This is a genomic window from Alkaliphilus serpentinus (genome assembly GCF_009017255.1).
Classification (GTDB): Bacteria; Bacillota; Clostridia; order Peptostreptococcales; family Natronincolaceae; genus Alkaliphilus_D; species Alkaliphilus_D serpentinus.
In genome coordinates this window covers 1-57,671 of record NZ_WBZB01000014.1, presented here as the reverse complement: position 1 = coordinate 57,671, position 57,671 = coordinate 1, and the positions used below count along the sequence as shown (strand labels likewise).

Annotated in this window: 53 protein-coding genes and 3 riboswitches (1 of these 56 running past the window's edge); of the genes, 15 read left to right on the top strand and 38 right to left on the bottom strand. The window is 36.3% G+C overall.

Going from position 1 to position 57,671, the window contains the following annotated elements:
- From F8153_RS05585 to F8153_RS05560, 8 genes are all read right to left on the bottom strand, one after another.
- Positions 1–136, bottom strand: partial view of a bifunctional GNAT family N-acetyltransferase/carbon-nitrogen hydrolase family protein gene (locus tag F8153_RS05585; protein WP_151865386.1) — the start only. It extends 1,409 nt beyond the left edge of the window; 136 of the gene's 1,545 nt are visible here — the first part of the coding sequence; its start codon is at positions 134–136; its stop codon lies off the left edge, out of view.
- Between the two features lie 94 nt (positions 137–230).
- Entirely contained in the window at positions 231–1,484 is a 1,254-nt protein-coding gene (locus F8153_RS05580; protein WP_151865385.1) for a GNAT family N-acetyltransferase, read from the bottom strand.
- Positions 1,485–1,688: 204 nt separating this feature from the next.
- Entirely contained in the window at positions 1,689–2,033 is a 345-nt protein-coding gene (locus F8153_RS05575; RefSeq protein ID WP_151865384.1) for a DUF421 domain-containing protein, read from the bottom strand.
- 172 nt (positions 2,034–2,205) lie between these two features.
- The gene (locus tag F8153_RS16535) at positions 2,206–2,340 is read right to left on the bottom strand and encodes a hypothetical protein (RefSeq protein WP_279237117.1); all 135 of its coding nucleotides are present in this window, start codon (positions 2,338–2,340) and stop codon (positions 2,206–2,208) included.
- A 222-nt stretch (positions 2,341–2,562) separates the two neighbouring features.
- Positions 2,563–2,730, bottom strand: a complete 168-nt coding sequence (locus F8153_RS16020; protein ID WP_192929678.1) for a hypothetical protein — start codon at positions 2,728–2,730, stop codon at positions 2,563–2,565.
- Between the two features lie 5 nt (positions 2,731–2,735).
- The gene (locus F8153_RS05570; RefSeq protein WP_151865383.1) at positions 2,736–3,014 is read right to left on the bottom strand and encodes a CD3324 family protein; all 279 of its coding nucleotides are present in this window, start codon (positions 3,012–3,014) and stop codon (positions 2,736–2,738) included.
- A 27-nt stretch (positions 3,015–3,041) separates the two neighbouring features.
- On the bottom strand, positions 3,042–4,004 hold the full coding sequence (locus F8153_RS05565) for a hypothetical protein (protein WP_151865382.1): 963 nt from the start codon (positions 4,002–4,004) through the stop codon (positions 3,042–3,044).
- 253 nt (positions 4,005–4,257) lie between these two features.
- The gene (locus tag F8153_RS05560; protein WP_192929677.1) at positions 4,258–6,798 is read right to left on the bottom strand and encodes an HD domain-containing phosphohydrolase; all 2,541 of its coding nucleotides are present in this window, start codon (positions 6,796–6,798) and stop codon (positions 4,258–4,260) included.
- A 297-nt stretch (positions 6,799–7,095) separates the two neighbouring features.
- Between F8153_RS05560 and F8153_RS05555 the strand changes: the two genes are divergently transcribed.
- Positions 7,096–8,199, top strand: coding sequence for a hypothetical protein (locus F8153_RS05555; RefSeq protein WP_151865380.1), 1,104 nt, complete (start codon positions 7,096–7,098; stop codon positions 8,197–8,199).
- Between the two features lie 270 nt (positions 8,200–8,469).
- On the opposite strand, the gene F8153_RS05550 is transcribed toward F8153_RS05555, so the two are convergent.
- From F8153_RS05550 to F8153_RS05540, 3 genes are all read right to left on the bottom strand, one after another.
- On the bottom strand, positions 8,470–8,856 hold the full coding sequence (locus tag F8153_RS05550; protein WP_151865379.1) for a RidA family protein: 387 nt from the start codon (positions 8,854–8,856) through the stop codon (positions 8,470–8,472).
- Between the two features lie 116 nt (positions 8,857–8,972).
- Positions 8,973–10,346 (bottom strand): dihydrolipoyl dehydrogenase, encoded by a 1,374-nt coding sequence (lpdA, locus tag F8153_RS05545; RefSeq protein ID WP_151865378.1) that lies wholly within the window; start codon positions 10,344–10,346, stop codon positions 8,973–8,975.
- Positions 10,347–10,600: 254 nt separating this feature from the next.
- Complete coding sequence (locus F8153_RS05540) at positions 10,601–11,074, bottom strand: DUF4870 domain-containing protein (RefSeq protein WP_151865377.1); 474 nt, start codon at positions 11,072–11,074, stop codon at positions 10,601–10,603.
- Between the two features lie 393 nt (positions 11,075–11,467).
- Between F8153_RS05540 and F8153_RS05535 the strand changes: the two genes are divergently transcribed.
- Positions 11,468–12,040 carry a hypothetical protein gene (locus tag F8153_RS05535; protein ID WP_192929676.1) on the top strand — a complete coding sequence of 191 codons (573 nt, stop codon included), beginning with the start codon at positions 11,468–11,470 and terminating at the stop codon, positions 12,038–12,040.
- A gap of 238 nt (positions 12,041–12,278) precedes the next feature.
- Here F8153_RS05535 and F8153_RS05530 read toward each other — a convergent pair whose 3' ends face one another.
- Positions 12,279–13,229: an L-threonine 3-dehydrogenase gene (locus F8153_RS05530; protein ID WP_151865375.1), complete on the bottom strand. Its 951-nt coding sequence runs from the start codon at positions 13,227–13,229 to the stop codon at positions 12,279–12,281.
- A gap of 249 nt (positions 13,230–13,478) precedes the next feature.
- Positions 13,479–13,573: riboswitch (TPP riboswitch) on the top strand.
- Between the two features lie 77 nt (positions 13,574–13,650).
- Here F8153_RS05530 and thiT point away from each other — a divergent pair.
- A complete protein-coding gene (gene thiT / locus F8153_RS05525; protein WP_207707690.1) occupies positions 13,651–14,286 on the top strand; it encodes an energy-coupled thiamine transporter ThiT in 636 nt (211 codons plus the stop codon).
- Positions 14,287–14,353: 67 nt separating this feature from the next.
- Here thiT and F8153_RS05520 read toward each other — a convergent pair whose 3' ends face one another.
- Positions 14,354–15,109 carry an exodeoxyribonuclease III gene (locus F8153_RS05520; protein ID WP_151865374.1) on the bottom strand — a complete coding sequence of 252 codons (756 nt, stop codon included), beginning with the start codon at positions 15,107–15,109 and terminating at the stop codon, positions 14,354–14,356.
- 279 nt (positions 15,110–15,388) lie between these two features.
- Here F8153_RS05520 and F8153_RS05515 point away from each other — a divergent pair, with 279 nt between their 5' ends.
- Positions 15,389–16,255, top strand: a complete 867-nt coding sequence (locus F8153_RS05515; RefSeq protein ID WP_151865373.1) for a cation diffusion facilitator family transporter — start codon at positions 15,389–15,391, stop codon at positions 16,253–16,255.
- 132 nt (positions 16,256–16,387) lie between these two features.
- On the opposite strand, the gene F8153_RS05510 is transcribed toward F8153_RS05515, so the two are convergent.
- From F8153_RS05510 to F8153_RS05495, 4 genes are all read right to left on the bottom strand, one after another.
- Complete coding sequence (locus F8153_RS05510; protein ID WP_151865372.1) at positions 16,388–18,760, bottom strand: glycogen/starch/alpha-glucan phosphorylase; 2,373 nt, start codon at positions 18,758–18,760, stop codon at positions 16,388–16,390.
- A 108-nt stretch (positions 18,761–18,868) separates the two neighbouring features.
- A complete protein-coding gene (locus F8153_RS05505) occupies positions 18,869–19,909 on the bottom strand; it encodes a LacI family DNA-binding transcriptional regulator (RefSeq protein ID WP_151865371.1) in 1,041 nt (346 codons plus the stop codon).
- Positions 19,910–20,194: 285 nt separating this feature from the next.
- Positions 20,195–21,307, bottom strand: a complete 1,113-nt coding sequence (locus tag F8153_RS05500) for a GerAB/ArcD/ProY family transporter (protein ID WP_151865370.1) — start codon at positions 21,305–21,307, stop codon at positions 20,195–20,197.
- 36 nt (positions 21,308–21,343) lie between these two features.
- Positions 21,344–22,453 (bottom strand): GerAB/ArcD/ProY family transporter, encoded by a 1,110-nt coding sequence (locus tag F8153_RS05495; RefSeq protein WP_151865369.1) that lies wholly within the window; start codon positions 22,451–22,453, stop codon positions 21,344–21,346.
- A gap of 82 nt (positions 22,454–22,535) precedes the next feature.
- On the opposite strand from F8153_RS05495, the gene F8153_RS05490 reads away from it, so the two are divergent.
- From F8153_RS05490 to F8153_RS05480, 3 genes are read left to right on the top strand one after another with little or no spacing between them, the layout of a single operon-like run.
- The gene (locus F8153_RS05490) at positions 22,536–24,176 is read left to right on the top strand and encodes a spore germination protein (RefSeq protein WP_151865368.1); all 1,641 of its coding nucleotides are present in this window, start codon (positions 22,536–22,538) and stop codon (positions 24,174–24,176) included.
- A 5-nt stretch (positions 24,177–24,181) separates the two neighbouring features.
- A complete protein-coding gene (locus F8153_RS05485; protein ID WP_243136911.1) occupies positions 24,182–25,324 on the top strand; it encodes a Ger(x)C family spore germination protein in 1,143 nt (380 codons plus the stop codon).
- Positions 25,324–25,548, top strand: a complete 225-nt coding sequence (locus F8153_RS05480; protein ID WP_151865366.1) for a hypothetical protein — start codon at positions 25,324–25,326, stop codon at positions 25,546–25,548. Before F8153_RS05485 ends, F8153_RS05480 begins: the two co-directional genes overlap by 1 nt.
- 117 nt (positions 25,549–25,665) lie before the next feature.
- Here F8153_RS05480 and F8153_RS05475 read toward each other — a convergent pair whose 3' ends face one another.
- The 7 genes from F8153_RS05475 to F8153_RS05455 form a co-directional block, all read right to left on the bottom strand.
- Positions 25,666–26,826: an MFS transporter gene (locus F8153_RS05475; RefSeq protein ID WP_279237116.1), complete on the bottom strand. Its 1,161-nt coding sequence runs from the start codon at positions 26,824–26,826 to the stop codon at positions 25,666–25,668.
- Between the two features lie 161 nt (positions 26,827–26,987).
- Positions 26,988–28,022, bottom strand: coding sequence for a S1C family serine protease (locus tag F8153_RS05470; protein WP_151865364.1), 1,035 nt, complete (start codon positions 28,020–28,022; stop codon positions 26,988–26,990).
- Entirely contained in the window at positions 27,944–28,483 is a 540-nt protein-coding gene (locus F8153_RS05465; protein WP_151865363.1) for an S-layer homology domain-containing protein, read from the bottom strand. The genes F8153_RS05470 and F8153_RS05465 overlap by 79 nt, the downstream gene beginning before the upstream one ends.
- A gap of 369 nt (positions 28,484–28,852) precedes the next feature.
- Positions 28,853–29,809 carry a Gfo/Idh/MocA family protein gene (locus tag F8153_RS05460; protein WP_151865362.1) on the bottom strand — a complete coding sequence of 319 codons (957 nt, stop codon included), beginning with the start codon at positions 29,807–29,809 and terminating at the stop codon, positions 28,853–28,855.
- 596 nt (positions 29,810–30,405) lie between these two features.
- Positions 30,406–30,549 carry a hypothetical protein gene (locus tag F8153_RS16015; RefSeq protein WP_192929675.1) on the bottom strand — a complete coding sequence of 48 codons (144 nt, stop codon included), beginning with the start codon at positions 30,547–30,549 and terminating at the stop codon, positions 30,406–30,408.
- A 22-nt stretch (positions 30,550–30,571) separates the two neighbouring features.
- A complete protein-coding gene (locus F8153_RS16530; protein WP_279237115.1) occupies positions 30,572–30,694 on the bottom strand; it encodes a hypothetical protein in 123 nt (40 codons plus the stop codon).
- A gap of 41 nt (positions 30,695–30,735) precedes the next feature.
- Positions 30,736–31,080: a carboxymuconolactone decarboxylase family protein gene (locus F8153_RS05455; RefSeq protein ID WP_243136904.1), complete on the bottom strand. Its 345-nt coding sequence runs from the start codon at positions 31,078–31,080 to the stop codon at positions 30,736–30,738.
- Positions 31,081–31,236: 156 nt separating this feature from the next.
- Between F8153_RS05455 and F8153_RS05450 the strand changes: the two genes are divergently transcribed.
- From F8153_RS05450 to F8153_RS05435, 4 genes are all read left to right on the top strand, one after another.
- On the top strand, positions 31,237–32,484 hold the full coding sequence (locus F8153_RS05450) for a DUF401 family protein (protein ID WP_151865361.1): 1,248 nt from the start codon (positions 31,237–31,239) through the stop codon (positions 32,482–32,484).
- Between the two features lie 54 nt (positions 32,485–32,538).
- The gene (locus tag F8153_RS05445) at positions 32,539–34,509 is read left to right on the top strand and encodes an LTA synthase family protein (protein ID WP_151865360.1); all 1,971 of its coding nucleotides are present in this window, start codon (positions 32,539–32,541) and stop codon (positions 34,507–34,509) included.
- Between the two features lie 143 nt (positions 34,510–34,652).
- Complete coding sequence (locus F8153_RS05440; protein WP_151865359.1) at positions 34,653–35,201, top strand: chromate transporter; 549 nt, start codon at positions 34,653–34,655, stop codon at positions 35,199–35,201.
- Positions 35,198–35,761: a chromate transporter gene (locus tag F8153_RS05435; RefSeq protein WP_151865358.1), complete on the top strand. Its 564-nt coding sequence runs from the start codon at positions 35,198–35,200 to the stop codon at positions 35,759–35,761. Before F8153_RS05440 ends, F8153_RS05435 begins: the two co-directional genes overlap by 4 nt.
- 48 nt (positions 35,762–35,809) lie before the next feature.
- On the opposite strand, the gene F8153_RS05430 is transcribed toward F8153_RS05435, so the two are convergent.
- The 7 genes from F8153_RS05430 to F8153_RS05400 form a co-directional block, all read right to left on the bottom strand.
- Positions 35,810–36,619 carry an LPXTG cell wall anchor domain-containing protein gene (locus F8153_RS05430; RefSeq protein WP_151865357.1) on the bottom strand — a complete coding sequence of 270 codons (810 nt, stop codon included), beginning with the start codon at positions 36,617–36,619 and terminating at the stop codon, positions 35,810–35,812.
- A gap of 66 nt (positions 36,620–36,685) precedes the next feature.
- The gene (locus F8153_RS05425; RefSeq protein ID WP_151865356.1) at positions 36,686–37,492 is read right to left on the bottom strand and encodes a TasA family protein; all 807 of its coding nucleotides are present in this window, start codon (positions 37,490–37,492) and stop codon (positions 36,686–36,688) included.
- Between the two features lie 37 nt (positions 37,493–37,529).
- Positions 37,530–37,615: riboswitch (cyclic di-GMP riboswitch) on the bottom strand.
- A 3-nt stretch (positions 37,616–37,618) separates the two neighbouring features.
- Positions 37,619–38,764: a SipW-dependent-type signal peptide-containing protein gene (locus F8153_RS05420; RefSeq protein WP_192929674.1), complete on the bottom strand. Its 1,146-nt coding sequence runs from the start codon at positions 38,762–38,764 to the stop codon at positions 37,619–37,621.
- 20 nt (positions 38,765–38,784) lie between these two features.
- A riboswitch (cyclic di-GMP riboswitch) is annotated at positions 38,785–38,865 on the bottom strand.
- Positions 38,865–39,431, bottom strand: a complete 567-nt coding sequence (locus tag F8153_RS05415; RefSeq protein ID WP_151865354.1) for a hypothetical protein — start codon at positions 39,429–39,431, stop codon at positions 38,865–38,867. It overlaps the preceding riboswitch by 1 nt.
- Before the next feature lie 39 nt (positions 39,432–39,470).
- Positions 39,471–40,055: a signal peptidase I gene (locus F8153_RS05410; protein ID WP_192929673.1), complete on the bottom strand. Its 585-nt coding sequence runs from the start codon at positions 40,053–40,055 to the stop codon at positions 39,471–39,473.
- A gap of 49 nt (positions 40,056–40,104) precedes the next feature.
- Positions 40,105–41,472 (bottom strand): hypothetical protein, encoded by a 1,368-nt coding sequence (locus F8153_RS05405; protein ID WP_151865352.1) that lies wholly within the window; start codon positions 41,470–41,472, stop codon positions 40,105–40,107.
- Positions 41,473–41,692: 220 nt separating this feature from the next.
- On the bottom strand, positions 41,693–42,925 hold the full coding sequence (locus F8153_RS05400; protein ID WP_151865351.1) for an AfsR/SARP family transcriptional regulator: 1,233 nt from the start codon (positions 42,923–42,925) through the stop codon (positions 41,693–41,695).
- A gap of 431 nt (positions 42,926–43,356) precedes the next feature.
- Here F8153_RS05400 and F8153_RS05395 point away from each other — a divergent pair, with 431 nt between their 5' ends.
- On the top strand, positions 43,357–44,946 hold the full coding sequence (locus tag F8153_RS05395) for an ABC-F family ATP-binding cassette domain-containing protein (protein WP_151865350.1): 1,590 nt from the start codon (positions 43,357–43,359) through the stop codon (positions 44,944–44,946).
- 61 nt (positions 44,947–45,007) lie between these two features.
- Here the strand turns inward: F8153_RS05395 and F8153_RS05390 are convergent, their stop codons facing one another.
- Together F8153_RS05390 and F8153_RS05385 are read right to left on the bottom strand one after the other, a co-directional pair.
- Positions 45,008–46,222, bottom strand: a complete 1,215-nt coding sequence (locus F8153_RS05390) for a glycosyltransferase family 2 protein (protein ID WP_151865349.1) — start codon at positions 46,220–46,222, stop codon at positions 45,008–45,010.
- On the bottom strand, positions 46,219–46,971 hold the full coding sequence (locus F8153_RS05385; RefSeq protein WP_151865348.1) for a hypothetical protein: 753 nt from the start codon (positions 46,969–46,971) through the stop codon (positions 46,219–46,221). The genes F8153_RS05390 and F8153_RS05385 overlap by 4 nt, the downstream gene beginning before the upstream one ends.
- A gap of 238 nt (positions 46,972–47,209) precedes the next feature.
- On the opposite strand from F8153_RS05385, the gene F8153_RS05380 reads away from it, so the two are divergent.
- Positions 47,210–48,592 carry a pyridoxal-phosphate dependent enzyme gene (locus tag F8153_RS05380; RefSeq protein WP_151865347.1) on the top strand — a complete coding sequence of 461 codons (1,383 nt, stop codon included), beginning with the start codon at positions 47,210–47,212 and terminating at the stop codon, positions 48,590–48,592.
- Positions 48,593–48,625: 33 nt separating this feature from the next.
- Entirely contained in the window at positions 48,626–49,909 is a 1,284-nt protein-coding gene (kynU, locus tag F8153_RS05375) for a kynureninase (RefSeq protein WP_151865346.1), read from the top strand.
- A gap of 60 nt (positions 49,910–49,969) precedes the next feature.
- Here kynU and F8153_RS05370 read toward each other — a convergent pair whose 3' ends face one another.
- From F8153_RS05370 to F8153_RS05360, 3 genes are all read right to left on the bottom strand, one after another.
- Positions 49,970–51,319 carry a sensor histidine kinase gene (locus F8153_RS05370; protein ID WP_151865345.1) on the bottom strand — a complete coding sequence of 450 codons (1,350 nt, stop codon included), beginning with the start codon at positions 51,317–51,319 and terminating at the stop codon, positions 49,970–49,972.
- Complete coding sequence (locus F8153_RS05365; protein WP_151865344.1) at positions 51,312–51,986, bottom strand: response regulator transcription factor; 675 nt, start codon at positions 51,984–51,986, stop codon at positions 51,312–51,314. The genes F8153_RS05370 and F8153_RS05365 overlap by 8 nt, the downstream gene beginning before the upstream one ends.
- Positions 51,987–52,099: 113 nt before the next feature.
- On the bottom strand, positions 52,100–52,651 hold the full coding sequence (locus tag F8153_RS05360) for a hypothetical protein (RefSeq protein WP_151865343.1): 552 nt from the start codon (positions 52,649–52,651) through the stop codon (positions 52,100–52,102).
- A 246-nt stretch (positions 52,652–52,897) separates the two neighbouring features.
- On the opposite strand from F8153_RS05360, the gene F8153_RS05355 reads away from it, so the two are divergent.
- Positions 52,898–53,590 (top strand): DapH/DapD/GlmU-related protein, encoded by a 693-nt coding sequence (locus tag F8153_RS05355; protein ID WP_207707689.1) that lies wholly within the window; start codon positions 52,898–52,900, stop codon positions 53,588–53,590.
- 4 nt (positions 53,591–53,594) lie between these two features.
- Here the strand turns inward: F8153_RS05355 and codA are convergent, their stop codons facing one another.
- A complete protein-coding gene (gene codA / locus F8153_RS05350; RefSeq protein ID WP_151865342.1) occupies positions 53,595–54,878 on the bottom strand; it encodes a cytosine deaminase in 1,284 nt (427 codons plus the stop codon).
- Between the two features lie 37 nt (positions 54,879–54,915).
- Entirely contained in the window at positions 54,916–57,549 is a 2,634-nt protein-coding gene (locus tag F8153_RS05345; protein WP_151865341.1) for a calcium-translocating P-type ATPase, SERCA-type, read from the bottom strand.
- Positions 57,550–57,671 lie beyond the last annotated feature (122 nt).

Below are 57,671 nucleotides of genomic sequence, written 5' to 3'. Positions count from 1 at the left end.
CCAACTGTTGTTTTTCCCATGGTTTCATATTGGGAAAGCAATTTTTTTGCAAGGCTATGATATCTTCAATATCCGCCTTCTGAATCTCTCTTAATACTAATTTCTTTTCAAACTTTGTCAAATCGATATCCGACATCATCAACACTCCCTTTTTAAAGAAAAACCTCTTCCTATTGAAGAGGTTTTTGTTCTTAATATAATTTTATACCCCAAAAATCTAAAATATATCACTAAAACATCGTTAAACAGATGGGTTTATCAGGGAAGTAAAAAATTTCATTGACTTTATTTAAATATTCCTTATGAGTCAAGGTAGCTCTACCATACTTGTACAGACTCTTAAAATCTACTGAGGCCGTGAGTAAAGAAGAAAAATTGGCTATATCCATTGATACCTCTACCTCATAATCACCAGTATTCCTTAACATTGCTTTACCCTTAATAAACTCCACAACAATACTTTTATTATTGGAAGCTACAAGGGTATCTCTTATTATCAGCTTAATTTTACAATCTACATTATTAAAATTATGGTTAGCTAAATCTTTAAATATTCCATCAATATCTACTACCCGATACATTATTCCCGTTCCCTCTACACTTCCTTCATGATGTACAGGCACTAGCACATTATTGGAGCCATTGGTGGGATCCTCTAGTATAAACCTAAAATTTGGGTCCTGTAGATTAAAGATGATTTGTCTAATTTGATCACTTTGGCTATTTAAAAAGGTCATTAGCTCCATTAAGGCCTCTTGACTGTGATAGATCATGTGGCTGACAATAATATCTGAAATTAAAAAGTTCTCATCATGGGGTTTAACCTCATAAATGATATATCCATCAATCATTTCATTTCTTTTATATGCCACGATACTTGTTCGGGGCCTTTTTAATAGTTTTGTAAAATCCTCCAATTCCTTTTCCATTAATCCATTGGTTTCATTATAGGCCCTATTGTAGCATTCAAGAACCATATCCCCTTCCTCCTCATGAATAAAGAAAACATTGGATTTGGAAGGCCCCTTTGGAAGATTTGAGGGCTTTACTTTATATTGGTGCATACTTGCCCCAAAGCCAAAGCCCATCTTTTTATAGAAATCAGGTCTAAAGGGATATAATGCAACCATATTAACACCCTTAGATTTATACTCATTAATAAAACCCTCCACAATAGCTTTGGCAATCTTCTCCTTTTTATGGAGGAAGTCCACCGCCACCAGACCCAAGCCTCCCACTTTTATATGTTGTGTAAGGAGCTTCATATAAAAGTTAAAAAATCTCATTCCACCTATGAGTATTTCATCCTTAAATAAACCATATGTAGTAATGTTTTCATTGTCTTCCTTTAGCTTCATAGAATACTCAACAAATTTGTTCCTTTGTTCCTCCGTCTCGATCTTGAAGCCTGGATAAGCATGAACGACAATATTGCAGAAATCTTCAAACTCCTTCTTCTCCCTTAACTCCCTAATTAAATACATCATACCACCCCCGAATTTATTCTAATTATACATTACCATACTTCATTTATAAAAAAAAAATCAATTTAAAAAGAGTCCAAATGGACTCCTTAACTATTTCCTATACCCTTGCATTCATAACATCCCTTGATTGATCATAAACTTCAGAAAGCTGTTGGCTTGGAGAGCTATAGGGTTTATCCCAGCCCTTTCTGATTGTTAGATCTACCTAAACCGCATTTTACGCATATTTTCTGGAACCAGTTGTCCATCTTGAATTACAACTCTGGCCTTCCCCATCAAAAGATTTTCAAAGAAATTAAATTTCATTTGTAAATATTCTACAAGGATTAAGAATAGTATAAAGATTGTAGCTGCAACAACTGTTCTGGTTATACTCTTTTCAATTATTGGTTGAATAATAATGGATCCTATTGAGATCATGATGATTGTTTGAGCTATTGTCATCTGTGAAATGGATTTTCTTCCTGAAACCCTAAGTAAAAACATTCCAGAAGCTACTAAAAGTAACGACTTCCATACCAAATCTGTATTAAAGCTTATAATCATAGAAAATCATTCCTTTATAAAAAATCAGTAGGGTACGTATTGTGATGGCACCTTCGATTTACACAGAGCATCTTAAAAAGCTACCCACACAAAATCCTAGTCCCACCGGGTACGTACCCTACAAAATTATATTTACCAGTTTATAAGTATCCTACTCATGGAAAATATTCCTTTATTCATTTAAAAAATCCTTAAGCAAAATCCATAGTAACTCACTAGAGTAGCCTATTCTCTTATCTACATAAATTCCTATTGGATTTATACTGTAGAAATAATAATTGTCCTTCTCCGAAGGTACCTCCATCACTAAAACTGGAGTGATGTAGGTACCTCAGCAGTTATTCCCAGTTGAAGCTTCAATGGTGATACCTTTATAACCTTTATCTTTAATTATCTGGCAGGTTTCATTTATTGGGTCCATTTTTTATTTCCTCCAATATGGATATTGATCTTAATATATAATAATCATTTAATAAAAAAGGTTTCCAATAAAATAAAACAGGGGCTTATTTGAGCCCCTTTAAACATTTTATGCTTTTCTCTTACTACATTCCTTACATACCTTTTCCATGCTACCATCTTCGGTAACAATTTCATATAATAATTTAATCCTGGTTCTATTACATAATGGACAGGTTCCTCTACCTCTAGAAGGAAGCTTCCATAATGTTTTACCTCTATGATTTTTTGATGCCATATATTTTAATCCTCGCTTTTTTTATTTTTATAGATGATTTTTCTAATGGTTTCTGTGCTTAGGCAAAAAAGGTCTCCTAAGTCTTCTATTGAAAAACCCTCATTGTACTTTTTTACAATCTCTCCATTCCTAAAGGATATTTCAATCCGACCGCCACTCTTTTCCCCCCAGCCTGCTCGATTCTCATCAGTTTGGGGTATATAAACCTTTTCCCCCTGAACATATTTTTGTATTTCCTTTAATAGCTCTGGAGGAAATAGATCCCTTCCATTTTTATATCTCAAATAGACCCCCCCCTTTTTGGAAAGATATTACTTATTAAAAACCATATCTACCCAAAACTCAAAGCCATTAAAATTATTAGACTTAAATGCTTTAACGGTTTTTTTAGCTTTACGGGATGCATAGGTGTATGTATCTACATTGGGATACTTTTCTGTAACAGCTCTAAGGACCTTGCTAACCAAATATGAATCTAAACCTAAATCATTGTATTCCTTTAGGATGGCTAAGTCCTCAAACCAGATTTTATTACCAACCATTACATCTTCAGATGAATCTAAGACAGCAAATAGGCCTCCTACTATCTTTTGCTCCTTATCAAGGATAAATCTTGCAGTTCTTCTAAAAGCTTCTTCGCTAAATTGCTGCAATAGTTCTTCCCCCACCATTGTAGAGAAATATCCTTCAAAGGTGTTAGTTGTATAAAACTCGATTATTTCTTTCTTCATTTTCTCATCGTATCCCGTCACAGAAAAACCTTCTGGCAATGTACTATTCACTGATAGGGTTCCTTCCCTCCATTTCATATACATTCTATAGTCAGGATTAAAGCCTGCCTTTATAAGAACTGGAATGATATAATGGGATAGTGTTGGATAATACTCTACTTTTCCCATTTCTAAGGACTGCACCAATAGCCTCTTAATATGATCTTGATTTTTAAGCCATTCCTTTAGGTTTTTAATTGATTTTTCCAATATCTCAAATCTTCTATCCCAGTTTGATGGTAGTATTAATGTAGTTCGTAGGGTATCATCCCCTTCATTTAGATAGTAGAAATGATATAAGCAATAGTCTTCATCCATCTCATCTATTGCCATAAAGCTACTATGGAAGAAGTGCTTCTCATTACTTGTATTGGTGATATACCTTTCAAAATCGTGAAAGGGTTTCTTCTCAAAGGGAAGCATTGATATAAACTCCTCTTCAGCTTTGACAAAAAGCCTTTTAAACTTCATATTCTTATCTTGATTATCAACTATAGTAAACATCTTAACAACCTCCTTTACCATCTAATTAATTATCTCATAGGAATTGGTAATGAATAAAGGTATAAAACCATTGGCAATTAAACTCCCCCAGTATTCATAGTTTAGACTGTTCAAAAGCTATCAGATGGGAGGCGCAAGAAAAGTCAGCCATTGTAGCGTATACAGAAATACGTGAGAATGCTGACTTTTCTAGGTAACGATGTAGATGATGGTTTTTCATCAGTCTAAAAGCCCTTTAGGCTCTTTTGTTTAATCATTGATCCTTAATCACCTCTAAAAACATATCCACTATTAGTGGGTCAAACTGTTTTCCTCTTCCTTTGGATAATTCTAGAATAGCCGCCTCCGATTCCATTGCCCTTCTATAGGGCCGATCACTGGTCATTGCATCATAGGCATCTACAACAGCAATCACCCTTGCACTTAGGGGGATTTTATCCCCTTCTAAGCTATAAGGATATCCCTTGCCATCCCATCGCTCGTGATGGTGTAAAATAGCCTCTGCGATATTAGCAAGTTCTGGAGTAGCACTAGCAATACGATATCCTATTTCGCTATGCTTCCTCATTATATTCCATTCTTCTTCTGTTAATGGACCCTCTTTATCTAATATATGGTCTGGAATGGCTATTTTCCCTATATCATGGAGGGCAGCTAAAAGCCTTAACTCATTTAGCTGACTATCATTTAGCTCCAGCTTTTTCCCTAACAGTAAACCCAGTTCCATCATCCTGCTGCTATGTTCCTCAGTTTCATGGGTTTTCTCCTCTAGAGATTTTAGAAGAGATGCAATGATTGAGCTTCTAGTGCTCTTACTCTCCAAAAGCTTATTATCATACATCCTATTTTCCGCCAGCTTATAGGTTTCTTCTAAATCCTCTTCAATACTATACATAGTTGCCAACCCAAGGGAGAGACTTAGTTGTAATGTTCCTATGGAATCTTCGGTACAACGTTTCTTAATCTCATTGCAAATGAGTAGACCCTCTTTCTCATCGGTATTGGTAAGAATTATTGCAAACTCATCTCCACCTATTCTGGCTGGAATTGCATCATTTGTACATACCGAATTCAGTATTTCAGCAATGCATCGCAGTAACCTATCACCTTCATCATGTCCAAAGGCATCATTAGACATCTTTAAACCATTGACATCCCCCATAATAATGCTAATTGGTAAGAACCCTTCCTTTTCAACCTTTTTAAGCTCTCCTTCAAAGTAGGTTCTATTATATAATCCAGTTAGACGATCATGATAGCTAATATATAGGATTTCCCTCTCAGATTTCTTTCTTTCAGAAATGTCTGTGTATATTCCATACCCCCCTACCACATGTCCTTCATATAGAATGGGTACTCCTTTAATTAAAACATCTATTGGCTCATTGTTTTTCCTGTATCTTATGGACTCTTTAGAAACAACCTGCCCTTCTAAAAGGTTGTGGGTAAGACCATTAGCCTCTGAAAAAATTTCTTTTTTTGCTATTATACTGTCTAACTCCTTACCCTTAATCTCATCAATCTTATAACCAAAAATATCTGTAAAACGCTGATTTAAATCAATTATATGGTGGGATTGATTTAATAGAACTATACCATCGGATGAGTTGGTAAACAAGGCCTCGAAGTACTTCTTTTGCCTCATAATTTCTTCTTCGGCTGCGATCATTTGCTCTAATGAAGCTTCAAGCTCTTCGTTGATCATTTGAAGCTCTTCCTTATCGTTCCGGATCTCAAAAAAATAGGCCTCAATTTTATCTAACAAAGCGTTTATTTTATCAACTAAACTTCTGAACTCACTTCTGCCATTATCAAGGATATCAATTCTATAGGTGATATCCTCCTCTATATCAATATTGCTAACACTATTCTCAAGGGTTATTAGTGGCTTGATAATAGACTTCTTCAAAAACAATAAGAATACATAAAAAATAAGCAAAGATAATATGGCCACCAGGATAAAACCAATGGTTAATTGCTGTGAAGCTGCATAGAAGTCTCTAACGGTGGTAAAGCTTGCTAAAATCCATTGAGTATTTTCAATAGGTGTATATGTTAAATAACCTTCTAGGGTCCCCTTGTTTGTCGTCTCAAACCCAGTACCACCTTCAATTATTTTTTCAATAAGAGGTAGATACTCATCAGTGGGTATAGATATATTTAGGTTATTCATATCTGTTAAAGTGGAGTGGGCCAAAAGCTCTCCATTTTTATTGAGTAGAAAAGATTCTCCATTTCTACCTAACTTGTACTCACCTACCATAGCTACTACTGTCTTGATGGAAATATCTCCTCCAACAACACCGATTAATTCCTGCTTTTGATTATATACAGGTTTAGCAATTGTAGATACCAAATCATCTTTGCTGGCATTTAGGAAAACATCTGTTATAATAACTTCCTTCTGTCCTTTTGCCATCATATACCAAGGTCTTTCTCTAAGATCAAAGCCTGCCGGTGGAATCCAACCGCTGGCGTTGATCATAACATTATCCTTAGTACCGTAGTATATTGAAGAAAAGCTATTATATTCCTTAAGCTTCCCCTTTAAATAAGATAAAATTTCTGTATTGGTCGGGGAACCTACTTCAATAAAATTTCCCGCTTCCTGTATTACATTTAATTTTCTATTAATCCAGTGATTAATCTCTGTTTCTAAATTCCTTAAGGACAAATTAGTGATTACTCTTATATCATCCTTTATAATTCCTTCTACATATCGAAATTGCATGTATGCTAAAGTAGACATCATAAAAATTATTAGTATAAGAATTCCATAAAAGCGTTTAAACATTCTCCGCATTTTTATCACCAATATCCTCTCTGAGTTACTAAATATGTCCATCGATGAAACACATAGAATGGTATTTCGACATAATCCGCGTATTTCCTTCAAATACTTTTATAAATAATTATTATTTAAATAATATTCAAAATTTTCAAAACCCTTTATGTGCAAGTAAGTAAAATGGTATAATATAGAAAATCGTTAAAAGGGGGGATTTTATCTTGTTTAAAAGCTCTTCTATAGAAATCTACTGAATATTAGGCTATAATATAAATATTCATATAATATTTGGGATGTGAAAAAATGGAGGATTTTTCTACAGAACTTAAGGGGATAAAGATATTAAATAAAAGAGACATTAATAGTCTAAATCTGTTTATTAAAGAAAAATACCCCCATTATAATCCAGGAAAAAGAGCTAAGGTTTTAGCAAATACAATACATAAGTTAATTAATGAAAGCCTGTCAACCTATCCTGAAAAATGTCGCTCACAGATTGTTAAAAAAATATTACAAGGTGGTTTCTTATCAAGGCCTGAGGGTATTTCTATGTATGATATTTTCGAAGCCTCTCTAAATCTTATTGAATCTGACCCTCAGTTAATTGATAGTTTCTATACATGGACAAATTCCCACCTAAACAAACCAATTAATATTGATACCTTCAAAAACTATACAATGCATAAAAATGAAGATCTTACCATAGGTAAGGAAGAAGAGTTTGCTGAGAAAATCGTAGACTTAGGTGAAGAGATTTCTTCCATTGATGATAAAGATTTAGGGAGAGATATGAAGAAGCTTATGGCTATTAACAAAGTTTCTGTGGGGTGTATATTACTTATATTAATGAGTGTTTTTACAGTCTTTCTTCATAAATCAAAAGTGAACAAGGCTTTAGCAGAGGATTTTGCTAGCAGTATTCATGTGGAGATGATGACTTCAAGTATTCATCCCCATTTACCCCATTACTTCCATTATAGATCAATTAATGTTGATGGGCTTATTGGATACTTAAACCAGAGAAACTCCATCCTTGCCGATGAGCCTTACTTTTCATCTGTCATGAATGTAGCTAAAGAATTTCATCTTAACCCCTTAGTTTTATTTGCCATAGCTGGCCATGAGCAGGGATTTGTTCCAAGAAATCACCCACAGGCTCTAAAAATCGCCAATAATCCCTATAATGTTTATAATAGCTGGCAAACCTATAATACTGATATCATTGATTCTACACGAATTGCTGCTCGAACAGTTATCAATTCATCAGTAGATAGACCTGAAGGTAAAGATCCTTTTCAATGGATTAACAGAAGATATGCAGAGGATCAGAATTGGTGGAGGGGTGTTTCATCTATTTTTAAACGCTTAGAAAAGGAAGCTAGTAAATTCCCCCTGGGGAATTTCTAGCTTCTTATACAGTTAATAATTAGTTGCCCTCGCTATAAGTTGCCTCCCCATCAATATAACTCATAGCCAAATTCAATAACATCACCACTTGTTTTTTTCCATGCTTCGATACCACTTATATCATGGTAAAAATTTGATGTTTTTCTCAAATTGTCATTTTATAATTCTTCTACTGCCTTTTTTTCAGAAGAGATTTCATGGTTAATTGTTAAATAATAAAAACCACCCAAGATGGTTTCCTTGAGTGGTTCTTATGTATTGACGATATAACTACTTCTTCTGTTTTTGGGCTATCATTTCAATTTCAACGGCAGCACCCAATGGAAGCTCTGCTACACCAATTGTAGTTCTGGCTGGAAAAGGCCTGCTAAATTGTTTTTCATAAACCTCATTCATATCTTTAAAGTTATCCATATGGGTTAAGAAGACATTCACCTTTATAACATCGTTTCTATCTAGGCCTGCTTCAGCAAGAACCTTAAAAAGATTATCAAAACATTGCTGGGTTTGTTTTTTGATATCTCCTTCAACCAATTGCCCTGTTTTTGAATCAATAGGTGTTTGACCGGAAAAATAAATGGTGTCATTGGCCTCAACAGCATGGGAATAAGGGCCTACAGTTGCAGCATCCTTAGAGTTATATGCCTTTCTTGTCATTGTTCCTCTCTCCTCTATCATGTTTTATTTCTAGTATTCTTCATAGAGGCATTATTCCCTTCTAGATAAGTCCATATCATATCAATTTTTTGCTTATATTTAATCTTTCTATTTTTCTATACTGAATGCAGACAACTCTTATGAACATCATGGAGGGCTTCCATGATACCTTCCGTTAAGGTTGGATGAGGATGAATTACCTCTCCCATATCTTGGGCTGTAATTCCTAAATGAACTGCCAATGTAAGCTCCGCCAATAGGTCCGTTGCATGGGGCCCTACTATGGCAGCACCAATGATCTTATCTTCAGCATCTACAATTATCTTAATAAATCCTTGATATCTACCTATAACCTGGGCTTTGCCTAAGGCTCGAAAATCAAATTGTCCCCTATTATATTGGATCCCCTTAGCGGTTGCTTCTTTTTCTGTTAACCCCACAGATGCAACCTCTGGATCTGTATATACACATCTTGGTATAGCCTTATAGTTAATTTTTTTATTAAGTCCCATAGCATTCTCTGCAGCTATTGTTCCTTCTTTTGTGGCAACATGAGCCAAAAAGGGGCTATTAATAATATCCCCAATTCCATAAACTCCTTCAATATTGGTTTCCATCTTATCGTTTACAATAATCTTGCCGAAACTTGTGTGAATTCCTATATCTTCCACCCCAAGATCCTCTAAATATGGCTTTCTTCCTACTGAGATCAGGATTTTTTCAGCAGTTAGTACCTTTCCATCTTCTAGAGTGGCGACTACTTGATTGTCTATTACTTCACACTTCACTATTTTTGCATTAGTCATAACTTTAATTTTATCTTTTTTAAAGGCCCTTTCCAGTTGTTTAGCTGTATCTTTATCCTCTGGAGGAAGCAACTGCTCAGCCATTTCAATTACCGTAACCTTAGTTCCCAACTTGTTAAAGAACTGACCGAACTCACAGCCTATAACTCCCCCACCAACTATTATTAAGGATTCTGGCATTTCCTTTAAAAACAGTGCTTCATTACTTGTAATGACCTTATTTCCATCATAGGGGAAGAGGGGTGGAATTATGGGTACTGATCCAGTGGCCAATATGATTTTATCAGCTTCTATAATTTCTAATGAGCCATCATTTAATTGAACTTCAATTTTATTCTTCTCTACCAATTTACCAAATCCATTTAGTAGGCGAACTTTTCTTTTCTCTAATAAAAATTTAATTCCCTTAACCATCTGCTCTATGGTTTTGTCCTTACGTTCCATCATAACCTCAAAATTTACATTTACTTTGCCATCTATACTTATGCCAAATTCCTCGGCTTCCTTAATGGCATTTAGCTTTTCAGCTGAGGCTAATAGGGCTTTTGTAGGGATACAACCTGCATTAAGGCATGTGCCCCCCACCTTAGCCTTTTCTAATAAAGTTACTTCTGCCCCTAGCATAGCTGCCTTTATTGCAGCAATATATCCCCCGGGGCCTCCTCCAATAACTGCTACTCTCATTTACATCCCTCATTTCAATTAATACTAAGTTATTGAATTGTTTATCCATGAGATTTCTTGTGCCGTGTTTTATCTTATGTTTATGATAATGTATATCCTTCAGCAGTTCAACAATTGGTATTTTATTAACATAGCTAATAGTAAGAACCCTTCAACAGGGACATTCAAAAATTGATTATGGGTTCCGTCAACCTTTTCCTTATCATAAAAAAGCAGGGGATGGCTAGCCGCCCCCTACTTAACTAATCTAATCATTATTCGGATTTACCAGTAACACCTTTAAATTTGACAGATAATTTTTCTGCCAAATTACCTATAACTGGTATTTTGTATTCTTTGTATTTGAAACCATTGATTACAGCCAATATAGCAAATACTAGAATTACAATAGAAATAATTGTTGTAAGTAAGCTTAAAATTCCCAAAAACCCTAAGCCTGCAGCTGGGGAGTAAAAGAAGGTTGTTGCAATAGCTCCTGAAAAAATAACAATTATAAGTCCTAATAACGCTCCTACAGCATTTAAAATCAAGCTTTGCATTGAATGGAAACGAACAAAATCACTTTCCTTTTCTAATATGAATATAATTAGTGGTACTAACCATGATACATAGCCAATGGCTGGTAACCAACCAATAACAACCCCACCTAAATAGGTAATAAGAACAGCTATGTTAGCATCCATACCCAATGAAGATTTATGAGGCTCCACCGTTTTAACATTTGACATCTTTATACCTCCTTAAATTGATTAATGATCTTGTAGTAAATTGTATTTTTAAAACCCTTTAAACATTACCCTCTTTAAAAACTGAATATAATACTCTAAGGGAAAGTTTTGTAGCTACGAAATTTTATTTCCTGATAATAAAGGTATCGTCCTATGTTTGTAAAATCACACAGACAGCATCGGTTTTAAGCAGCATTTCTTTAACAATATTTTAGGTGGATAAATAAACCCTAAAGATAAAAACTACTAATTACAGTATAAGTTAGATTAAACAATAAGATTTTTCTTTAAGTGCTATATTTTTTTTCAAAAATTGCTCTTTCATCAGATAGGATGTAGGGCTTAAAAAGAATTTAAGAATGTATAAAAATGATAATTTATAAAGGTGATATTATGAGAAAGAAAAAATATTATCAACGACTCTATAAGTATGAAGAGTCAACCAATAAGTATTTAATTGAAGTTTCCCTTGATGATTATAATGATATTTATGATGATTGGGACCCTTCTCCCTTTAAAAAGAGGGATATTGAAGATGAATTTAATGATTTTATTGTGAATTCCTCAGAAGATATCCCTCTAAGGTTTAATATTTGTATTCTATTGTACATTCCCCTTTCTAAGCAGAATCACCTAAAGGAAAGGTCCTTAATTTCTGCCTATCGGAATTTCTATAGCTATGCTATAGCTAGACAAAACAAGGTTAAAAGCAATCTGGAGCAAAGGATTGTTTCTTATTTATTGTTTTCTGTTCTTTTTTTAACCATTGGGTATTTTTATAGTGGTAGCAAATCTACTATTCTTTTAAAGGTTCTTTTTGAAGGAATTTTTATAGGGGGTTGGGTCTTTCTATGGGAATTTTTCACAAGCATTTTTATTACAAGAAGAGAGGTTTTAGAAGAATATAAAACATACGAGAGATTGCTTAATGCAGAAATAAGATTTCATTATCTTGAAGATCAATAAAGGAACGGACAAAATCATAGTTTTTAGCCCGTTCCTCATAAGTGTGGTCATTAAGAAGAAAGGCACTGTTATCATTTGCAAATTCTGTTGTAGCTCCTCTAATGAAAAGGCCTCACTAATCAATGTACTATAAGAAAAATTTTACCCATTGTTTATTAAAATGTAAAAGTTGATCATTTTTAACATATGTATTGCTTCACAAAAAAGACCTTCTCGTAAAGAAGGTCTAATCTTTTTCTTATATTCCCTTTTCCTTAAGCTTAGCTAACATATCCTCTGTCATTCTAGCTAGGTCATATTCTACACTAAAGCCCCATTCCTCCTTTGCTGCTGTTGGGTCTATGGAGTTGGGCCAGCTATCTGCTATTGTCTGTCTTACTGGATCTACATCATAATCAATTGTAAAGGTGGGTATATGTTTTTTAATTTCTGCTGCTATTTCTTCTGGGTCAAAGCTCATGGCTGTTACATTAAAGGCGTTACGATGCTTTAGCTTTGATGGGTCTGCCTCCATTAAATCGATTATAGCCTTTACTGCATCTGGCATATACATCATGTCCATATAGGTTCCCTTTGCTATATAGCTGGTGTATTTCCCAAGCTTCAAGGCGTCGTAATAGATATGTACTGCATAATCAGTTGTACCTCCACCTGGGGCCTGGGCATAGGAAATCAAACCCGGGAAACGAACCCCTCTAGTATCTACACCAAATTTATGGTAGTAGTAATCACATAGCAGCTCCCCAGAAACCTTATTTACTCCATACATAGTTGTAGGCCGTTGAATAGTGTCTTGGGGTGTATTATCCTTTGGTGACGTTGGGCCAAAGGCTCCTATTGAGCTAGGGGTAAAGAACTTGCAATTCAATTCTCTAGCCACCTCTAGGGTATTCATCAACCCCCCCATATTAATATCCCAAGCCAGCTTAGGATTTTTTTCAGCAGTTGCTGATAATAGAGCTGCCATATGGATGATGGTATCCACATCATACTTCTTGGCGATCTCAAAAACCCCCTTTTCATCCGTTACATCCAAAAGCTCAAATGTTCCCCCTTCTACAACAGGATGGCCCTCATACCTGCTCCTGTTGGTAGCAATAATATTGTCAACTCCGTATTGCTCCCTTAGTTTTACAACCAATTCTGTTCCTATTTGACCTAAAGCACCTGTTACTAATATCTTTTTCATTTAAGCACCTCCTGATATATAATTAATACCCTTCTACTACTCTCTTATATATGGATTTTTTCCCTTAACCCTATATATTTATACTTGTTTTTAATATACCATGGATAACATAAAACAAAAATGATCTTTTTGATAAATGTTGTGGGTATAATCTTCCTCTAATAGACCTTAACCGCCAAAGAATTAGGGACTTTTTTTATACTATAGTATTATATTTACAATAATTATGCTATAATATAATAAAGCAATATTTATCGCTAGGGGTGCCTTGTGCTGAGAGGACCATGTCCGACCCTTTGAACCTGTAGGTTAATGCCTGCGTAGGGAAGCTAACATGATATAAACATGAAAAGGCTCCTTTTCATGTTTTTTTTATTGTTAAACTAGTGATAAATAAATTAATAATATAGGAGGAATTAACGTGTTTGAAAAGCTTTTAGAATTTACCCCTACCACTATTTCTATATTGGTGTTACTGGGTATCATTGGAATTGGCGGAATGATCTTTATTAAAAAGAGCAAAGAGGTTAAAATCACCACTCAAATGATGGTCTACGGCAGTGCTGCCATTGCTCTAGCCTTTATACTATCCTACGTTAGGCTTTATAGACTTCCTCAAGGAGGCACAGTAACTCCAGCCAGCATGCTGCCAATGATTATATTTTCAGTAATGTTTGGACCTATTCCAGGGATTATTGCCGGGTTTGCCTATGGGTTGTTACAATACATGCAAGATGGTTATGTTGTTCACTGGGCCCAATTTTTATTGGATTACCCCATTGCCTTTAGCTTATTAGGCTTGGCAGGTCTATTTAGAAAAAACCTATTAGCAGCCACCTTTATAGCAGGATTTGGCAAATTCATAATGCACTTTCTATCTGGAATTATATTCTTCTCTGAATATGCTCCAGAAGGAACCCCCGTTGCTATCTATTCTCTAGTTTATAATGGAAGCTTTATGTTGGCGGATATCCTAATTTGTGCAGCTATTGTTCTAGTACCTCAAATAAATAAAATGTTTAATAATCTTAAATCCAATGTAACAACAAGAAGATAGAAGAAATCGAGAGTTGAAAATTCAAGAAGCAATATAAATTAAAAGGCCTCGATGAAGGCCTTTCAATTTATATTGATATATCCAGTACCACTGGACAGTGGTCACTTCCCAACACATGAGGATGAATAATTGAATCTTGAATTTTATCCTTTATGCTATCGGATACTACAAAATAATCAATTCTCCAACCAACATTCTTTTCTCTAGCGCTTCCCATGTAGGACCACCATGTATAGGCATCCACCTTATCAGGATACAAGTATCTAAAGGAATCTACAAATCCAAAGCTCAAAAGCTCGGTCATCTTTTCTCGTTCCTCATCTGTAAATCCTGCATTCTTTCTATTGGTTTTAGGGTTCTTCAGGTCAATTTCATTATGGGCCACATTTAAATCTCCACACAATATTACTGGTTTTTCCTTATTCAGAGCAAGTAAAAAGCTCTTAAAATCCTCCTGCCATTTCATTCTATAATCTAGCCTAGCTAAACCCCTTTGAGCATTAGGAACATAGGCATTAACCATATAAAAATTCTCAAACTCTAAGGTAAGAACCCTACCTTCTTGTCCATGCTCTTCAACGCCAATATCATGCTGTACTGATAAGGGTTTTTTCTTGGTAAATATCGCCGTACCGGAGTAGCCCTTCTTAACAGCATAGTGCCAGTATTGGTAATATCCTTCAAGCTCTAGGCTGATTTGCCCCTCCTGTAGCTTTGTCTCCTGTAGACAGAATACATCTGCATCAACCTCATTAAAGTAATCCATAAAGCCCTTATTTATACACGCTCTAATTCCGTTAACATTCCATGATACCAGCTTCATATATTTTGCCCTCCGTTTTCTTGATTATAATACAATCTACCTATTGTAAGAAGTTATATTCATATAGTATTTAGTATTCTACCCTATTTAATAATACCCTTCATTCAAGGCGTAAAACGATAGAATTTTCTACTATTATTGAAATTCATTTCTAGCTAGGTTTATAACTCATTTTCAATTGATAATACAGATTAGTAAATATATCCAATATATTAGTTGCATTTTCTGTATCTAATTAATATAATAGTGTATATAATATTTTCATTTGAGAGGTGTACTATGGATAGAGTAAAAATCGGAAGGAGAGCATCCCATATAACCATTACTGCCAATTTTTTTTTATGCATCTTTAAAATCATTGCAGCTATAGTTGGAAAAAGTAGCGCAATGTTGGCAGATGCCTTCCACAGCTTAGCCGATATACTAACAACAGCTGGGGTTCTTTTAGGGTTAAAGCTATCCAATAAGGAAGCTGACCAATGTCACCCCTATGGTCACGAAAAGTACGAACCAATAATAGCTAAGGTAATGAGTGCAATTCTAATCCTTACCGGCATTGCCATTGGTTATAACGCCATAAAGTCTATCATCCATAACGATTATTCTTCCCCTGGAAAAATCGCTTTAGTTGCAGCGGGGGTTTCCATTGTTTTTAAAGAGTTCATGTATCATTACACCAAGCATATTGCTAAAAAAATTAAAAGCATTGCCATGGAAGCTGATGCATGGCATCATCGTTCTGATTCTTTATCATCCATAGGAGCCTTCATCGGTATTTGGGGAGCAAGGATGGGCATAAGAATACTAGACCCTTTAGCAGGACTACTGGTTAGTCTATTAATTATTAAAGTTGGTGTAGAGTTTTATCTTAAGGCCATCGAAGAACTGGTGGATCATGCCGCCGATGAAAGGGTTGTTGAAAATATCACCCGAATCGCTTATGGAATAGACGGCGTGGAGTCTGTTAAATTAAAAACCAGAATCTTTGGGAATAAGCTCTATGCAGATATCTTGATTAGTGTTGACGGGAGTCTTTCTATTGAAGATGGCTGTAGGATTGCCACCAGTGTCCACAATGCCATAGAAGAGGAGATTGAAGATATTAAGCATTGCGTCGTGGAACTAGAGCCATATCCCCATCCATAACAAAAGCATTTATACACTAATTCTCTATCGGTAAAATGCTTTTCCCACTTAATTGAGGACAATAAGAACTTTCCTATTAAATGACAAGGGGCAGTGGAGGTTATATAACACCAACTGCCCTTTGTCATTCTGTTATATTGTAACCTCACGAATATTCCATATATCCCTTGCATATTCCCTAATGGTTCTATCAGAGCTAAACTTTCCTGCATTGCATAGATTTATCCAGCATTTTTTAGCCCATCCTCTTTTATTTCTAAAGTCCTTATCGATATCCATCTGGGCCCTTCGATAATCATCAAAGTCCTTTAATATAAAGTAATGGTCAGGAGAATGCCAGCTGGCTCCCTTTAAAAGGCTATTGTATAGTTCAAGAAACATACCGGTTCCACCATCATCAAAGGTTCCATCAATCAATGAGTCAACCACCCTCTTTAAGCCCTGTACATTCTCGTAAAAGTATATTGGATCATAAGTATCCTTTATTTCATCTAACTCCTCAACCCTAGCCCCAAATATAAAGTTATTGTCTTCTCCTGCCTCTTCAACAATCTCTACGTTGGCCCCATCTGGGGTTCCTAGCGTTGGGGTTCCATTCAGCATAAACTTCATGTTTCCAGTTCCTGATGCTTCTTTGCCAGCCGTTGAAATTTGTTCAGAAACGTCTGCTGCCGGGAAAAGCTTCTCAGCATAGGTTACTCTATAATTCTGAACAAATACTACCCTCAGCTTATCCTGAACCTCTGGGTCATTATTAATGAGGCCTGCAATTTCATTGATGAATTTAATGATCCCCTTAGCTCTGAAATAACCTGGCGCAGCCTTAGCTCCAAAAATAAAAGCCCGAGGAGCTAAATCCATTTTGGGGTTTTCTTTGATTCTATAATATAAATCTAAAATATGAAAAGCATTTAGAAGCTGTCTTTTATATTCATGCAACCGTTTGATTTGAATATCAAAAATAAAATTGGTATCGATACCAATGCCCTCTTCCTGTAGAATGTACTCTGACAACTGTCGCTTCTTATCTTCTTTGATTTCCATAAAAGCATCCAAAATATCTTCGTGATTTTTAAGGGTTTCTAAAGATTTTAGCCTTTCTAGATCCTTTAGCCAGTTAGAATCTCCCATAAGGCTTATTATAAACTGGGTTAACTCTCGATTGCTTAATGCCAACCACCTTCTAGGGGTAATACCATTGGTTTTATTCTGGAATCTTTCTGGATAAAGATTATACCAATTACTTAGCTCCTGATTTTTTAGTATCTCAGTGTGAAGGGCCGCCACACCATTGGTGGTATGGTTTCCATATATGGCTAGAAAGGCCATTCTAATACGATTATTAGAGATAATCTGCATATCTTTTATTTTCTCAGAAGGGTAACCCATACTACTAAGGTCTTTTAAAAGTTCCTTATCAATCAACTTAATGGTGGAATAGATTCTAGGCAATATTCTTTCAAATAAACCACAGTCCCACTGCTCCAAGGCTTCTGCCAAAATAGTATGATTGGTGTATGCAAAGGTTTTTTGACAGATTCCCCATGCTACTTTAAAGCTTAAGTCTTCTTCCATTAGTATGCGAAGTAGCTCCGGAATTGCTACAACAGGATGAGTATCATTCAGCTGAATTGCAGTATTTAAATGGAACTGTGAAAAGTCATCCCCCTTAGTTCTTTTGTACTTTTTAACGATATCTTTAAGGGATGCCGACACAAAGAAGTATTGTTGTTTTAACCTAAGAATCTTACCTTCCTCAGTGGAATCGTTGGGGTATAGTACCCTGGAGATATCCTCAGCTCTATTTTTTTCTGCAACAGCTTCATGGTATTTTTGATCATTAAATAATGTATAGTTAAAGTCCTCTAAAGCTTCTGCTTGCCATAATCTTAGGGTATTGATATTTTTTGTTTCATACCCTACTATCGGCAAATCATAGGGAACGGCCCTAACCCTTTGATCAGAAAATTCTACTACAACCGATTCTCCTTCTTTTCTGATACCCCAAGGGTTTCCGTCCTTTAACCAAGTATCCGCCTCTTCAATTTGAAAGCCATCGGAAAAGGTCTGTTTGAAGATTCCGTAGTTGTAGTAGATACCATAGCCAGTAACGGGAAAATTCAAGGTAGCACAGGAGTCCAGAAAACAAGCAGCTAACCTACCCAAGCCTCCATTCCCCAATGCAGCATCTGCCTCAGCCTCTTCTATAGCGTTAATATCGATATTTATCTCCTTTAAATAATCCTGTATATCATTGTAAATCCCTAAGTTTATTAAATTATTGCTAAAGGCCCTCCCCATTAAAAATTCTGCAGATAAGTAATAAGCTTCCTTACCCAGTGAATAGGCTTCAGTAGTCCCACTCCAATTTTCAATCAACTGCTCCAAAATCGCCCTAGATATGGCATAATATTTTTCTGGCGGTGTTGCCTTTGCCAAGGTTTTACCATAGTTAACCTTGACTAATAGTTCTGCGGTATCAATAAATCTTTTTTTGTTAATCATTTTATCCTCTCCCACCTTTAAAAGTATGATGAATATCTTTTTACCTCACGACTCATATTCTTAAGAAACTACTAAACCCTTAAGACTGTTAAATGAATTTAACTTTTACTAAAACAATAGATCTTCAGACTTTTTAAACCTTCTAATTTGTCTACAGGACTGTCTATCTATTATTTTAGTGGGAATTCTAACATGTTGATGGTTACCTTCCTTGTTGATTAAGTCCTTCAATAGAATAACACTCCTATGGATTATCTCCCCCTCCATTTGATTTACAGTGGTTATGGATGGGTGAAAATAGGCTGAATAATCAATATCATCGAAGCCCATCACTGAAATATCTTCTGGAATTCTTAGCCCTCTATCTAATATGGCCTTGGCTGCACCAATTGCCATGATATCTGATATAGCGAAAATGGCCGTTAGCTCTAGTTTTTTATCAAGCAACTTATTCATAGCCCTATAGGCCTCCTCGAAAGTATACAAGCCATACTCAAGATAATCTGGATGATAGGTAATTTCATTCACTTCTAAAGCCTTTAAATAACCTCTAAATCTAAGCCCTCCAATTCTATTGTCATTAGACCCTGAGGTTATAATTCCTATCTTGCTATGTCCTAAACGGCATAGATAATTAACAGCTTCATAGGCAGCTGATATATTATCAATAGCGAAGCTAGAGTATAAGCTTTCATCTATAGAGCTGCTGACTATTGAGGATATAAATAGGATGGGTACCTCCACCTCCTTTAATAAATCATCAGTTAAATCTTCAAATTCTCCCCCCAAACAAACCAAGGCTCTTAATCTTTTTTCCTTTATAAATTCTATTATAGCTGCCGAATCATTGGCATCATCAGGGTTGTAGTGGGTAATGATGGAATATCCTATGCTATTAATCCCCTGCCCGATTTCTTGAATCATTTTTGCAAAATAAGGATTATATATTCCCTTTACAAAAATTCCAATGTTATTGGATACTATTCTTTTTAGATTTCGAGCACTGTTGTTAGGTACATAGTTTAGGTCTTCAATAATCTCTAGTACCTTTTTTCTTGTAGCTTCATTTACATCGGGATGATTATTAATGACTCTAGAAACAGTACTTACTGCCACCCCCGCTGCAGCAGCTATGTCTTTTATATTCATAATGTCCCTCCCTCTACTGATGGTAACGTTACCAATAACGTTACTGGTACCGTTACCGATTTGGTTCTATATTATCATATATCAATCATTCTGAAAATAGTATTTTTATCAATTCAACCATTATATCATGATAAACCCTATAGCTCTACATATTAACTCTATAACGGCTCTTACCAAATAAAAGCTATATTTAGTACTTCTCAACCATATATAACTCTGTATAAGGAGGTGTCAATCCTTAAAAAGTAATAACCCTACTCTCATTACCCTTAGTAGTTAAATAGATTATGATTTCCCATCCTCCTTATGAACCCTAACTGTTATGTACAACAATATAGGCATGATGAATAATAAAGGAATAAACAGCACTAAGTAAGGTATAATGGCCACTGAAATCATATTAAATGTAGGTATAAAAAAGGTCATAGATAAACCAATTAATGCGGCTATAGGTACTGAAAAGGTTTGGGCATCATTAGCATGAAAATATTCTGATACAATTTTACACATTGCATAATAGGTAATGGTAAATTTATAAAAGGTGGTGGCGTAAAAAACCCCTATGAAGACAGCATCCAGTCTCTCCAACACATCCCCAACCTCAATAATTCTAATTGTGTTAAAGGGCGGGAAGGTTAATGATTTTAAAGTAGCCTCCTCATATGCTGAAATAGAAGCTATCCCTCTAAATGATAATAGTAATGTTGCCATAAATATCCCAGCAAAGGTGTATTTAGTAAACTTGTCACCATTATCAGCGGCTTTGCTGGTATACTGATAAAAAAATACGATAGGCAGTATTTGAGCATAGGGGAAATTCATATTAGGGATTGCCCCTCCGATAATGGGCATGATTCCATCAGCAGCAACGGGTAATAGATTGGAAAAATCTAGTTTAGGTATTGCAAAAGCAAAAAGCAGTGAATATAGAATAATCAGAAGGGGGAGAAGCAATTGGAGAAACCTAGAAATAATTTCTATCCCCAGCTTAACAGCATAGATGGCTGGGGCTATTAAAAAGATTAGAAAAATGTGTCCAGGAGTCTCTGGCATCGTAATCTTTCCAAAGTAATAAACATCCGATAGGATTAGGTTGGATAAAATAAAGAAGAAAGCCAGGTAATATAAATTAGCCAATCCACCGATAAATCTACCCCAATATCTATTTAATACCATAGGCATTGATTTGCTATTACTGATTGACAAAGGTTTATAATGTAGATAAATAACTAAATAACCCACAAAGGATGCAAGAATATTAGATAACCAAACATTCCTACCAGCCTCAATTACTCCTGGGAGGTATAAAATACTGGCTCCTCCCGCTTGGGCTATAGTTAACAAAAAAATCTGATAGTTAGAAATGATGATTTTGTTTTTAATTTTATCTCCTTCCATATTACCTCCTTTCTAGCCCTCTCTAGCTTCTAACGTTTACCCTTTAATATTTCCCTTAACATTAATTGTTACGTAAAGCAGTAGTGGTAAGATAAACAGTAATGGTAATGTAATAAAAAAATACGTTATGCTAGTCCTTAAGATGATGTTAAAGCTTGGCATTAAAAAGGGCATTGATAATCCAATTAAAACAGCTATCGGAGTAGAAAAAATTTTTACCTCAACAGCATTAAAATAATCAGATACAATTTTACAAGCTACGTAGTAGGTTAATGTAAACTTAAAAAAGGTGGTCCCATAAAAAATTGCGATAAAGATGGCGTCAAGCCTTTCTAATACATCCCCAACTTCAATAATTCTTATGGTGTTAAAGGGAGGAAAGGTTAGAGACTTTAAGGTAGCCTCCTCAAAGGCAGCTACAGAGGTAATGGCTCTAAAGGTTAACATAACCGTTATCAAAAACACTGCAGAAAATGTAGACTTTATAAATTTTCTATCTTTATTTATGTCATCTTTTATATATTGATAAAAAAAGACTATCGGCAAAAAATCTGCGAAGGGGAAGCTCATATTAAATATTGCTCCCCTTAGAATAGGTAGTATTCCATCGGAGGCTATGGGTAATAGGTTGGAGAAATTCAATTTTGGAATAACTAATATAAATAAAAAGATGTATAAGCCAATAAGTGGAGGTATGAGAAACTCTAGAAACCGTGACATTGCCTCTAGACCTAGCTTCACTGCATAAATGGCTGGAGCCATCAAAAATATTGCAAAAATATACCCAGGTGTTTCCGGCATGGTGATTTTGCCAAAATAAAAAACGTCTGAAAGAACCAGATTGCATAGTATAAACAGATAGTAAAAGTAATATAGGCAGACGATTCCACCTATAAATCGGCCCCAATATTTTGTTAGTACCATAGGCATTGAAATGATTTTACTAACTGATAAGGGCTTATAATGGAGATAAATTGCTAGATAACCAATAAAAGACGCAAGAATATTCGATAACCAAATATTTCTACCGGCTTCTATTACTCCGGGAAGATTCAAAATCGTGGCCCCTCCTCCTTGAGCGATGGTTAATAAAAAAATTTGCCAATAAGAGATGATTATTGGATTTTTCTGCTTAATATTATCCATTAAAAACTCCTCCCCATCATCTTCTAGTTTGTCATATTACAGCTAAATAATGCACACAATATTCTTCAAGGGAGGCGTTTGAATGAAGAAGCTAAAGAAAAGATCAAGAAAGTCTTTACATAAAGCCTGCGAGGGATATATTAATCAAAATCATGCTGAAAGCTTGTCTAATGAAGATGCCAGCTTGATTGGTTTTACCCTTAGCCTCAAGGAGAATATCGATATTATAAAATCCCTTTTATCCCACAGTGACGATATCATCATCAGACACTTTAAAATACCCACCATTCCAAGTATTGAGGGTGCGATAGTCTTCATTAAATCTATAGTGGATCTTAAGCTGGTGGAGTCTAATATATTAGCCCCCCTTATGTTGGGTTTAAAAGACCAATCCTCAGAGGAGTTGGGTTATTTTCATGCAAATATTAAAGCCCTTTTAGAAGAAAACCTCTCAAGCCATTCTATAGAATCCTATAACGATGCTAAAGCCGCCGTTTTAGAGGCATTAGGGGGAAATGGTATTATTTTTGTGGATGGTTTTCCTGCTGGAATAACTGTTGCCATAGGAAAGGGATCAAACAAGGAATCTGCAGAGCCCCAAACTGAGAGGGTTGTTAAGGGGCCCCAACAGGGTTTTGTTGAGGATTCAAGTGTAAATTTAGCTATGATCCGCCGAAGAATAAAATCTACGGATTTAGTGATTAGGGAATTTCAATTAGGTAAAGAAACCAAATCCAATATTGTGGTGGCCTACCTTAAAACCATAGCAGAGCCTGCAATTGTAGATGAAGTATTAAACCGTCTAGATGATGTAGGAAGGAATGTAGATGGTATAACCAGTACTGGTGGGATTGAAGACTATATAACGGATAATCCCCTTTCTCTGTTTCAGGCAGACTTTTCCACAGAAAGACCCGATAGAGCAAGTGCCATGCTGTTGGAAGGAAGGATTGCCATAATTTATGATGGTTCCCCCTTTGTCTTGATGGCACCATCTATCGTGGCTGACTTTTTTTCTACCTCTGAGGATTATTACTTAAATTTTTATTTTGCCACCTTCAATAGATTAATTCGATATTTCGGGGCTTTAGTGGTGATGTTTTTGCCGGCTATCTATGTGGCAGTTACCACCTATCATCAGGAAATGCTGCCCACTCGGCTGGCATTGACCCTAGCTGGTACCAGATCTGGCGTTCCCTACCCCGCTTATTTTGAGGCCCTTTTTATGGAGATGGCCTTTGAAGCCCTACGGGAGGCTGGGATTAGGCTCCCTACCCATATTGGTCAGGCTGTAAGTATTGTTGGTGCATTAATCATAGGCCAATCTGCTGTTGAAGCTGGTTTGGTTTCCCCTGCCGTTGTAATAATTGTGGCTACAACAGCAATCTTTTCCTTCACCATTCCCTTTTCAAATTTCTCACTAGGCCTTAGATTAACACGATTTATTAATATGACTCTTGCAGCATTATTGGGGATTTACGGTATCATCGCAGGATTTTTATTTATTGGTTTAACCCTTTCATCCCTCAGATCTTTTGGTGTACCTTTTATGGCACCCTTCGCCCCCACTAATCTTCAGGATATGAGGGACTATTTCCTGCGCCTACCCCAATGGGCTATCAAAAAAAGATCCAGTCATGTTGCAAATAAACAGAACCTTACTAAAAAGCAGGATCATTTAAAGCCCCAACCACCAATGGAGGAAGGAGGAGATGGTCATTGAAAAAAGTGAAGCTATTGGCTATCATGTTAATATGTATTTTACTTACCTCCTCCTGCTGGAGTCGAAGAGAGATTGAAAGCTTAGGGATTGTTTTAGGGATGGGTATATCTAAGACAGAGGAGGGTCTTTATACCGTTGTAGCCCAGGTAGCAAATCCTGGAGCAATCGTTGCTGAAAATCCAGAGGGTAGAGATGTGTATACCATTATGATTTCAGAGGGCTTATCGGTTTTTGACGCCTTAAGAAATATTGCGCGGTTAGCTAAAAGAAGATTGTATATAGCCCATATTCAGGTTTTTATTATAGATGAGGCTATTGCAAAGGAAGGTCTAGGGCAAGTTATGGGATTTTTTGTTCAGGTTATGGAGATTAGAATGGAGCCCTTTGTTTTCATTAGTAAACTCCCCCCTAAGGAAATTCTAGACACCCCAAATAGTTTAGGGTTAGTACCCTCTCTCGGGTTAAATATATTGGCTAGAGGATACGGTACCACCTCTAAGTATTATGTATCCAACCTCTTAAAAACAGTAGAGGCAACCAATAATCCCATTATAAACTATGTAACTACTTTGGTAGAAAAGCTTCCTCCAGCCACCAATGAGGAGCTTCCCTTTCTTAAGCTGACTCAATTGGCAGTATTTAAGGATCAGAGGTTGGTGGGCTATTTAGATGAAGAAGGTGGTCAAGCCTATAACTTCATTAGCAATAACTTTAAAAATGGGCTTATAACCTATGAATGTGGTAATACAGGTGATCAATATGTCATAGAAGTCCTTAGCTCAAAAGCCAAGATTCACCCCATCTATACCGATGAAAGGATCGGCTTTGATATTGAATTAAAGGTTGAGGGAAGTATCGCCGAAAGGATATCTTCAATGTATACCAAAGTTCCTATAGACATTGAGAAGGTAGAAAGGCAGCTAAGTCAGACTATAGAGGATAAGCTTACGAAAACCATAGCTTTGGCTCAGGAGGAGTATCATGTTGATATCTTTAATCTTAGTAGAAACTTTTCTATAAAACACCCTCAAAAATTTAAGGAAATTAAGGATCAATGGAATGAAGAATTTTCACGGTCGGATATTTCTGTAAAGGTTGAGGCCACCATCACCCACTCTGCCCTTAATGTGAATAGGGGGCGATTATAATGGATTACCTCATCTTTATTATGTTTTTTATCATCCTTTTGGTTATAGACTTTCTTAAATTAAACAAGGATGACAAAGGGGTTTTAAGTGTATATTTAACAATAGTTCTCATTAGTGCAATTGTTGTAGTAATTTACAGATACCAACTAATGCCTAGCCCCTTAGAAATTCTTATAGAAAAGATGGAGCCCATAACAAAGGCAATAGAAACGAAGTTTAAATAACTATTTTACATCAGAGAACTCTCCTCTCAACAAGTAAATGCCCAGCTTCGCTGGACACGCTCCTATTAAATAAATAAGGCTTTCCCTCATGGGTAGCCTTTATTTTATTTTATTCACCTATCTAAGAATTTTCCAGCGATTATAATGATACCTTAAGCTTAATATGATTGCCACAAAGGATAGACCCGCCTGAAACAACAGCATTCCCTTCATTCCTATGTTGTCGGAAAGCCATCCCGATAAGGAGGTTGAGAAAATTCCACTCAAACCATGGTAAATGGCCATACCAACCATTTGGGCCATTGTTTTTGTCTTAGGTGGACTTACCTCGTCGATTAGATATTTAGATATAAATACAATTATAGAAAAGGTTATAAACTGCATAGCTCCTAAACTAACTACAGCTGCTATACTATTGCTATATGCCACCAGAACCATTCTTATAGCCATTGCTAATGCAGCAAAGACTAATAATGCCGTCAGCTTATATTTTACCTTTAACCTTTTGGCATAAAAGAGCATAGGGATTTCACTGGTTGCAGCAACAAATAGATACAGGCCTACATGGAACTTTGCACCTCCGTAATTTTGTATAATAATTGGTGAAAAGGTTCCCGCTGCATGTAATCCAGAAAACAATAAAAATAGAATTACTAATAAATGTACATAGCTTTTATTTATTAAGAGCTCTTTAATATCCTTGAAGGTTACCCCCTCAGTTAAATTAACCTTGTCACCCTTTGCATCCTTCATATTATAGAGGGCTCCCAAAAGGAGGATGGTCATAATTCCATAGAGAACATAAATGATATCCCAGCCCATCCTGTCAATTAATGATCCTACTAATATGGCTGATATCCCCCAGCCAGCCGATCCTAAAGCCCGAATACCTCCAAAGTTTTCTTTTATCTCAGAATCACTCTCTAAAACCCAGCTGTCTGTTAGTCCCATAGCGGATGATTGAAAAAAACCTATAATAACTATAAACACCATCATGTAGGTAGAATTCTGGGACTGAAAGAAAAATATGATGCTTATGCTGAGAATGATCATGGAAATTATAAAAATCTTTTTAATAGTCCCCTTTACGTCACAAATGTAGCCTGTAACAAATTGTCCTACCACCCCTGATAAAATCATAAGGGAGGCAATTATTCCAATATAGGTATTGTTCATACCTAGGCTTTTTAAATATGGGACGATAAAGGCCCAAAATATAGCCATTGTAAAATAAAACAAAAAATAAGTCCTTTTGAATTGAAATAAGACTTTAGACAAAGAGTCACCAGCTCTCTAAATTTAATAATAATAAAACTCCACAATCATTATAGCACTGTTTGTTTATCATTACACTGTAGTATTTTGGTTTTCTATAGGTAAATATTTGTATAATAAAATCCACCAGTAAGCTGGTGGATTATGATTATACTTAATTAAAACTACTCAATCCATTCATAATAATACTCATCTGCATCCTTATCGGAGACAATCACTAAAAGGGGAGCCCATACAGACCATGTATCGTCTTCTTCATCATAATAAACTGCATTATCCTCTGTTATACTATTGTAGGCGAAGGTATAGGGATAATTAGTGAAACCTCCATAGCTTTTGTATATATGATAGTACTCGGCGTCCTCAACAAAGTCCCAGTAGAGCCAAATTTTCCTTGATGACAAGGTTTTCGAAAATAGCCCAAAGGGGGTGCTTAGCCTAATTTCTTCATACATTTCATCAATACTTAATTCCCTATTAACCTGCAATAAGGGTTTCAAATCATTGATGGGTATCGCTAAGTTTAGGTTTTGTCCTTCAACAAATATAGCTGATGTTATTCCAATAACCTGCCCATTACTATCTAATAAGGCTCCTCCGCTACTGCCATCGGATATTGGAGCAGAGGTTTGAATAAATCTTAGTCCATCAATCTCTCTGTTTTTACTGCTTACCAGTCCCTCTGATATTGTGTTAGATAGTCCCAAGGGGCTGCCTATTGCTAAAACCCTTTGTCCATTTAAAACCTTATCTGAGTCTCCTAGTGGAACTGTGGGGAGATTGGTTCCATCTACCTTTAGGATGGCGATATCCCTTTCTACATCATAATTAAATACACTAGATACATCTAAGATTGTCCCATCTTCAAAGGTAGCAGTAACTCTATTGCAACCCTCTACTACATGGTAGTTGGTTACTATGCTACCATTTGAGTCTATTGCGAAACCACTTCCTGTTGCTATTAGAGTGTCGTTGATGTCATAACATTGGATAAATACCATTGCTGGCATAGCCTCCTCGGCTATTACGCTGGGCTCAAAGGGCCTATTAGATATAGTAGTGTTGAACTTTTCATAGGTTCTTACTACTAGGGCAATGGCCTGCTCCCTTGTGGTATTGCCTAGGGGGTTAATTTTGTTTTCCCCACACCTCCAATAATCCCATATCCATTTAATAGCTTTACGGAACCCATTGCCCAATCTGAAATCTTGTTTTCATCGGCAAAGGGGCCAACTGGACTGGTGTTGGTAGCATTAATACCAGCAGCTGTAATGTTTCTATTAAGCATTACAGCAATTTCTTGTCGAGTTACTGGATCAGCCGGTGCAAAAACTCCGTTTCCCCTGCCTCCTACAATCCCTAAGCTATTGGCTTTTAAAACCTCTGGGTTTGAGGTATCCTTAAAGGGATTATCTAAAACCTCAGCTGCCTTACTACCCTTTAGAGATTCATACAGCTTTACAGCTAATTCTGCAAATTCTTCCCTCGTTATATTGCTTGTATAATCCTCTAAAACCTTTTCTGTAACTAGATTAAAGGATTTGGCTTTTTCGATTTCCGTTACGGCCCATGAGCTTGGAGTACTGGCTAAGGCCTGTAGTGGTAGAGCTAAAAGCATTAGGATTAATACCAGACTTGCTATTAGTTTATTGTACCTCATTCACTTACCCCCTTTTGATTAGTTCTCTTTATTATTCGACAAATATTTTCCATCACCTCTAAAAATAGACATAAAGTACTAGGAATATTTCACTATTTTTTTGCAAGGCCAAAAAAATAAAATCAGATATGTAGATTGCTTTACATATGTGGAAAATCTCACCTAATAATCTGTGGTACTATCAGGTGTATCCACTGGCAGAGAAAAACAGCATGGTTATCAATAATAGTTTTTGAAAGGAAAAAGACCATAGGAAGGGGTCCTTCCTACAGTCTAAAAACAAGCAAGTGATATACTAAATAAGGCAGGGCTATTCCCTATCTTATCTCCCCTAAGTTTTCAGTATTTATTATAAGTTTATAACTATTTTTAATAGTTGCCTAATAACTTTTCTATCACAATTTGGGCATGATAGCCTTCTTCAAAGCTTACAACATGGGAAGGCTTTTGGTCTATGGCCTTAAAAACCTCATCTATTAGCTCTACTAAATGATTATTATCCTCAATATCCAGTCGGTTTGGCCCTCCTTCATTGCTGGACAGCCATAGCTCCCTCCAGTTCTCTAAGGATATCACTCCTTTAGATCCATATAGGGTTAGTGCTAGATGATCCTTCATTCCTATATCCGATAATCCATTAATTAACACCCTAGTTCCATCCTTAAAAGAAGCCGTTGCCACAATTCCGTCTTCTGATTTTAGAGGATCTTTAGGATACTCTATGGTAGAATGGATATTTTCCATTCTACCATAAAGGCTTTGGAGGATTTGGGCATAGTGGGTAAATACCTCTCTCACGAAGCCCCCCTGCTCCCTTGTAGCTATCCAATCCGTTTGTTGCCAAAAACGGGGCCACTGTTGAAAATATCCCTTTAACTCTACCCTTCTCAAATGGCCTATATAACCTTCCTCTAAAAGGGCTTTCATTTTTTTAAAGGCGGATGTATACACCGTTGGGAAGTTTATTGCATTTACAATGCCCTTACCCTTTGCACCTTGCCACATGGCCTCCGCCTCTTCTACAGAATTTGCTAGGGGCTTTTCACAAATAAAATGCTTTCCAGCATTTATGATTTCCATCCCTATTGGGTGATGATATTTTGGTGGAACAGCAAGGTAGATTAAGTCAATTTCATTATCGTCTAGTATCTCCTTATAATCTCCTACTGTATTTAGCTGATATTTCTCAGATATGTAGCTTAACCTCTCTCCATTGGTATCATATATACCAAGTATATGTGCCCTTTCATGGCTTTGTAGGGCTTTAATAAACCTTTCCCCCACTATACCAACGCCTATTATGCCGACCTTTATCCTTTGATTCATAGCTACCTCCTATATTGTGTTTTCTCATGTATATATTATTTAACTATAATTGTATTCTATTAGCTATGATGAAATTCCTTCTATAGTCTAAGTGATTTTATCACCGCTGTGGGTGGCACCGCTGATCCCTTCAAATACCAATTTGCCTTCATAATCCTTACTAATATTATTTATGATCATATTCATAAAATCATCTCCTTTTACATTCCGAGATGATAGCCAAAAGGAACAAAAGCATTTCACAATTCTTAATATATTCTTCAACAACAAAAAACTGTAACCAAAGTCTTAGGTTACAGTGTTATATCATATATAGCTACTAAGCTTTGAATAAGCTTAATAGACACTTTCTTTAGAACATATATGAAAAAACTAAGGCTTTTTAACTATCATCCCTAAAAAAGTACATAGCTACCCTATGGCTTTTTTAAGGCAACTATTCAATTAGTTATTAGTTAAAAAAGTCTTAATCATCTTACACCTCACAATTAGTAGGATAATCTCCTAAAATATCTGCATAGCTATTTTATAGCTAAACCTTTCTTTTGTCAACCAGCGTATTAGGGTTCTATTGCCCACATTTTGCCACTTTCCCTTTATTTCTTCTTTCTTCCAGTATATAACCTCCTATTTCTTTTCATATCCTCATTATCTAGTATACCGATATCTCCAGCCAGCTCATAGTTCATTTCTCTGAAAAAATTCTTGTCAATTGACCTTCTTATTTTTAATTTCTTCATTATTATCACCTCTTAATTATTTTTAATCAGAAGGAAGATTCTCATACATAAATTTGTTGGAATAATTATGGAATAATAATGAAAAACCCCATAGCTTGTTGCTAACCACCGATAGCTTAAGCCATGGATAACCGATTTGATCCATGGCTTTACTTATATGGTTAAACCCATATTATGTATAATAATCTATTTGTCCCCCATCTCATCCCTTAGAATCAGAGTAGCCTCCATCATTTTAGGAAATCCTCCGCTGGGGGCCACCAACAGTATTGCATGCTCTATCTCTTCCCTAGTGCAACCGGCCCTTACTGCCTTTTTTATATGGGTCCTTAAAGCATACTGATATTGGCAGCAGGCTGAAATAGCAACCTTAATAAGCCATCTTGTCTTCTCGTTTAGGGGGCCTCCTTTTTCATGAAGCATATTTCCATAATTCTCATAGGCTTCATATATATCATTATGCTTATCGATAAAGTAGTGTAGGTTCCTTTCCATTACATCCATTATAATCACTCCTTCAATTATTTTCATAATATATACCCTTGTAAATACCTATTCTATCCTCTAGTTTATTTCCTCATGAAGAATTTTTTATACATTACTTCGGTAATCTAAAAATATTGTTATAGTAAAGGAAAATATGATATATTTATTAATAGCTTAAATGAAATGGAATGGTGATGACCTATGTTAATTTTATCTCTAGTAGTATCTATTTTTGTAACCTTATTCCTAGTAAATAAAAAGCTGAATATCGGTTATTCCTTAACGATTGGCTCTTTTTTATTAGCCATGTTAAATGGACGTAGCTTCCTTCGGTTTTTAGAAATATTTAAAGAGACCCTCCTTGAACCCACTACTATATCCCTTGGCTCTACAATAGCCTTGATTACTATATTGGCTTACCTGATGGATAAATACCTGATATTGGATAGAATGATTGTTGCTTTAGAAAAAATTCTTAGAAGTGCCAAAGCTACCATTTTAGTTGCCCCTGCCCTTATGGGAACCCTCTTGGTATCTGGTGGTGCCTTAATGTCTTGTCCCATCGTAGGAAGCCTAGGGGATAGGCTAAGTATACCCAATGATAGAAAGGCTACTATAAACCTTATATTTAGACATGCTCTGTACTTCGTTTTTCCATTGTCACCAGCAATACTATTGGCAGCAGAAATTGGAGATTTTAGGGTTATAGACTTTATCAAACTGCAATTTCCAATAGCAATAGTTCTGTATGTCTTTGGCTATATCTTTTATCTAAGAAATTATCAAGAAAGTAAAGCAGAGAAAATAAATATCAAGCAATATTTTCAGGCCTTCAGTGATTTTCTTCTTTATGCTTCCCCCATATTGATTAGCCTACTTGGAGTTGTTGCTTTTAAGGTCTCCTTTCACATATCTCTATTGGTAGGTATCGCTATTAGTGTTGGTATAAACCAGTATGATAAAAGAAGGGATGTAAAATATGATCTTCAGGAGCATCCCTTAAAAACCATGTATAAGGGTGTTAAGGTACCCATGGTGATAGCAATTGTGGGTATTATGTTATATAAGAATACCGTTAATGAGATTGATGAAATCATTATATTTCTAAATAATTTATTAGAACAGGGAATGCCAATAGAGCTTTTAATATTTCTTTCAACGGCTGTATTGTGCTTCCCGTTAGCTTCAACCAATCCTGGTATTGCTATATTATTTCCCATGCTTTTACCTTTAGCTCCTAATTATGAAACAAAGCTTCTATATGCCATGTTTATTTACACAAGCTCCTTTTTGTTTTATTATATTTCACCCCTTCACCTTTGTCAGGTATTAACCTTAGAGTATTTTCAAGTAAGGGTTAAGGATCTTTATAAAAATTATCTTATAATTCTCCCCTTAACCTATGGTGTTATGGTTGTTATCTATTTTATTAATATGATTTTTAATTGATATTTCTACCCTGTAGCATTATACTTATTGTAGTATTGGAGGTAGATTATTCCTATGTTTAAAAGAACTAACCAGGTATCCCTATTAATCTATATATTCCTTTCAATATTTTTTATGGAAACCTTATTAAGGGTAACTACAACGGGGGGGGTTTTTTCCAACGGACTTGTTTTTTTAGCTATGTTTACTATATCAGCTGGAATAATCCTTTATCTAATAGGTAGTTTCTTCGAAGGTAAATCCCTTCATTACTCCTTAATTGGTCTATTAAGCATTACTGCCTTTGTTTTTGCTAGCCAGTTGATATACTACAAAACCTTTCGGATGCTTTATACCTTTTATTCCCTTGGCAACTCCCTTCAAGTGCTTCAATTTTGGCGGGATATTGTAGCCAAGGTTACGGATAATATTCATTGGATTTTCTTGATGTTTTTACCTGTATTTTTAATTGTAATCTATGGTAAAAAATACTTTCCTTATGATAGAGTTCATAAGCAGATTAGGTACCTACTCATCTTTACAATGATATCCTCCCACCTTCTTGGACTACTAACCCTTCAAGTCATTGGTAAAGATCAAAACTCTCCCTATGATTTATATTATAAGAATAGCAATTCTCTACTCTCTTTGGAAAATCTCGGGCTGCTGACCACCATGCGCCTTGACTTTCAACGATTAATATTTGGCTGGTCACCAGCGTTGGAGGCCTCATCCTATGACTTTTACTATTCAAGTCCACCAGACCCTAAAGCCAATATACCCGATGACACTGATGTTATGAAGGTTAGAATCGAATACAATGTCATGGATATTGATTTTCAGAAGCTGATGGAAAATGAAAGCAAAAAATCCATTATAGATTTACATAATTACTTCTCTAAAGTAGCGCCTACAGCAAAAAATCCCTATACGGGTAAATATAAGGGCTATAACTTAATTCTTATTACCGCCGAGTCCTTTTCTCCCTATGGTATTCATAAGGAATTGACCCCTACCTTGTATAAGCTCTATAATGAAGGCTATCAATTTGCAAATTTTTATACCCCTTTATGGGGAGTTAGTACCTCCGATGGAGAGTATGTTGCCCTAACCAGCCTTATCCCAAAAAATGGAGTATGGAGCTTTTATTTATCGGGGAATAAATATATGCCCTTTGCTATGGGAAATCAATTAAAAAATCTAGGCTATACTTCCGTTGCCTATCATAACCATTTCTACGACTATTATAGGAGGGATGTCTCTCATCCCAATATGGGTTACGATTATAAGGGGGTTGGCAATGGACTAAAGATCTCCACACCATGGCCAGCATCAGATTTAGAGATGATGGAAAAAACTGTGGATGAGTATATCAATAATCAACCCTTTCATGCCTATTACATGACGGTAAGCGGCCATATGCAATATAACTTTACAGGTAATGCTATGGCCCTTAAAAATAAGGGCTTGGTTGCAGACTTACCCTACTCCGATGCTGCAAAGGCCTATATAGCCACTCAAATCGAGCTAGATAAAAGCCTAGAATATTTGTTGAATAAGTTGGAGGAGGCTTGCATTGCTGACAAAACCCTCATTGCCCTAAGCTCTGATCATTATCCCTACGGTTTAGAGTATGAGGTTATAGATGAGCTGGTGGGCCACCAGGTGGAAAGAAACTTTGAGCTATATAAAAACAGCTTTTTATTATATACAAAGGGAATGGAACCCGAAATTATTGATAAACCTGCATCCAGCTTAGATATTATTCCCACCCTTTCAAATTTACTAGGTCTTGAATATGATTCAAGATTGCTTATGGGAAGGGATATATTTTCTAACCATCACCCCCTTGTAATATTCCTGAGCAAAAGCTTTATCACCGATAAGGGTTTTTATAATACTATTACCAAGGAGTTTATTCCCAATGATGGTCTTGAGGTTGATGAAGATTATATTAATGGGATTTCCTCCATTGTTAATGAAAGAATTTATTATTCTGCCAAAATATTAGAAACCGACTATTATAGAAGGGTTTTTGCCCAATGATATAGAAGATTGATTGAGGATTTCCTTATATCAGTCTTTTTATCTAAAATAAAAAAACCGCATTATAAGTCGCTAATATGTTATAATAATTAAGAAACTTAGACACACTTAATATTTTTTTGAACTGGGGGCGTTGACATTACATGAAGGAGCTAATGGACTTATATTGGATTTTTTTTAGAATGGGTGCCTTTACCTTTGGTGGGGGGTATGCGATGCTACCCATTATGCAGGAAGAAATCGTTAATAAAAGACAATGGGCTACTGATACTGAAATCATTGATTACTATGCCTTAGGTCAGGTTGTTCCTGGTATTATAGCCATAAATACAGCAACCCTTATTGGTCATAGGCGTAGGGGGAATTGGGGAGGACTTTTTTCAACACTAGGAATGATTTCTCCATCCATAATTATTATTACGATAATAGCGGCCTTCTTCCATCGTTTTCAAGAGTATCAGGTTGTTCAGCAGGCCTTTGGAGGAATCAGGGTTGTGGTAGTTGCCCTTATTGCCCATGCTGTTATCAAGATGTGGAAGCAGTCGGTAAAGAACAAAGTAGGTTTTGTCTTATTTTTAATTTCCTTTTTGGTAATTATTCTATCGAATATTTCACCTATAGTTGTAATTATTGCTTCTGCTTTGGCGGGCTTAGTCCTACTTCAAAATAAGGAGGGGGTGGCTCCTAAATGATCTATATAACATTATTTTTAGAGTTCTTTAAGATCGGTCTTTTTTCTATAGGCGGAGGCTTGGTTAGTCTACCCTTTCTATATGATCTAGTAGACAAATATGGTTGGATTACCTCCCAGGATTTGTTGGATATGATTGCAATTGCTGAATCAACTCCTGGCCCTATCGGTATTAATGCAGCCACCTTTATGGGCTACAAAACCGCTGGTATTTTGGGAGGTGCCATTGCATCCCTTGGTATGGCGGCTCCCTCCCTTATTATCATAGCCATTATTGTACATTACTTTATGAAGTTCAACGAAAACCCATTAGTACGGGCTGGCTTTGATGGTATTAGACCAGCTGTTGTTGGATTAATCGCTGCAGCAGGTTTTCAAGTGGCTAAAATATCCTTATTTAATTTTGATTTATATAAAACTACTAAGGATTTTTCACAGCTAATAGATTTAAAAGCCCTGGTGCTATTCGCAGTGATGCTCTATGGAATTAATAGATTTAAAAAACATCCCATAGTCTATATAGCCATTGCTGGATTTGTAGGGATTATATTTAAATTTTAGAACTCCACAAAAAAAATCGGGGATTAACCCCGATTTTTACATTTTAGATTATAACCTTTTATTAATGTAAATACCAACTAATATAAACAGGATCCCTAAACCATAGAATAGATTGGAAGAAGCTTCGCCAGTTTCTGGCAGAGTAGTAACCCCTGAGGGTATCTCTACTTCCTCTATTTCCTCTACCTCTTCTACCTCTTCTACTTCCTCTGGTTCTTCATTCTTTTCCTCTACAACCTCTGGTTCCTCTTTTATCTTAGCTGTCACCAGTGGAGTTTCGTCATCATCTAGCTCTTCCACTTCTTCTGCATTATCTATAACAGTTGGAGGAGAAGGCTTATCTGTAGGTGCTTTATAGGTGGTAGATACAATCCATTTTACAGTCAATGAAGCCGCTTGATACTCGTTTGTAGTTTCTTCGGCAGGTAAATCAACCTTGAAATCTAGTGCTACAGAGGTATCGGGTTGGATATTTCCAACATAATGGGGAGTATTTAAACCCTTAACTGTTCCAGAATAAACCAGCTTATCATTTTGATCCGTTATGGTAAGAACCAGCTTATCATTTAAATCCCCTCCACCATTGCCAAAGGTTTCTCGGATGGTACGATTATTTAAATATACAGGTAGAGGGTGCTCTCCAATATTAGATATAGTCATGTAGGATTCCTTTGTATCTCCAGGGTTTAAGTTGTCGGTGGCAACGTTGTCTTGGGCCAGCTCAACCTTCAGACCATATTCCCCACCAATTACCTCTAGAGCAAAGGTGTCCTGCAATCTAATTGCTAGGGTAAAACACGTAATAACCAGAAGCGTTATTACAATGTTGGCTATGGATTTTATGATTTTACGATTCATGGTAACACCCTCTCTGAAATCTTACTAATTAGTAATTAAAGAAACCTAGCTTTGCTTTATACAATATTATTCTTGAAGCTCTATTTGACCTTGTAGCCAACCAATATGTAATGTTCCTAATCCATTCATATGATTGATTGCATCTTCATGTACTTGTGTTGCATCTACTTGGAATTCTACTTTTATAGGAGCCACACCTGCCGCATCTCCTTGGTAATCATTTCCAGCATTTTGGTGGAATCCGAGCTCAACTGTTAACACATATTTGTTTTCACTATTTCCTATAAGGGCTCCCATATGCTCATAAGGAGAATCAGCTAATGTTATCATGGAGTTATTGTCGTTCCAGTTACGTAGAGTTATAACATCAAACTCACTTAAATCTGCTAAACTATTATAGAAGTTAGCCTCACTTTGGTTATGTCCAACAAAGTTTCCTCTACCATTCTCAATAAAGTTATAACCAGAATACCATGGATCATCAGTCCAAGGATTTCCATCTGCATCTAACATTTGCATAGACATAGTCTTGATATAAATTACATCTAACAATTTAGTATAATCTCCCTCTGTACCCTCCTCTATAACAGGAGTGAATATCCAATTACCAAACCATGCTAATTTTTTAGTGCCTTCGTTTGTTATTTCAATTGAAATCGGTCCATAAGAGTCACCAGGATTCATGTTGTCAATATTGGGAGCAACTGTAATTAATGAATCTAATCCTTCAGTAACACCAACATGTAAAGTACCAGCTGTAAAGGTAGTGTCCCCTGCATTTGCTTCGTCGGTGAACCAAGCCATAGTTCCACCTGCTACCATTGCGATAGCCAATGTTAAAGCCAACATCGTGTAAATAATTTTCTTTTTCACTTCTTTACCCCTCCGTTTATTGTTTTATTTTTTATTAAAAGGCAACCGGCTGCCATTCAGCTGAAGCTAAAAGGCCCTATGGCTTTGCGTCCCATTGTTTCCAATGGTTTGCCCCTTCTTTATGATTTATTCATCAAAACTATATAAATTTACTTGCCAGTGTTCTTCAGCCGCTCCATTGGAGGACTGAATTGCCTCAAAGGTTGTTGAGATGACAAATCGCTTACCCTGGTACTGGTTATCTGTCTCTTCCCCTTTAATATGAATTTCAACACATAATGTAGCTTCAATAATATCCTCATCACTTCTTTCATAGGTTCCAGCCAATTCACCAGTATAGTAGAAGTAGCCAGAAGCTTCATCATAGAACCAGTCAGGACTCTCAACTTCACAAACATTAATCTCTACAACGTCTAAATCTGGAATTGGTACATAGGTAACCCATTCATAGGTTTCTTCATTATACTGATACCATTGGCCTATTAGTTGAGCACGCACATGAATATCTTTACTTCCGGTATTCACCACGGTATATTCTTTTGTAGCAGTATCCCCAGGATTCCAGTTATGGTCTTTATCTTTTAGCCCACCCTCTACATAAATTACATTAACATCAAAACCATCAGCTGCGTTTTTATCTTTATTAGAAAGATCTTTAAAATCTTCTTTATCAGTAATATCAACTAGCTTTATGTATCTTGCATAGTCTACATCCTTTGGTAGCTCAAATGTATTCTTTATTGTATTTCCTACTTTAGTACCATCGTTGGTCGCCACATCTATATATACCCAATCATCTTCATTCCCTGTTGTACTAACATAAATATTTGCCTTCTCTAGTGGATATCTTCCTCCGGTTTCCTCAACTACTGTAATTATGGAAACTTTCTCTCCTGTAAAGATAAGGTGATCAAATTCTACAACTATATATCCATCGAAGCCTAAACTATAAAAGTTTTCACCCTCCTGCTGATTATCATCTGTTAATACTACATTGGGATTTGATCTAGAAGGTAATACATCACTTCCGTCAAATCTTTGACCCTGTTCAGCTGCTACAACCCACCTTGGAAAGATATCCCCTTCAATCCAAGTATGATTGTCATCATCTGGAATGTCGATTTCTTGCCCTGCCTCAATCTGTACTGTACCAGCTGTAAAGGTGGTCTCTCCTCCATTAACTGATGAAGTAAACCATGCCATGGTGCCACCAACAATCATGGCTGCTGCTAAAACAATTGTTAAAGCACTGAATACAATCTTTTTCCTCACATACACACCTCCATTTTTAAATTTGCGGCTAGGCTACCACTCAAATGAAAGGCCCTATAGCTTTGCGTCCCTGTTTTTCAACAGGTTTGCCTATTTTATATTATTGAGCAGGTCTGCCGTATATTTCAGTTTCCCACTTATAATATGCTGCATGATTTGATGTCTGTATTGCAAAAGCCTCTATATCTACTTGAAATTCCCCACCCATTATGCTTCCATTTATCTGATTTAATACAAGCTGTAATTTTAGTTCTACTGTTTCATCTGGTTCTATGACCTCTGTATAATAGTAATATGTAACTCCACTATCTTTATCTTTCTCTTCTTTCCAATCCTGACTCATCAAACTCCACGAGAAAGAATTCTCATTAATCTGAATTTCTTCCCCTGAGTTCATCAATTGAAGCTCTATTGTTGCCCTTACATAGGCTTCCTTTGTACCAGTATTAGTAAATGACCACTCAGCCACCTTGACGTTATCTCCTGGTACGGGTATCCATTCTCCACCCACCTGGCTATTGTTGGTGGCTTCAAGATTTAAGGTTCCAAAGGTAAAAGGAGTATCATCAATTGGTGCATCACCAGTGAAATAGGCCATTGTCGTACCAAATATAAATGTAGCTGCAATCATCAGTATTGCTATTATTATCCATAATTCCTTCTTCAAGGACTTCACCTCCACCAATTTAGATCTAAACCTTAAGCTTTACTCTGCTTTTGCTTCCTTTATATGCTTAATCAGAGTTTTAGCCTGAGATATTATAAGTATTACTCCTGGGACAATCAATAATATTAAAAAGCCCTCCTTTGATCTAGCAAAGGAAAAAAGGTATCCGATTAAGGGGATTGAAAGCTTCACCACTCCCATTACATTTTGTGCTGGAACGGGCAATGGATCATCCATATTGTTGGCATCTCCCCTTGTTTTAAATTTAAGAGGGCCTTCATTAATAACCTCCACTACTCTATGGGTAGTTATTCCACCACCATCATGACCCGTATAGGTAATAACATCCTCTGCTTTTATTTCCGTAGGATCTGTTTCCTTAACAAATATTACACTACCGGTTTTGAAAGTTGGGCTCATACTACCACTTAGAACAATATACATCTGGTGGCCTGCAATACTTGGCGGTCCAGCTGTCCTACGGCTCTGAAATAATAAGAATAGCATACTAATTATAATTACTGCCAATAACCCAATTAATATATTGGATGAAATATTCTTTAGCTTTTGTGTTCCACTACTAACCTTATTTTCTCCTTGAAGCTCAGTAGAATGGTTTTCCATTATCATCATCTCCTTTGTGTATAGCTAATCCGTCAATATAGTCTTCATTCTAGTTGGTATCATCTCCACCAGTAACCTCTCCATCTTCAAGGGAATTTTCTTCCTCATCTTTAATTACAGGATTTGTATTTTCTCCTTCACCATCTGCTAGTGGGTCCTGACCATCTACTGGGTCTTCACCCTCTACTGGAGGATATTCACCATCCGCTGGGTCTTCACCCTCTGTTGGTTCCTCACCCTCTACTGGAGGCTCTTCACCTTCTACTGAGGGCTCTTCACCTTCTACTGAGGGCTCTTCACTTTCTACTGAGGGCTCTTCACCTTCTACTGGAGGCTCTTCACCTTCTACTGGAGGCTCTTCACCTTCTTCTGGGGGCTCTTCGCCTTCTACTGGGGGCTCTTCACCTTCTTCTGGAGGCTCTTCACCTTCTTCTGGAGGTTCTTCGCCTTCTATTGGTGCTTCACCCTCGACAGCAATCTCCTGTATAAGAATATTAATTGCATTTGCTAATTGCTCTTTTTCTTTTCCCTCTGGTAATGCTGTTATTAATGCCATTGCATCATTAATTGCTTCATCAGTTCTAGCTACCATTGCCGTATCCAATGCTTCATAAGCGGCATTTATCATTTCAGCAGTCTTAAGATTCTCTAGATAGGTATTATATCTTTCCTTTATCTCTTCAATCATTTCAAGCCATTCTTCATTAGCTGCTTCAGATAGTGAATTATATTCCATTATCTTAGCTTCCAATTCTTCTAATTCTTCTAAGCCTATTCCTTGGAAATTTTCCGCCTTATTAAAGCCTTCAATAATTCCTTCAGTTAGGTCTTCTAAGCGAGCCAAAAGCTTTAAATATTCTTCGTCTATAACTTCAAGAGTACCTGTAGCATTAAGCTGATAATATCCATTGTTAAATAAACCCTCCAATGTTATAGGATAATTGCCATGGCCTAAGGTGTTTAATAAATAATCTTTATCTAATACAACTACAAGCTGACCACCTATATAATCTACAGAATTGATTTTAATGTCATTACTATCTAATTTAAGCTGTAAAGTGTCTAAATTAATGTCTTTTATATTAAAACCATCTGGGAGAAGCAAATACCCAACTACTCTCTCCCTTTGGACTTCTTCAACATGGGAGCTAAATACATTAAATTCCGTTAATTGAGCATTATGATCTTGAAAATTGATACTTCCTGAAATAATCTCTGTGCTGTCGGTAATATTAAAAATGGCAGCTCTAATATTTTTAATCTCCTGCACAAAATAAGCTTGTGTTTTTGGTATGCCTAAAGAGTATACAGAAAAGGATAGTACTAACACTGTAATTGAAAGGGGTTTAACACCAACCAATGCTAGTTTCTTTAAATTATTTTTTTCAGTATTACGATTTTCATTAATACCACTCATAGACATCTCCCTCTCTCTGCCATTTAGCCATCCATTTACTGTTAATTATTGGTTGTATATGATATTTATACTAAAAGTCTCTTATTAACAATATAAGCTTCTTCGGTCACCCCTTAGTCTTATATCAGTCATAAACCAGTCACAATGTTTATGAAAAATAAAAAACTGTACCAAATTGTACAGTTTTTCGATGGTTTTTTTCATTTTTATACTTTTCTCTTTATACTAGATGCCTATATTCTTCTGGTGAAAGTAATTTTATATGTACTCTGATGCCCTCAAGCTTTAAAACTCTTTCGATATGGTTAACAACACGCCTTAGAGCTTTATCTATCTGTTGGCTTCTTAAACCATCAAACATTATTAAAAATTCATTATCTGCCCATTGGGTATAGGCATCACCCTTTCGTAAATCATTTTCAATAATTTTCTTAACAGAATCAATTATTTGAAGTATATACTTACTATCGGTGAACTGATGGATTCTTAATATAATACTCCCTAAATAGATTTCATCACCACTTCTTTCATTTTTTCTATTTTCTAGCTGTATTATAGATTTAAAAACCCGGGGCTCGCAGAAAAAAGCTCCTGACCATTTGCTATAACTAGAAAGGCTTGCTTTTATTGCTAAGAGGTGCTGGCCATTGTAATCCTTTTTCATACTTTCATAAAGACGCTTCATTTTTATTGACGGTTTAATCCCAAATACCTTGTAAAAGATACTGGTACAATATTCATAGTGTTTAAGGGCCTCCTTATTTTGACCCTTCATCATCAAAGCCCCCATAAAGCAGATATGGATTTCTTCTTCATAGGGTTCTATCTTCATAAACTGATCACAAACCTTTAAAATTTCATCATATTTCTTTTCATTATCGAATAGTTGAGTTAACTCTAAGCAGCATTGTAGATAAAGCCTTCTATAGTAGCTTCTGCTAGGTATAACCCAATCCATATTGCTATTATCATTTAAATAATCTCCTGTATATAATTCTATTGCTTCTTTGTATAGCAAAATAGCCTCCTGGGGGTTAACATCCTTCAACAGTTCTGCATTTTCTATGAGCTTTTCGAAGCAATCTACATCAATCCAAATATTACTACTATCAAGCCTATAACACTCGTTGCTAAATATTATGTAATTATATTTAAAGCTATCCTTTGCTTCCAGTAGTTTTCTAAGACGATACACTGAGTTCTTCAATACATTGCGAGGATTATTATAATTCTCATCCATAAATACATTATCAAAGATTTTTTCTAAAGAAAGATTTTTGTTTTTGTTTGTAACCATATATTTAAATAAGTCCCATGGCTTTCTAGATCTACTAGAGGATTGGTATAGCTTATTATGACCTCTATTTACTTCAAATCTACCAAGGGTATATACTATTAATTGAGAGCTCTCAATTTCATCTAATTTTTGAATAGATGTACTTGTATGTACCATTTTGCACCCTCCTAAACAGCAATATTGCAAAGCTATAGGATAAAAGTCCTAATTTGATTTAATTATAGCAATTATGGTTTATTCTTACAACCTGTATTCGTTATTTATCAACCTATTTTAATAAAAATTTGTACCAAAATATAAAATAACACCTTGTAAATAGAATGAGGTTACTATTTTATATGGCTTTAGAAGGCTGTATACCTAATTTTAAATGCAAAACCTTAGTAAACTGATTGAATCTTACTGAGGAATATTGTTCAATTGGTACTATCCCCACAATCCTCTAGCTGCCTTTATGCTATTGGCTAATGTCGAACTTACTGATAGTTTTTTTGAAATTTCCCATAATAATTCTTTGGATGAAAATTTCTTTCATATATGATATAATGGCTCAGTCTTTTGAATTTTTAGTAGAGGAAGGTAATGGCGTGATAAATGTTACAAATTTAAGCTTAAGATATGGAGAGCGAAAGCTCTTTGAAGATGTTCATTTAAAGTTTACCCCTGGCAATTGCTATGGTGTGATTGGAGCCAATGGTGCTGGAAAAAGTACTTTTCTTAAGATATTGTCTGGTGAAATCGAAGCAAATACTGGGGATGTTCATATAACCTCGGGAGTTAGGGTATCGGTTTTAAAGCAGGACCATTATCAATATGACGGTGTAGAGGTTCTGGAAACAGTTATTATGGGTAACCCGAAACTCAACCAAATTATTAAAGAAAAGGATGCCCTATATGGAAAGGCTGATTTTTCAGACGAGGATGGCATGAGGGCCGCAGAGTTGGAGGCAGAGTTTGCCGAGCTGGATGGTTGGGAGGCAGAATCTGATGCTTCTTCATTGCTACAGGGCTTAGGCATTGATACCGATCTCCACTATAAAAAAATGTCGGAACTGCAAGGTTCAGAAAAGGTGAAGGTATTACTAGCCCAGGCATTATTTGGTAAACCAGGGATATTAATTTTAGATGAGCCCACCAACCATTTGGATATAAAGTCCATCAGCTGGTTGGAGGAATTTCTAATTAATTTTGATGGTACTGTAATTGTTGTATCCCATGATAGACACTTCTTAAATAAGGTTTGTACCCATATGGCGGATGTGGATTTTGGAAAGATTAAGCTATTTGCAGGAAACTACGACTTCTGGTATGAATCCAGCCAATTGGCCCTTCAAATGATGAAGGACCAAAATAGAAAAAAAGAAGAGAAAGTAAAGCAGCTACAGGAGTTTATAGCTCGCTTTAGTGCCAATGCATCTAAATCGAAGCAGGCTACCTCCAGAAAGAAAATCCTAGAGAAAATTAGTCTGGATGATATTCAGCCATCAAACCGTCGATACCCCTATGTGGGCTTTAAGCCAGAGCGAGAGGTTGGTAACGATATATTAATGGTGGAGGGTCTAACCAAATCAATTGACGGAGAAAAGATCTTTGATAATGTAAGCTTTACCGTTAATAAGGGAGATAAAATTGCCTTTATAGGCTCCAACGAATTAATCAATTCAACCCTATTTAAGATTTTAACTGGAGAGCTGGAGGCCGATGCTGGATATTATAAATGGGGAGTAACCATAACAAAGGCTTATTTCCCAAAGGACAATTCCCAATACTTTAACGATGTTAATCTTAGTTTAGTAGATTGGTTACGACAGTTCTCGGAAGAAAAATCTGAGACCTATATTCGGGGCTTCTTAGGTAAGATGCTTTTTTCAGGAGAAGAGGCCTTAAAGCATGTGAAGGTATTATCTGGAGGTGAAAGGGTTCGGTGTATGCTATCTAAAATGATGCTATCTAGCGCCAATGTTCTCATTTTGGACCAACCCACCAACCATCTTGACCTAGAATCTATTACGGCATTAAACAATGGCATTAGGGATTATAAAAGTAATGTTCTTTTCACCTCCCATGACCATCAGTTTATTCAAACAATAGCCAATAGGATTATTGAGATTACCCCAACAGGTATGACAGATTTAAGCATTACCTACGATGAGTATTTGGAATCTATAAAGGGGTAAAACCCAAAACAAAGGGCAGGTATAATGATGAAAACTCATAATACCTGCCCTCTTCTTTAATCTAAAATCGAATGGTTTTATCCCATTTTATAACTTCCTTCCTTCTCCTTGCCTTAATATAATAGAACAAGCTTCTAAAGAAGAGAAATATAAATAGCTGACAATAGGTAAAGTACGAAATAAACCCCACCAGCATATTTATTGGTGAGGCCGTCCCCTCCACCACCTGAGCACTAAAGGCCTGACAAGTATACACTAGATAGGACATATACCAAATAAGTAAAAATGGTAGTTGAATATTAGGACTTATAATCCCCAATAGACCTGCTATAAACCATCCATGGGAAATCATTAAAAATACAAGAAAAATAATATACACCAAAATTTGTTGTAGGGTATGGACCAGCATTTTTCCCTTATAATACTCAAAGGAGCTAAACATCTTTTCTAAGAGATATAAATTACCCTGTAGCCATCTTGTCCGTTGCTTAATAAGCACCCCCAGCTCCTCAGGCTCCTGTTCCCAGGTAATTGCTTCTGGTACAATGGGAAGCAGCTGTCCTCTACTGGTTATTCTTAAGGTCAGCTCTGCATCCTCTGCCAGTGCATAAACATCATAATCCCCTACCTCAGCTAGGGTAGAGCGTTTTACCAGCATATTGGTTCCCGTTAAGGAACCAGTATTAAACAAAAACCATCTACCCGATTGCATTAACAGTTGAAAAATTTGAAACTCTAAAGAGATCATTCGAGTAAGGAGATTTTTATTTTCATTAACAGTCCTTACATATCCAACGGCTCCGCCGGCCTTAGGAGTATTGACAGCAGCTTCAACTAAAAGCCTTAAGGACTGTGGCTCTGGCTGATTATCGGCGTCGTACACAACGAAATATTCTGAATTGGATATGCTAAGGCCATAGTTTAAAACCCTTGATTTACCCTTTGGTTCTCCCTTTGGAACCCTAATATGGTGTAGATTCTTGTATGTCCTTGCAAAGGCTTCTGCAATGTCCTCTGTTTCATCCTGAGAATGATCATTTAATAAATAAATATACAATTCTCCGGGGTAATCTAATTCCACCATTGCCTCTAGGGTATGCTGAATAACCCTACCTTCGTTGTGGGCTGGTATTAATACATCCACCCTTGGATAATTGACTAAAGGCTTAACTACTCTTTTTCTAGTGCGATAGTACAATCCGCAGATAGTTAGTACGGAATAATAGAGGATAATCTTTGAAAAAACCATGGAGTTGACTAATAATATATAACTCATATGGCCATCCCCTTATCCTTTGACCCAATTTCTTGGGTTTTAATTATAAGGTTTTCTTCTTCTAAATCCATTTTAAGCTTGATCTTTGATAAATATCTATTAAGAGCAATCCTCATTCCCTCCTCATCAGTATTTTGGAGGAGCAAAATAAAGGTATCATCATCCCATTTTCCAACTAGGTCGTATTGGCTTCTAAATACCTCTAATGCTATGTTGGTTAATGTGTTGAAGGTTGATTTTTGTATATAGGGACTCATCTTTTCTACAGAGATGATAATTTGATATCCTTCTTCTCCCCGCCTAGCCATTGCACTCCTTATTAAACTACTTCTATTCTCAAATTCCTGCTTTGTTAATAAATTCGATGGACCTACATAATCCTCTAATTCATCCACTTTTTTTCTTAGAATTAAGTTCTCCTCCTCCAACCCCTTAGCAATATAGGTTGTTGTATAAATTAATGAAGCATTTATGATAAAGGCAAGATGAAATATTATGGCTTCTCCTTGAAGGAGTATTCCATAGGATTTTATAAATCCTAGAAGCAAATAACCGGTGCCCATAACAAAAGTATAGGCTATCAATAATACAAATCCCTTGATGGATTTTACAAAAATAAATATAAGCATTAGGGCCATATATTGAAAAATAAAGAATGGGACCATTGATTGAAGTATATAAGAAATGGTTATATAAAAAACGATAAGCTGTCCACCCTGTAATAAAGTTAGTAGCTGTCTTCTCCTCATTATGATTCTCCTCTAATTCTGTTGTGGCAATAGATGTCTATCATTTTTTCCAATAAGGAAAGTTTACATAATGTATAGATTCGACAAAAATTAATGGAGTCCTGTAGGTAAATAATTCTTCTGTATAAGGCTTTTACCATAAAATCAAGATATTATAGATATTCGTCTCTATAATATCCAAATAATTGGATATAAATATGATATGCAAGTAATTATACATTTTAAGGAGGAAGTACAAATGAATAAGGAAACCATTATAAACAGGGTAGGCAAAACCCCTATGGTAAGGGCAGAGGGCCTTGAAAAGGAATTGGGAATATCCAAAATATACATAAAGCTTGAGGGAAATAATCCTTCTGGCCAAAGAATAGACAGATTGGCCCATCTATTAATTAAAGATGCCCTTGCAATCAATAAGAAGACCATATGTGTTGGGGCCCATGGTCCTTTGGCAAAATCCTTGGCCTTAATCTCTCAGTTTTATGATATTAAATGTGTTTTTGTTTTTCCCAGCAATAGTAAAGAGCTAAAAAATAAGGAATATGTTAGGGATAATATTGAAGTAATAAGCTATGGCGATACTCCATCAGATTGTGTTGTTTATTCCAGAGAATTGTGTGAGGAGAAGGGCTGGTATAATTCTAGCCTAGGTATAGAGAATAATATTTTAAATATGACTGCATTATCCTTCATAGCAGAAGAGATTCAAAGCCAGCTTAAAGGGGATATAGACACAGTATTTTCTTTAATGAGCTATGGCTTCTCAACCTCAGGCTTAGCATTGGGCTTTAGACAATTGTGGATTAATCAAAAAATTAAAAGACTCCCTCTTTTATATAGCTGTACCATAAACGAAGGGAATATGATTTACGAATCTTATAAAAAGGATAGCTACAAAGTTTTACCCATAGAGGATCAGAAAAACGTAAAGGTAACTAAATATAATAGACATTTGCTGAATTTTAACAGCTCCATTGCTCAAGATGCTCTAGACTCTATATATGATGCAAACGGCAAAATTATCGGTATTAGTGAGGAGGAACTAATAGCCTATACCAATAAATTTAAAAAGCTAGAGAACATTAAGTTTAGCATCGAAAATGGTTATGCCATAGCGGGCTTTATGAAATCTGCAGAAAAGGGTCTGTTATCAAATGGAACCCATGTCATCGTATTAAATGATGGACGTATAGACTTGGATGTTAGAAAGGTTGAAAGGAATGAGGTAGATTTATCTACAGATGAGATAGTAGATCTCTTAGACCATTGGCTAATGGAATATACAGATCCTAAATATGAGATTAAGGATGCCCTACAATCGGCCTTTGAGGATGGATTTGTGCTAATGTCCTACTATAATAATGAATTGGCTGGAATGACTGTTGTTGTAAATACGGGTTTTGATAATTTCATCCCTACATATCACCTGGCCTATATAGCAACAAAGCGTACAATAAAGGGTAGGGGTATTGCTACACAGCTCCTTAATAAGGCAATAGAACTATCCAATGGTAATATATCACTTCATGTAGAACGGGATAACAATAGGGCCATAAAGCTATATGAAAAAATGGGCTTTGAAAAATCTTATCTTAGAATGATCCATAGAGCTAGAAGTTAATAAAAAGTATACAACTTTTAAGGAGGTAGATTAATGGACTATAGCTTTAGGGATGGATTAGACTTTGCGAAGGAATTAGATAGGTTGGATACTCTTCATTACCTTAGAGATAGATTCTATTTAAATGAAGATGAAATCTACATGGATGGAAACTCCCTTGGGTTATGCTCGAAGGACGCCGAAGAAGCTTTATTAAAGGCTTTTAATGTATGGCGTAAGGAGGCAATTAAAATTTGGGGAGCTGAGAATGGTCGGTATTTTAGCTTTTCGAAAATTATTGCGGAAAAACTGAAGCCTTTAATAAATGCAGATACTGAAGAAATCATCGTAATGGGTAGTATTACCACCAATATTCATCAGGCAGCAGCTACCTTCTATCAGCCTACAAAGGAACGATATAAGATTGTTGTGGATGAACTAAACTTTCCAACAGATATCTATGCTTTAAAAAGTATTATTGAGCTTAAGGGGTACAAGCCTGAGGATGTCTTAACAAAGATTAAAAGTAGAGATGGTCGTACTATCTCTGAAGAGGACATAATCTCAAGAATGAATGAAGATGTGGCGTTAATTTTATTACCCTCAGTACTTTACAGAAGTGCACAGCTTTTAGATATGGAGCTAATTACTAGTGAAGCCCACAAAAGGGGGATTATTATTGGTTGGGATTTGGCTCACTCGATTGGAGCTGTACCCCACGATTTTAAAAAAATTGATCCAGACTTTGCTGTATGGTGCTCTTATAAATACTTAAATGCTGGTCCTGGAGCAACAGCAGGGATGTATATTAATAAAAAGAACTTTCATAAAAGTGCAGGCCTTAAAGGTTGGTTTGGAAATAAAGATGAAAGTCAGTTTTTAATGAGCCATGATTTTGATCAGGATAAAGATGCCAATGGATGGCTTCTCGGAACCCACAATATATTCTCGATGGCACCTTTAGACGGGGTTTTAAATCTTTTCAACGAGGTTGGTATAGAGAATGTACGAAAAAAATCCCTCCATATAACAGCATATTTAATGTTCTTAATTAATACCAAGCTATCAAAATATGGCTATTCTATTGGTAACCCCCGGGAGGATCACCGTAGAGGAGGTCATGTTTGCCTAGAGCATGATGAGGCCTATCGAATAAGCCTAGCTTTAAGGGATAATGGTGTGATTCCTGATTATCGGGAGCCAAATGTCATTAGATTAGCTCCTGCAGCCCTATATGTTTCTTACGAAGAGGTCTATCGTTTGGTTGATATTTTAGAAAGAATCATTGTAGATAGGGCTTATGAGAATTATTCCTTAAAAAGGGTAACAGTTCTATAAAAAGAAGATATTATTAGAGAATAACCGAGAATAGTCTCGGTTTTTTCATCTTCTACTAACTTATTTATCATTCCTTATAGGCAACTGTATAATAAAGCAGGCCCCATGGGGTAGTACATTTTTTGCTTTTGCACTTCCACCATGGCCTTCGATTATGGCCTTTACTATGGCTAAGCCAATCCCTGTGCCGCCCTTTTCACCCTTATAGAAGCGTTCAAAGACAATCTTTTCTTCTCCTTCCTTAAAGCCTGGTCCATCATCTCTAAGAGTAATCTCAACAAAACCCTTTTGAAGGGAACCTTCTATATCGATGCGGCTATTGGCAAACCTTAAGGAATTACCTAAAATGTTCACTATTGCCCTTAAAATCTCATCTCCATTTATATTGGCTACGGGATATTGGCCAGATATATAAATACTAATATTCCCTTCTTTAGCAATTGCCCTAACCTTTTCAACTGATTGATGAACTAAATCTCCTAAATCTATTGCCTTTCTATTGGAGCTATTCTCAGTACTCTCTAATCTAGTTAAGTATATCACTTCATCCACAGTTTTTTTAAGTCGCTTACTTTCCTCAATAATGATGTCAAGGCTCTTTGTAATTTCATCCCCCTCTACAATCCCCTCTTTGATGGCCTCTGCATAGCCTTGTATAGACATTAAGGGAGTCTTTAGCTCATGGGAAGTATTTTGCAAAAACCGCATCTGTTTCTCGTCGTATTCCCTTAACTTGTTGGTTAGCTCATTAAAGGTTTCTGCTAGCTCTTCTATTTCATCACCTGTTTTTATTTCCAAGGCCTTTGATTTGATTATATTAAAACCTTGCATATAGCCAGTTAGTTTTTTTATTGGTGAGGTTATTTTATTTTCAAAGGCAAATGCCATTATTATTGCTATAATCCCCGCAATCAAAAGACTAAATAGCTGCACCCTACCTATTAACCAATTAAGAGCTTTTATATCCTGGGTTTTCGTTACTAAAATAACTTGTCCTACAGCTTTACCAGTATCGCTATTTATAGGTACACGTGAGATTACATAGTCCCGGTCTCTCCTTCCACCATTAATAATATTTTGATATTTTGATAGGTCCCCTGCTTGAATATTTGCAAATAGTACCTTTCTTTCACTATTTATGACAATTATTTTGGCTTCAAGGTTGGAGGTGGCTAATCTCAACTCACGTCTTGCCATTAATCGATCTCTTATCCCGATTTCCGTTAAGGTCCAACCCTCTAGCTTATTGGCAATGGCCTTCCCTTCCTCCAGCATTTGTTTTTTTGCTTCATTGATTAAGTACCTATTGGATAGAATATTAAAGGTGAATCCCGTAACAATGATAAAGGCAAGAAGTAATATAAAATAAGACACCAATAGACTTTTTCCGATTCCTCCCTTCTTAGCCATCTATTTTATACCCATATCCCCATACAGTTATGATATCTACCAAGGATTCCTTTTCCTTTAATTTTTTCCTCAGGCGTTTTACAAGGTCATCTACAATTCTTGAATCACAGATGTACTCATAACCCCATACCTTCTCCTGTAGCTGCTCTCTCGTAAAGGGGATGCTTTGATGTTTGCATAGAAATTCAAATAGTTCATACTCTTTATTAGACAGCTTAATCTCTTCACCATTACATTCTACATATCGTCTACTTGTAAAAAGCTTAATATCCTTAACTTCAATTTCCTTGTCTTCTATAATAGCAGTTTGCAACCGTCTAAAGATGTTCTTAACTCTGGCCACCAGTTCCCTTGGGCTAAAGGGCTTTGATAGATAGTCATCCCCACCAATTTCTAATCCTAAAATTCTATCAAACTCTTCATCACGGGCTGATACGAATATGATGGGTATATTGCTTTCCTTTCTTATCTCCTTACAAAGCTCTAAGCCATTAATACCTGGTAGCATTATATCCAACACTAAAAGATCTGGCTTCAATCTTTTGATTTCTTGTAATATTAAAGTGCCATCTTGAAAGGTTATAACATTATAGCCTTCCTTTTCGAGATACCTTTTAATAAGATCCCGAATATTAAATTCATCCTCTACAACGAAAATCTTCTTCATCAGACACCCCCCTATAAGTTTATTATATATAAAGCCAGCCTCTTAAGTAAAGGGAGATAGGTTCCCCTATCTCCTATGATAATTTTATTTTAAGATCATCTGTAATCCTTACCTTAAATTTCAACAGTTAAAATTTCTATGATCTCATCCAATAAAAGAATCTTTTCAGAAATCATACTATTGATTGTGGTCTTAATGTTGATGATATTCTCAATGTGCTCCCTTGCCTCTTCTATTTCATGATTTTTTACAGCTTCTCTAAAGCTTTCTACTTCCGCCTTCACTTCTTCTCTATATTCTTTCAACTGATCATGAATGTCTTTTATCTCTTGTCTTACTTCTTTTGCCTGTTGAAGCTCTTCCTTCATTTGATTTTCTCTGGCATTAATGGTTAAATCAAGAATTGTACCTTGTCTTTCAGTCACTTCAATTTTTAGCTCTAATCTTTGAATTTTAAGCTGGTTCAATTGCTGTATTTCATCACGTAGCTCTTTTATAATGTCAAACCTTCTTTGTCCTCTCTGCCCTTTAAATCCACCCTCTCCTTCAAAGACATTTAGGTTCTCCTCTAATGGCGTCGCTTCTTCTACAGTGTGGGCATATACACTACCCCCTCCTAAAGCAACTATACACACCATCAAAACCATTGCAATTATTCTTTTCATATTTCATCTCTCCTTTAAAATTGATTTGTGTTACAACCTTATTATAGGAGAGGAATTTGGAATAACTATGTTGAAAATGTGGCAAATTTGTATGAATTCATTAATTGTCATACAAGATGGGTGCAGTTTATGGATCTATTGCAAGACCTATAGCCTACCATCCTTCTTTTAAAGGTTATATCCTTCACCTTTAATTGTTAAACTTCATATTATATAATCATCATTAATTTGAATCGAGGTGTATTTATGAGTAGATTTATGAACCTTCAGGGCATCTATCCCTTTAACATTTATGCTGCCTTTATAAGCCCCAACCCCCTAACCTCCTTTGCTCCCTATTCTTACTATCCAAGGATACATAGCTCCAGCTTTGTAGGACCCTTCTCTAGTATAATAGGGGCAGTTACAATAGATGAAAATGTGTTTATAGCACCAAATGTATCTATTAGAGCTGATGAAGGGTATCCCTTCTATATTGGCAAAAACACCAATTTGCAAGATGGAGTCATCCTCCATGGCCTCAAGGATGAAAGAGTAAAAGTACAGAATAAGCTATATTCAATATTCATTGGAAATGGTGTGTCCTGCGCCCATGGCTCTACAATTCATGGGCCGTGTTACATTGAGGATAACTGCTTTATAGGCTTTAATTCTATTGTTTTTAATGCCCACCTTAAAGAAGGTGTGTATGTATCTTCAAACTCCGTTGTAACCAATGGTGTTACCATTCCTAAAAATAGCTTTGTTCCCCCAGGGGCATCCATCGATAGTCAAGAGAAGGCAAATGCATTAAAGCCTGTTCCTCCAGATAAAGAGGCCTTTGCCCAAGAGGTTAAGAGGGTTAACGAAGAATTCCCGCCTTCTTATTCCTTATTATTAGGTTTGAGGCGTTGTTCCTGCGGATTAGCCTGCGATGAAATTCGAAAACCACTCCCTTAGTAGGCTACTGAATCTTTCGGTAGCTTACCACTTCAGTTTTTTTATTGATGGTAACGGTTGTCCTTAGGGGAGGTGTTTCAGCAACAACCTCCCCTTTGCTTATAACCGTCTTGGCCACTGCCATTCTCCTTAAAGCATCCACTTGGTCTATAGCATCTAAAATAACTAAGCTTGCTGGTTTTCCAATCTCTATCCCATAATTACTTTCAATATTTAATGTTTTAGCACCATTATGGGTTATCATATCAAAAACCCTCTCTATCTCATTAAATCCTGTTAGTTGGCTGATGTGTATACACATATTTGCAACCTGAAGCATATTTCCTGTACCCAAGCCATAGAAGGGGTCCATAATATTATCATGTCCTAGGCTTATATTGATCCCTAGCTCCGAAATTTCCTTTACTCTCGTTATACCCCTTCTTTTGGGATAAGTATCAAACCTTCCCTGTAGGGTGATATTTGATAAGGGATTGGCTATGAAGTTGATTTTCGATTTTTTACAAAGACCTAAAACCTTTGCAGCATATGGATTGTTGTAGGAGTGCATAGCTGTTGTATGGCTAGCAGTTACCCGCTGATGAAAACCCCTTCTGATAGCGTTAGCTGCTACAACTTCTAAAAATCTTGATTGTTCATCATCTGTTTCGTCACAATGAATATCAATTAATTTATCGTACTTTTCTGCAAGCTTAAAAATCCGCCTTATAGACTCGATGCCGTCCTCCCTTGTAAACTCTAAGTGGGGGGCTCCTCCAACAGCATCAATTCCCAGCTTTAAGGCCTCCTCCATAAGCTCTTCTGCTTTAGGGTAGTCCATAATTCCCTCTTGAGGAAATCCCACCAACTGCAGGGTAATATAGGGCATCATTTTTTCCTTTACCTCAAGCAATGCCTTAACTGCAGTTAAATTTGGGTCACTGATATCTACATGGGATCTTAAATGTAAAATTCCCTGTCCAATATGCCATCTTATCGCTTCAGTAGCTCTAGTGATGATATCTTCCTTAGTTATTGATTTTCTTCTTTCAGACCATATTTCAATACCCTCATAAAGGGTTCCCCTTTGGTTGTATTTTGGCTCACCTGAAGTCAAGGCACTATCTAAGTGGACATGGGATTGAACATATGGCGGAATTACAAGGCAGCCCTCAGCATCAATTACTTGATTACTGGGTAGCTCTAAATTGTTACCGATTATGCTAAACTGACCATTACTTATGGCTATATCCACTAGGTTATTATAATTTATTAACTTAGCATTTTTTATGATTAAATCATATATCATGATATCCTCCTATGAACTACTATTATTGTGTTTAAGGTTATTTAGATTTTACCAGTTGTTTTAATATCTCCCCAGCTGTTAATGGAATCAACGAATACAGAATTACCATCATCCATTGGTTTGAGTTTAATAGTGCTAGATCGAAGACATTTCTTAGGAAAGGTACAAATAAAACAGTTAGCATCAAGACTGAAGAAATAAAGATGGCACCAATTAAATGTCTATTACTAAAGATTCCAATCTTCAATAAAGATTTATCTAAGGACCTTACACTGATGCTGTTCCCAAACTGGGCGAAGGCTAAAGATAAGAAAGCCATTGTTCTTCCCACCTCTACACTATGATTCCATCCAGTATAAAAGGCCATTAATGTTACCAATCCAATGATTACTCCTCTTATTCCTATAAAAAATCCAAGCTTCTCAGAAAAAATACTTTCCTTTGGATCCCTGGGCTTTTTACTCATAATATCTGCCTCAGGGGGATCTATCCCTAAGGATAGGGCTGGTAAGCTATCGGTAACTAGATTAATCCATAAAATATGTATTGGAATTAAAGGGCTAGGAATATTTAGCACAAGGGCTATGAACAATGCAACGATCTCTCCAATATTACAGGATAATAGATAATGTATAGATTTTTTAATGTTGGCATAAATATTTCTACCCTCTTCAACCGCTGCAACAATGGTTGCAAAATTATCATCGGTTAATATGATATCTGCAGCTTCCTTTGAGACATCCGTACCTGTTATACCCATTGCACAACCTATATTGGCAGTTTTCAGGGATGGTGCATCATTTACTCCATCTCCTGTCATTGCAACAATTCTACCATTGGCTTGCCAGGCCTTTACGATTCTAACCTTATGCTCAGGAGAAACCCTAGCATATATGGAATATTTGTGGATGTTTTTAATCAGTTCATCATCAGATAAATCATCCAGCTCTTTTCCTTCAATTGCCGAGCTTCCTTCCTCCAGGATCCCTAGCTCTTTTCCGATGGTTAGGGCCGTCAGCTTGTAATCTCCTGTGATCATAATGGGCCTTATACCAGCCATTCTACATTTCTTAACTGCCTCCTTCACCTCTTCCCTTGGGGGGTCAATCATTCCTACTAGACCAACGAATACCAAGTCCTTCTCTATATTGTCGGAGGTGGGATTTTCAGGAGCCTCTTGAATCTCTCTAAAGGCAAAGGCTAAAACCCTTAGGGCCTCATTGGCCATCCCTATATTAGAAGCCTTGATTTTTTCCTTTATTTCATCGGTTAATGGTTTTACTTCAAGATTTATTAGAATCCTATTACATCTCTCCAATAGAATATCGGGGGCTCCCTTAGTAAACACCTGTAAACCCTCATCTGTCTCATGTATAGTAGACATCAGCTTTCTATCAGAATCAAAGGGAATTTCGTTAACTCTAGGCTTGAGCTCCTCCTGCTCCTTCTTTAGTAGCCCCTTCTGAAGGGCTAGTACCACCAGTGCTGTTTCTGTGGGGTCACCAATTGCCTTCTTCTCTCCACCTTCTTGGGAAATGGAGGCATCATTGCAGAGGAGACCGATTTCAACAACTTTATTTGATGTAGCATCACTTATATCTTTGATATTTACTGCATCTACTAATTCGTCATAGACATATAGCTTTGTTACCGTCATTTTGTTTTGGGTTAAGGTTCCGGTTTTATCGGAGCAAATAATAGATGCTGTTCCTAAGGTTTCAACAGCTGGCAATCTCCTTACAATGGCATTCTTCTTAATCATCCTTTGCACCCCTAAGGATAGTACAATGGTTACAATTGCAGGCAAACCCTCAGGAATTGCGGCTACTGCCAAGGATACAGCCAACATAAACATATCTAATGGCGGTCTTCCTTGAAAATAACCCAATAAGAAGATCACAACACATACCGATAGGGCTAGTATCCCTAAGTATTTCCCTAGCTCCTCCAGCTTTATTTGTAAGGGGGTTTTAACCTTTTCTTCGGCTTCAAGCATCTTTGCAATTTTCCCGATTTCAGTATCCATTCCTGTATTGGTAACAACAATTTTACCCCTCCCGTGGGTTACCATACTGGTGGAATAAACCATGTTTTTTCTGTCACCTAAAGGAACCTTATCTCCCTCCGGCACTTCTGTATTCTTATCAACTGGAAGGGATTCCCCTGTTAGAGCTGATTCTTCTATCTTTAAGCTTGATTCCTCCAATATTCTTCCATCGGCGGGGATATAATCGCCGCTTTCGATAATGACAATATCCCCGGGTACTAGCTCAGGAGACTTTATCTGAATCAGTTTGCTATTTCTCATTACCTTGGTTAAGGGTGTAGTCATATTTTTCAAAGCCTCTAAGGATTTTTCTGCTTTGTTTTCTTGAATGAGTCCTAAAATAGCATTTAAGATTACTACAATGGCAATGATGATTGAATCCTTTATTTCACCTAGGGAGCCGGAAACTACTGCAGCTATCAGTAATATAATCACCATAAAGTTTTTAAACTGATTGATAAACTTCATCAACAGTGACTGGCCCTTTTTTTTAGTTAGAGCATTCTCGCCATATTTTTCTCTTCTTTTGGAGATCTCCTCATCCCTTAATCCGATGTCTGGGTCAACCTTTAATTCTTCTAATACCTGGTTAATATCCCTTTTGAATATTTCTATATCCTTCAAATATATCTCCTCCCTATCTCTTTCTTTGAAATTTATTCTTTATATATCTCCGTTTTTCTTAGAAATACGAAGAATTTGAATTTATTATATCTGGAGCCGATTTGTTAATTCATCCTAAGCTC

Bases quoted from the DNA above. Each gene is read 5' to 3' on its own strand.
- F8153_RS05580 (WP_151865385.1), bottom strand. From the start codon at position 1,484: ATGTATTTAATTAGGGAGTTAAGGGAGAAGAAGGAGTTTGAAGATTTC.
- F8153_RS05575 (WP_151865384.1), bottom strand. From the start codon at position 2,033: ATGATTATAAGCTTTAATACAGATTTGGTATGGAAGTCGTTACTTTTA.
- F8153_RS16020 (WP_192929678.1), bottom strand. From the start codon at position 2,730: ATGGCATCAAAAAATCATAGAGGTAAAACATTATGGAAGCTTCCTTCT.
- F8153_RS05565 (WP_151865382.1), bottom strand. From the start codon at position 4,004: ATGTTTACTATAGTTGATAATCAAGATAAGAATATGAAGTTTAAAAGG.
- F8153_RS05560 (WP_192929677.1), bottom strand. From the start codon at position 6,798: ATGTTTAAACGCTTTTATGGAATTCTTATACTAATAATTTTTATGATG.
- F8153_RS05555 (WP_151865380.1), top strand. From the start codon at position 7,096: ATGGAGGATTTTTCTACAGAACTTAAGGGGATAAAGATATTAAATAAA.
- F8153_RS05550 (WP_151865379.1), bottom strand. From the start codon at position 8,856: ATGACAAGAAAGGCATATAACTCTAAGGATGCTGCAACTGTAGGCCCT.
- lpdA (WP_151865378.1), bottom strand. From the start codon at position 10,346: ATGAGAGTAGCAGTTATTGGAGGAGGCCCCGGGGGATATATTGCTGCA.
- F8153_RS05540 (WP_151865377.1), bottom strand. From the start codon at position 11,074: ATGTCAAATGTTAAAACGGTGGAGCCTCATAAATCTTCATTGGGTATG.
- F8153_RS05535 (WP_192929676.1), top strand. From the start codon at position 11,468: ATGAGAAAGAAAAAATATTATCAACGACTCTATAAGTATGAAGAGTCA.
- F8153_RS05530 (WP_151865375.1), bottom strand. From the start codon at position 13,229: ATGAAAAAGATATTAGTAACAGGTGCTTTAGGTCAAATAGGAACAGAA.
- F8153_RS05520 (WP_151865374.1), bottom strand. From the start codon at position 15,109: ATGAAGCTGGTATCATGGAATGTTAACGGAATTAGAGCGTGTATAAAT.
- F8153_RS05515 (WP_151865373.1), top strand. From the start codon at position 15,389: ATGGATAGAGTAAAAATCGGAAGGAGAGCATCCCATATAACCATTACT.
- F8153_RS05510 (WP_151865372.1), bottom strand. From the start codon at position 18,760: ATGATTAACAAAAAAAGATTTATTGATACCGCAGAACTATTAGTCAAG.
- F8153_RS05505 (WP_151865371.1), bottom strand. From the start codon at position 19,909: ATGAATATAAAAGACATAGCTGCTGCAGCGGGGGTGGCAGTAAGTACT.
- F8153_RS05500 (WP_151865370.1), bottom strand. From the start codon at position 21,307: ATGGAAGGAGATAAAATTAAAAACAAAATCATCATTTCTAACTATCAG.
- F8153_RS05495 (WP_151865369.1), bottom strand. From the start codon at position 22,453: ATGGATAATATTAAGCAGAAAAATCCAATAATCATCTCTTATTGGCAA.
- F8153_RS05490 (WP_151865368.1), top strand. From the start codon at position 22,536: ATGAAGAAGCTAAAGAAAAGATCAAGAAAGTCTTTACATAAAGCCTGC.
- F8153_RS05480 (WP_151865366.1), top strand. From the start codon at position 25,324: ATGGATTACCTCATCTTTATTATGTTTTTTATCATCCTTTTGGTTATA.
- F8153_RS05465 (WP_151865363.1), bottom strand. From the start codon at position 28,483: ATGAGGTACAATAAACTAATAGCAAGTCTGGTATTAATCCTAATGCTT.
- F8153_RS05460 (WP_151865362.1), bottom strand. From the start codon at position 29,809: ATGAATCAAAGGATAAAGGTCGGCATAATAGGCGTTGGTATAGTGGGG.
- F8153_RS16015 (WP_192929675.1), bottom strand. From the start codon at position 30,549: ATGAAGAAATTAAAAATAAGAAGGTCAATTGACAAGAATTTTTTCAGA.
- F8153_RS16530 (WP_279237115.1), bottom strand. From the start codon at position 30,694: ATGGATCAAATCGGTTATCCATGGCTTAAGCTATCGGTGGTTAGCAAC.
- F8153_RS05455 (WP_243136904.1), bottom strand. From the start codon at position 31,080: ATGAAAATAATTGAAGGAGTGATTATAATGGATGTAATGGAAAGGAAC.
- F8153_RS05450 (WP_151865361.1), top strand. From the start codon at position 31,237: ATGTTAATTTTATCTCTAGTAGTATCTATTTTTGTAACCTTATTCCTA.
- F8153_RS05445 (WP_151865360.1), top strand. From the start codon at position 32,539: ATGTTTAAAAGAACTAACCAGGTATCCCTATTAATCTATATATTCCTT.
- F8153_RS05440 (WP_151865359.1), top strand. From the start codon at position 34,653: ATGAAGGAGCTAATGGACTTATATTGGATTTTTTTTAGAATGGGTGCC.
- F8153_RS05435 (WP_151865358.1), top strand. From the start codon at position 35,198: ATGATCTATATAACATTATTTTTAGAGTTCTTTAAGATCGGTCTTTTT.
- F8153_RS05430 (WP_151865357.1), bottom strand. From the start codon at position 36,619: ATGAATCGTAAAATCATAAAATCCATAGCCAACATTGTAATAACGCTT.
- F8153_RS05410 (WP_192929673.1), bottom strand. From the start codon at position 40,055: ATGGAAAACCATTCTACTGAGCTTCAAGGAGAAAATAAGGTTAGTAGT.
- F8153_RS05405 (WP_151865352.1), bottom strand. From the start codon at position 41,472: ATGAGTGGTATTAATGAAAATCGTAATACTGAAAAAAATAATTTAAAG.
- F8153_RS05400 (WP_151865351.1), bottom strand. From the start codon at position 42,925: ATGGTACATACAAGTACATCTATTCAAAAATTAGATGAAATTGAGAGC.
- F8153_RS05390 (WP_151865349.1), bottom strand. From the start codon at position 46,222: ATGAGTTATATATTATTAGTCAACTCCATGGTTTTTTCAAAGATTATC.
- F8153_RS05385 (WP_151865348.1), bottom strand. From the start codon at position 46,971: ATGAGGAGAAGACAGCTACTAACTTTATTACAGGGTGGACAGCTTATC.
- F8153_RS05380 (WP_151865347.1), top strand. From the start codon at position 47,210: ATGAATAAGGAAACCATTATAAACAGGGTAGGCAAAACCCCTATGGTA.
- kynU (WP_151865346.1), top strand. From the start codon at position 48,626: ATGGACTATAGCTTTAGGGATGGATTAGACTTTGCGAAGGAATTAGAT.
- F8153_RS05370 (WP_151865345.1), bottom strand. From the start codon at position 51,319: ATGGCTAAGAAGGGAGGAATCGGAAAAAGTCTATTGGTGTCTTATTTT.
- F8153_RS05365 (WP_151865344.1), bottom strand. From the start codon at position 51,986: ATGAAGAAGATTTTCGTTGTAGAGGATGAATTTAATATTCGGGATCTT.
- F8153_RS05360 (WP_151865343.1), bottom strand. From the start codon at position 52,651: ATGAAAAGAATAATTGCAATGGTTTTGATGGTGTGTATAGTTGCTTTA.
- F8153_RS05355 (WP_207707689.1), top strand. From the start codon at position 52,898: ATGAGTAGATTTATGAACCTTCAGGGCATCTATCCCTTTAACATTTAT.
- codA (WP_151865342.1), bottom strand. From the start codon at position 54,878: ATGATATATGATTTAATCATAAAAAATGCTAAGTTAATAAATTATAAT.